The organism is Streptomyces sp. NPDC003034 (genome assembly GCF_053591375.1).
Window position 1 is genome coordinate 1 of sequence record NZ_JBSFTS010000001.1, and the last position, 56,310, is coordinate 56,310.

The window sequence follows — 56,310 nt, forward strand, 5'->3', positions numbered from 1 at the left end:
GCCGGCCCCGCGCCGGGCGGCGGGGGGGCCGCGGGCCCGCCCCCCCCCGGCCCCCCCCCCCACCCCCCCCCGCCCCGGCCCCGCTCACAACGGTGCCGGGGCCGGCGGCGTTTCCCCGCCCCCCACGCCGGGAGGCAAACGGCAAAAGGCAGGAGCCCTGCCGTTCTGCTCGCGCAGAGGGGACAGGGCTCCTTGGGTACTGCTATCCAACCGCGATGTGGTTGGCCCAGGCGACTAGGCCGGGGTGACGTTCTCCGCCTGCGGGCCCTTCGGACCCTGCGTGACGTCGAAGTTCACCATCTGGTTCTCCTCAAGGGAGCGGAAACCAGAGGCGTTGATCGCGGAGTAGTGGACGAAGACATCCGGGCCGCCGCCGTCCTGGGCGATGAAGCCGAAGCCCTTTTCAGCGTTGAACCACTTTACGGTTCCGGTAGCCATGAGCCCTCCTATGGGCCAAAGGGTCGCCCTGCTCCAGAACCTGCTAAGAAGTCTGAAAACTACAAAAGCCTGCGGGTTACATGCTCCGCAGGCCTCGTACTGCAAGGGAAACCAAACTGCAACTTGCGGACGAGCGTAGCACGCACCCTCGGGACGAGACCAGAGGCAAAGATCACGTCACTCGGACGTTTGAGACCCGGCCCGAGGCTGACGTGGATCCGGGGGCTAGTCTCGCGATGTGGACGTCAATCGCAGCCGGCCCCGCGTCGGCCACATCCAGTTCCTGAACTGCCTGCCCCTCTACTGGGGCCTGGCCAGAACCGGCACGCTGCTGGACCTGGAGTTGACCAAGGACACCCCCGAGAAGCTCAGCGAGAGCCTCGTGGCCGGGGAGCTGGACATCGCCCCGATCACCCTCGTGGAGTTCCTCCGCAACGCCGATCAGCTCGTCGCCTTCCCCGACCTCGCGGTCGGCTGCGACGGCCCCGTGATGTCCTGCGTGATCGTCTCCAAGGTGCCCCTGGACCGGCTCGACGGCGCCCGCGTCGCCCTCGGCTCCACCTCCCGTACCTCCGTACGCCTAGCCCAGCTGCTGCTGCGCGAGCAGTACGGGGTCCGGCCGGACTACTACACCTGCCCCCCTGACCTGGGGGTCATGATGCAGGAGGCAGACGCGGCCGTACTGATCGGCGACGCCGCGCTGCGCGCCTCCCTGCACGACGCCCCCCGCCTCGGCCTGACCGTGCACGACCTCGGGCTGATGTGGAAGGAGTGGACCGGGCTGCCGTTCGTCTTCGCCGTCTGGGCCGCCCGCAAGGACTACCTCGCCCGCGAGCCCGGCGTCGTACAGAAGGTCCACGAGGCCTTCCTCGCCTCCCGCGACGTGTCCCTGGAGGAGGTCGCCAAGGTGGCCGAGCAGGCGGCCCGCTGGGAGGCCTTCGACGCCGAGCTGCTGGAGCGTTACTTCACGACGCTCGATTTCCGCTTCGGGCCCGAGCAGTTGGCGGGCGTACGGGAATTCGCGCGCCGCACGGGACCGACGACGGGATACCCCGCAGACGTCACCGTGGAACTCCTGCGCGCGGCCGTCCCGGACCACTGACGGAATGGCCGTCCGGATCACCGAGGTGCGGGCGGCGGTGAGCCCAAAGCCCGGAACGGGTCGATATGCCGTTTCCGGGTATTCCCGCCGCTTTCGCCATCCCATAACCCCCGGCTAACCCTGGGCAGCCCCTCGGCTAACCCTCGCCGGGCCCCCGGGGGAATGCGCGGGGCAATAGCCGCGGCCGCGACCCGGGGGCGGCTGTACCGGTGTGCCTGCCCAGCCACTAGCCTCGGTTGATCAGCGAACACCGAGCGGGTGGGCGGCGCGCTGCGCGCCGACGATAAGGGGACGGGTCATGCGGGTCCTGGTGACGGTCGTACAAGGGGGGATACCCCCGCAGGACGTCGTGGTCGACGCCGACGAGTCGGCGACGGCTCAGGACGTGGCGCAGGCGGTGGCGTCGGCCTTCGGAGCCGCTCACCCCGGCCTGCCGCCGGGCCGCGCCCGCGAGGTCGTCGTACCGCTGCACGGCGGCCCCGCGGGGCAGCCGTCCGCCGGGCCGACCCTGTGGGCGGACGGCCAGCGGTGCGCGCCGGGCGCGCCGGCCGCGGGGATCCTGCGCGACGGAATGCGGGTCTCCGTGGACGACGCGATCGGCCCGCTGCTGCGCGCGGGCGAGCCCGTCGGCCGCTACGAGCTGCGGGTATCGGCCGGTCCGGCCTCCGGCAGGGTGGTCCGCCTCGGCGTCGGCACGGCGACCATCGGCTCCGCCCCCACCTGCACGCTGCCGGTCGCGGACCCCGCGCTGGCGCCCGTCGCCGCACGCGTGACCATCGACGTCAAGGGGAACGCCACCCTCCAGGCACCGGAGGAACCGGCCGTCCTGCTCGACGGGGAGGAAGTAAAGGGCGAGGCGCCCTGGCCGCTCGGCACCTTCCTGCGCGCCGGGGACTCGCTGTTCGTGCTCGACCACGTCGCCCAGCCGGACGCCCACCTGTCGGCCACCGGCGAAGGCGGCCTCGCCTACAACCGCCCGCCCCGGCTGTCGCCGCTGCGGCCCCGGCCCCGGGTCGTCGTCCCGGTCATGCCGTCCAAGTCCGAACGGGCCCGCTTCCAGATGATCGCGGCCTTCACGCCGATGATCTTCGGTCTGGTGATGTTCGCCGTCACCAAGCAGATCTACATGCTGCTCTTCTGCGCGATGACCCCGCTGATGATGTTCGGGCAGTGGATCAGTGACAACCGCGAGGGCAAGAAGAAGAACAAGACCTCCATCAAGCAGTACAAGAAGGACGTCGCCGCCTACGAGGCCGAGCTCGACCGGCTCGGCAAGCAGGACCAGGTCTACCGGCGCGCCGACAGCCCCGACCCCGCCGAAATCCTGCTGTTCGCCACCGGCCCGCGCCGCCGCCTGTGGGAGCGCAGGATCACCGACGTGGACGCGCTCCAGCTGCGGGTCGGTGTCGGATCCCTCCCGGCCGACATCGAACTCGCCATGGCCCGCGGCGGATACGCCGAGGACAAGCCGGAACTCCCGCTGCTGGCCGACGTACCGGTCAGCCTGTCCTTCGCCGAACTGCGCGTCGTCGGCGTCGCGGGAGACCGCGCCCGCGCCCTGGCCACCGCGCGCTGGCTCGCCGTACAGGCCGCCGTGCTGCACAGCCCCCGCGACCTCTCCCTCGTCGTGCTGTCCTCCCAGCGCGAGGCGGGCGCCGACTGGGCGTGGGCCCACTGGCTTCCGCACACCTCCCCCCAGCTCGGACAGGACTGCGTAGCCCTCGTCGGCTCCGACTCCGAGGCCATCACCCGGCGCGTGACCGAGCTCCTCAACGAGCTCGCCCGGCGCAAGGCCGCCCGCGAGGAGCACAGCTCCCTGAGCGGCGGCATGGCCCCGGACCCCTTCGTCCTGCTGGTGCTCGACGGGGCGCGGCTCCTGCGCCGGGTCCCCGGAGTGCCGCAGCTGCTCCAGGAGGGGCCCGAGTACGGGATCTTCGCGCTCTGCGTGGACGAGGACGAGCGGGTGCTCCCGGAGGAGTGCTCGGCGGTCGTCGCGTGGAGCTTCGAGTCGCCGACCCGGGTGCGGCTGCACGGCAGCGGGCTGGAGGCCGTCGGCGAGGTGCTGGCCGACCAGGTCGGGCCCGAGTGGTGCGAGCTGCTCGCCCGCTCCCTCGCGCCGGTGCGCGACGTGAGCCGCGACGACGCGGGCGGCGCCCTGCCCACCGCGGCCCGGCTGCTGAACCTGCTGGGCATGCCCGACCCGACCGGCTCCGACATCGAGAAGATCTGGCGCGCGGGAGGCTCGACCACCGCCGCGCCGATCGGTGTCGCCGCCGACGGACCCTTCGTCCTGGACATCCGGCGGGACGGGCCGCACGCCCTCGTCGCCGGTACGACGGGCGCGGGCAAGTCCGAGCTGCTCCAGACGATCATCGCTTCGCTGGCCGTCGCCAACCGGCCCGACGCCCTCAACTTCGTCCTCATCGACTACAAGGGCGGCAGCGCCTTCATGGACTGCGCCCGCCTGCCGCACACCGTCGGCATGGTCAGCGACCTCGACGCGCACCTGACCGAACGGGCCCTGGCCTCCCTGGCCGCCGAACTCCACCACCGCGAGACGATCCTGTTCAACGCGGGCACCAAGGACATCGAGGACTACAACGACACCCGCAAGCTCCGCCCCGAACTGGAGCCGATGCCCCGCCTGGTCCTCGTCATCGACGAGTTCGCCTCGCTGGTCGCCGAGCTGCCCGACTTCATCGCCGGCCTGGTCGACATCGCCCGCCGCGGCCGCTCGCTCGGCGTGCACCTGATCCTCGCGACGCAGCGCCCGGCCGGTGTCGTCAGCGCCGACATCCGGGCCAACACCAACCTGCGCATCGCCCTGCGCGTGACCGACGGCACCGAATCCCAGGACGTCATCGACGCCCCGGACGCCGGCGCCATCGCCAAGTCCACCCCGGGCCGCGCCTTCGTCCGCTCCGGCGCGCAGTCCCTCGTGGGCGTGCAGTCCGCCCGCATCGGTGGCCGGCGCCCGGCCACCGGGAACAGCGGCCCCAAGGCGGAGCTGATCCCGCTCACCTGGGCCTCGTACAGCCGCCCGCTGCCCCGCGCGGCCGGCGCGGACGACGACGGCACGATGGTCACCGACCTCGCCGTGCTCGTCGACGCCGTCCGGGCGGGCTCGGACGCCATGGGCTTTCCGCCGCCGCGCAGCCCGTGGCTGGAACCGCTGCCCCAGCACGTCACGCTGGAGGACCTGCCGCCCGCACCGGCCGAGAGCGCGGCGCACGGCGACGTGCCGCCGATCGGGTACGCGCTCACCGACCTGCCGGCGCGGCAGAGCCGCGCCGCCTTCGCACTCGACCTGGTGGGCGGCGAGCACACGATGCTGGCCGGCGGTGCCCGTTCGGGGCGGTCCACGGCCCTGCGCACCCTGGCCGGCGCGCTGGCGCGCGGCAGCGACCCCGGCGACGTCCACGTGTACGGCATCGACTGCGGCTCCAACGCCCTGCTGCCCCTCGTACGGCTGCCGCACGTCGGCGCGGTCGTCAACCGCGACGAACCGGACCGGGTGCGGCGGCTCATCGACCGGCTGCTGACGGAGATCAGCAGGCGCCAGCAGCTGCTCGCCATGGAGGGCGCGTCGAGCGCGGCCGAACAGCGGGCGGCCGCCGCTCCGGAGGACCGCCTTCCGTGGATGGTCCTGCTGCTGGACAGCTGGGAGGGCTTCGTCTCCTCCTTCGAGGCCTACAACTACGGCCAGCTGATCGAGATGGTCCAGCGGATCTTGCGCGAAGGTTCGGCGGTGGGCCTCAAGGTGGTCATGACGGCCGACCGCAGCGGCCTCAGCGGCATGGTCGCCTCCGCCTTCGTGGACCGGCTGATCCTGCGCTTCGCCGACCCCAACGACTACGCCGTCGCCGGCATCCACCCCCGCGAGGTCCCGAAGAACATGGGCCCGGGGCGCGCGCTGCGCATCACCGACACCGGCATCGACGAGACACAGATGGCCCTGCTCGACCCGGACCCCTCCGGCCAGGCCCAGGTGCGCAGGCTGCGGGAGATCACCGAGGAGGTGCAGGCCCGGTACGGCCGGATCCCGACGCGCCGCCGCCCGATGCGGGTCGACGCCCTGCCCGCGCGGATCACCGCGCAGGAGGCGCTCGCCCTCGACCCGGAGTTCACCGCGCCGTCGCCGCTGTGGGCGCTGCTCGCGGTCGGCGGGGACGAACTGGCTCCCGTTGGCATCGACCTGGAGGAGGCCGGCCCCGGCTTCGTGATCGCCGGGCCCCCGAAGTCCGGCCGCTCGACGGCCCTGGTGTGCGCGGCGGAATCCCTCCTGGCGGCGGGCACCCCGCTGGTGCTCATCACCCCGCGGCGCTCGCCGCTGCGGGACCTGGAGGGACACCCGGGGGTCCTGGGCGTCCTGAACGCGGAGAGCCGCGAGGACGACCTGAGCGACCTGACGGAGCAGGCGGAGGGGCGCCCGTACGTGGTGGTCGCCGACGACGCCGAACTGCTCTACGACACCCGGCTGGACGAGGCGCTGGAAGCCCTGCTGCGCAAGGGCGCGGACGGCGGCCTCGGCCTCCTGACGGCCGGCACGACGGACGCCCTCGGCTCGCAGTACCGCGGCTTCGTGGTCGCGGCGCGCAAGTCGCGCAACGGCATGCTGCTGACCCCGCAGAGCACCCAGGACGGCGAACTCTTCGGCATCCGCCTCCCGTCGAACACGGGCGGCGGCTCAGCCGGCAGCGCCCTCCTCGCCTCGGGCGGCTCCTTCATGCCGGTCCAGGGCGTGATGCGCGGCTGACCGCCGGGGTCCGGCGCTCCCGGGTTCCGCGCGGAACCGCACGCGGATGCGGTGGACGGGCGGGCGGAGGGGCGGACGTTGAGGACGAGCGGCCGCTCCACCGTTCCCACGACGAACGTGTGGACCTGCCTCCAGTCGACCGGCTCGACCGGCGGCTGGGCTTCGCGCTGGCGGTGCTGCGCGACGGGAGCCGGAAGGTGGCGGAGGGGGCGGATCAGTAGACGGATGGGTCGCCTCCGCCCGTCCGCCCGTCCGTCCGTCCGTACACCGATCAGCGGCGCGGCTCAGTAGGCGACGCCGGTGGCCCTGGCCAGGGCGGTCAGGAAGGCCGTCCGGTCGTGGGTGGCGATGGTGAGGCCCTTGCCCTCGCGGGTGGTGAGCACCACCGTGTCCATGCCCATCGGGACGGCCCAGCCGCCCCCGACGAGCCGCGGTGCGTTCCACTGCGTTTCCCGCAGGCCGGGAATGCCGTCGATGTTCGACGCCGACGCGGCATAGCGCGTGGCCATCCCCGGCACCGCCTGCTGGAGGGCCACCTGGACGGAACCGGGGTGGATGGCGGCGAGGGGGAACCGCTCCCGGCCGACGCGCAGGATGCCCTGCGCCGGGTCGATGCGGATGCGGTTGTAGATCCGCTTCGAGATCGGCACGCCGAGGCAGGGCAGCAGGAACAGCAGGAAGAGGGCCGAGACGGCCAGCCACGACCCGGTGTCCTCCGGGATCGAGTCGACGCCCATGGCGATGACGCCGGCCAGATAGAGGCCCAGGCAGATGGCGGACCAGGTCCTCGGAAGCTTTTCGACGTACACGCGCTCTCTCTCCGTTGGTCTGGGGCGGCCGGCGGGCGACTACCGGTTGACGGCCTGGATCTCCTGGACCGTCACGTCCTGGGAGGTGCCGAAGGTCCCGTTGGGGAGCTTGCCGCCCCCACCAGTGCTGCTGGTCCACGAGACCTCCCAGGTCACCGTGGCCTTGAGCTTGTGCGGGCCCGTACCGCTGGTGGAGCGGAGGTAGGTGACGCCGCACGGCGGGTCCTGGTTGGCCTTGTCCGGGCTGAACGGGGCTCCGATGCTGCCGTCCGGGGCGATGGCGCAGACCCCGCCGGCGGGGTGGAGTCGGGCGTCAGCCGTGCCGGGATCGAGTTTGAGGGACACCGGACGCGCGGTGGTGGTCGCCCACAGGCCGGAGTTCGGGATGCTCGCCGTCACGGAGACGGGCTTGAACGTCGACTTGTCGAGCCAGGTCCACGTGGGCAGGTTCACCGTGGACTTGTCGCCGGGCTTCATGGTGATCGTGGTGTCGGGCAGCCGCAGCTCGTCGTACGCGTACTCGGCGAGGACCTGCGGGCTGACGGCGAGCGGCTCACTCGGGGTGGCGCCGTTGTCCACCCAGAACGGCAGCTTGTCGCAGGAGGTGGCCTCGGGGTCGTCCTTGCGCTTGGGGTTCACCACGGACGCCCAGAACATGCCCTTGCCCTGCTTGTCCAGGTTGTAGTCCTTGTAGGGCGTGCCGTCCTTGTAGTACCCGTTGAGCATCGTGGCGAATACGTCACCGAAGATCGGCAGGCCGTCGATGGCCTTGACCGTGGACTCGATCTCCTTGGGGGAGAAGGCCGGCTCGTACCAGCACGCCGGGGGAGTCCAGTTGCTGTCCTCGGAGCTCAGCGTCCCGGTCTTGGTGGAACCGGAACTGCCCGGGGTGCTGACCTGGATCTTGGTGGTGGCCGTGATGTTCTGACCGCTCTTGCCGCCGCTTCCGGTGCCGCCCTTGGACCCTCCGGGTCCGGCCGCGTATGAGGGGGAGGGCATCGCTGTCAGAAGGAGTGTCGCGGTCAGACCGACGGTGGCGGCCGCGCTCCTGCGTCCGGTCATCGGGTGCACGAGGCGGCTCCTCGCTCCGAGAAGCCGACCACGCTCTGCCAGACGCCGTTCTCGTTCTTGACCAGTCGGTAGTTGTAGAGCACGAAGTGGTCCTTGCCCTGGGACTGGTCCTTGTGCGGCTTGCCCGTCTTGCGGTCCGTGTTCACGGCCTTGGTCTCGTCCGCGCAGTAGACGAGCGTGGCGGTCTTCTCGTCGACGAGGTTCACGCGACGGTTGAAGTAGCGCGTCGTACCGGTGAAGCTCATTCCGGCGTCTACGAAGCTCCGGACCCACTGGCCGGTGTCCACGAGGACCTGATCCTTCTCGTAGACCCGCAGCGCGGGCGCGTTCGGGTCTCCCTTCAGGATGGCGTCGCTGACGGCGTCGACCCGCCGGGCATCGTCGGCGAGGACCTCGTCCTTCTTCGGGTCGCCGGTCTGGCCGCCCTCGAAGACGTTCTTCACGTCCGCGGGCAGCGTGATCTTCGGGCGGTTGGCGTCGGCCGGATTCGAGGAGGTGGCCGGGGCCGAAGCGGAGGGCGATCCGCTGTCGACGCCGGGGATCGTCTTGTCCGCCGGCGGCTTCGAGCTGCCGCCGCAAGCGGTCACCGTCAAGGAGAGCGAGGCGGCGAGGGTGGCGAGGCCGACCCTGGTTCGCGCGTTCATGTTCAACTTCCGTAACGTTTGCTACAGCTAGGTCGTAGGCTCATCCGATGATGGCATGAGGGCCACAGCGGCAGCCGTGGGGGATGGCGGAGGCGACTGGACCACCCGGCCCCGTCGATATGCTGGGACGGTTGTTTCACGACAGCGGGGGAGGCTGCCATGGGTAACCCGGACATCAAAGAACTCAACCAGCGAGCTGGGGCCCTGAGGGCCCTCGCCGACCACATCGAAAAGATGATGGACGCGCCGCGCACCTTCAGTACGGGCGAGATGAAGACCTGGGAAGGCCCGAACGCCACCGACGTGCGCGGCAAGTTGAACACCTGGCGCACCACGTGCGGCACGGTCGCGAAGTCGCTCCGCGAAGAGGCCCAGACGAGCGCCGATGCGGCCAAGGACCTGCAGGACAAGAAGAAGTGACCTACGACCGCGGGGCGTGCACCTGAAGAAGGTGGACGCCCCGCCGCTGTAGGTGACCCCGGTCCGCAGAGCGGATCAGGTCGCGCGCTCGATGTTGTCCGCGCTGGTGGACGCCGACTTGCTGGCGTCGTTGAGGGTGTCGACCCACTTGGAGAACGTCCCGCGAGCGGTCTCCCACTCCTGGCGGAACTGGTCCGACTTCGGACCCTTCCAGTAGCCGGTGCTACCGGAGGTCGACGAGTTGAGGTCACTGATCAGCGTCTGCAGGTCGCCGGCCCGGCGGCTGAACAGCTTGGCCAGTTCCCTGAGCTGCTTGATATCTGCGCCACGATCCATGGCGGCCCTCCCCGTGTAACTGTGAACGACGGACGTTCCGTTCGCATCAACGGACGCTATCGCAACCTTAGGCGAAAAGGATCCCCCTTCCGAACACGCATCCGTGACTATGCTGACCTCGTAGGGACCACGCTGGCGGCCCCGCACCGCCTCCACCGGGTGTCGGTGACCGACGGAACCAAGGCGGTGACGAACAGTTGCGTACCGGAACCATTCGAAAGATCTCGTACGCCGTCCTCGTAGCGGCGGCGCTCTCCGGGTGCTCCATGCTGCCCGGTTCCGGGTCCGAGTCGGGGCCGGAAAAGGGTGACGCGACCGGGCCGACGTACCAGGAGGCGATGGACGCCATGCTCCCGGGCGTTCGGGCGGCGATGCAGCCTGCGATGCCGGGCATCGAGCCCCAGGAGGGCGGGAACGGAAACACCGAGTGCGGAGGCCCGGACTACCTGGACGGCAAGGACGCCAGCAAAATCGTGTCCTCGCACGTCATCTCACTGACCGGGCCGGCCTCGGATCAGCGCTCACCCGAGGAGCTGACGAACGCGGTGGTGAGTCAGCTCACAAGCCAGGGTGGATGGCAGGTGGAGCAGCGGGGAGACAACGGTCTGGCCGGGCACCCGGGCGGAGTGCTCAAGCACGTGAAGAAGCCCGGTGCGGGGACGGTGCTCGTCTCGGCGTACCACTTCAAGACGACGTCGGGTGAGGCCATTCCCAAGCTCTACGCCAATGTCGTGACCGACTGCCTGCGCAATCCCGACTGGCAGAAGGGCTGAAGGAGAGGGGGAGGGCCGGCGTGCCGCGGCTCACCGGAACCGCGTGGTCATTCAGTCGGGCTGACTTCCGGTGCCCTTGTCCTTCTGCTTGGCGGCTTCCTTGTCCAGCTCGCCGGCCATCGTTCCCAGGCGCGTCTTCCGAGTGGCGAGCTCCCCGCGGACGTGCGTCGCGTTGGGGCCCTGCCATTGCTCGCCCGCCTTGGCGTGCCGGTCCGCCGCGATCTCGATGGGCTCGTTGAGCAGTGCCCTGAGATCGTCGGCCAGCTTTCGCAAATCGGCTGCATCCGTAGCGCCCATGCCAAATCCCCCGTATCTGTGCTCCGTTGGCTGACTCGCTGGTCATCGAAGAGTTTGCAGTACTACGATACGCAACTATGGCCATGGTTTTCGCGGATCCAGAGATGCTCGAACGACTGGCGAAATCGCTGGAGAGCAAAGCCAACGCGATTCCCCAACTGAGGAGCAGGGCGTCGGCACTGGATGTCGCGGGCCACGTCGCTGGACTGCCTGCGATCGCGAGCTGGCTGGGTGACACGGCGAAGGACCTCCGGCGCCGCGCGAACATCCTCAAGTCCCCTTCGGAATCGCCCTTCGCCTCGCTCGCGGCCTTTGGTCTGCCTCCCGGTGTGGCCGGTGACCCGGGGGCGGGAAAGAAGCTCCAGACCGACTTGAAGGCCATCCTCGAAGCCCAGAAGAACGGCACCCCGCAGCAGCGCGCACAAGCGGTCAAGGACTATTTCGCCAAGCTGACCCCGGCCCAGCAGGCGGCGCTCGCCGCCACGGATCCGCTTCTGGTCGGCAATCTGGACGGCGTCCCCGTCAACGTCCGGTTCGCGGCGAATAGGATCACGATCCAGTCGCAGTACACGAAGGAAGCCGCCTACCTGGCGACGCTCAAGCCCACCGATGCCGCGTACAAGCGCACCAAGGAGCGCGTCGAGACACTGCGGAGCTTCCTGACTCCCCGCATCAAGTCCTACCAGGACCCGAAGACGGGTCAGGACATGAAAGTCGAGGTTGCCCGGCAGTTCCTGGTCTTCGACCCCCATTTCGGTTCCACCGCCGATGCCAAGTCCTCTCCCTTCCCGGACGGCCGGATCGCCGAGGTCGTCGGGGATCTGGAATCCGCGGACAACGTCGCCTTCAGGGTGCCGGGAATCACCAACCGGCTCGACAACTTCAACGGTTTCACGAAGGGCGGCTACGAGCTGGTCGCCGACGCCAATGGCAACGAGCGACCGGATTCGGCCGTGGTCAGTTGGCTTGGCTACGACACGCCGGAGCTGGGCGACTCCGTGGACCCGGCCAAGGCGTTCACGGGCGGGGCGGCCCTGAACGCGTTCCGGCAGGGCATATCCGTCAACCTGAAACCGAATGCCGGGCTGGACATATTCGCCCACAGCTACGGGACCCTGGTCACGAGCAAGGCGTTGCAGGCGGGCCTGACCAATGTCGACAAGGTCACCTTCATGGGCAGTCCGGGTCTCGGGCCCAACATCAACTCCGTCGCCGACTTCAAGATGCCGAACACCAAGTTCTTCGCGATGCGGGCGCCCGGCGACTGGGTCTCGTACACGCAGGGACACGGCAAGGACCCGGCGGACTTCAAGGACATCACCCGTCTCGGAACGGACGGCGCGAGCGGCCATTCCCAGTACTACGACGCCAAGACCGGATCGCTGGACAACATGCACCGGATCTTCTACGGCGGCGACGCGCAGCCCCTGACCCGGACCAGCACCACCCTGGACGACGAGCAGATCGGCGCGGCCGAGGCGCGGGAGATGGTCGGGTTCCTGCACGCGAAGGTTCCGCCCGACGTGGTGGTCAAGATGGGCGGGGAGCTCGACGCGGCCGTGCAGGCCCACTTCGCGGGGCGGACCGGGGTGAAGGACCTGCTGGTGGAGGTCCACACCGTGCTGGGCAAGCACAACATGCTGGACCGGGTCCCGCCGGACCAGCTGTTCGGGAAGATCAACGGCCTCGCGGGCAACCTGGCGTACAAGGAGACGTACAAGGCGGTCAAGGACAAGGGCGCCCCCGACTTCGTCGCCGCCGCGGCGGGCAGGTCGGCGCAGGTCGCCGCGCAGGGCACCCTGCACGCGCTCACCTGGCCGGTCGTGAAGGCGCTGGAGGTCGACCGGATCGCGAACAACGTGAACCAGCTCGGTGGCGTGCTGGACCAGGGGGCCAGGGAGGTCGGCGGGCACGTCAGGGAGCTGGGCACGGAGCTCGGCAAGGACGGCGCACGGATCTACAACGACACGGCGGAACTGACGGGCGGGCTGTTCAAGGACGGCGGGAGGGTCGGCCTGGAGCTCGGCGACACCCTCATCCGGCCGTGGAACGCCGGGGAGAACGTCGGCGACATCTGGAAGATCGCGGACGGTGCGAAGGACAAGATCTACGACAAGGTCCCCGACATCGCCGGCGGCCTGAACGACGCGAAGAACACGCTCGTGGACAAGGGCGGCGACATCGCGCGGTCCACGGTCGAGCACGGTGGCAAGGCCCTGGACAAGGGCAAGAACATCGTGGAGGGCGTGGGCAAGTTCATCGGTCTATAGGGTCGAGGCGGGGGGTACGCGCAGGGAATCCACACGGACCGGAGGGAACTGGGATGGCGCAGGACAACGGACGGGTCAAGGACCGCAAGCGGCTGGGGAAGGAGGCCGGGGCGGTCCTCAAGGGGGTCCTCGGCGGCGACGCCACGCTGGTGAGCCCGCCCTCGCCCCTGGGGCCCGGGTCCGTCGCGGTCACCGCCTTCGAGGAGTCGGAGACCCGGTCGGCGGAGGAGATCACGGCCGCCCTGTCCGAGGTACTGGGCACGGCGGGCTGGACCGTACAGGAGCCGGACGACTCGGTTCCTTCCGCCGGGCCCGCGGTGTACGCGGTCCTGCCCGGCCTCGGCAGCGGATCCTTCGCCGTGGAGCCGCCCGCGGTCTCGTTCGCCGGTGTGCTGGAGGGCGAGGCGTGAGCGGCGCGCCCGACGACGGTTTCACGGAGGAAGTCCCGGCGGCGGAGGCCCTGTCCGCCGAGATCCGTGCCGCGATCAAGGCGGCCGCGCCCCGCGCCGTGTACCCGGACGACGAGTTCGAGGGCGGCTCCGCCCGCATCGCGGGGTGGGACCCGGAGGAGACGGCGTCCAACGACGCGCTGCTGCGTGACAGTACGCAGTACTTGGCGCGGCGCGGCTGGCGCGTGGCCACGGAAGCGACGGACAGTGACGACAGGTCCGCCCGGATCTCCAAGGAAGGGGTCGGGCGCGGACGCCTGTACGCCTCCAGCCGCGGGCTGACCTTCACCGGGAGCGTTGCACCGCTTCGCTGATGCGACGAGATGCCGAGGTGCCTTGTCGGGCCCGCCAACGTGCCGTATATGCTGCGCAGTTTGTAGGACTGCACGGATGTTCGCACGGGGGAGTGAGCGATGAGAAAGGCCAATCCGAAGGATCTCGAACAGCTCGCGAAGCTGCTGGACGGCAAGGGCGGATCGCGGGACGAGATCGAGGAGGCGTTCACACGCGCCTCGACACTCGGCGTCACGGCGAAGCTCGGCCCCCTGAGGCCGGTCCAGAGCTGGATCAGCGAAACCGCACCGGACTTGCGCAGGCGCGCCGGCATCCTGAGAGCGGAGAACGGGGACCCGACGGGCGGGTTCCTGTGGGCCGGCTTCTCGGCCGAGGATGCGGCGCTGCTGGCGATGAACCCGCAGCTGGCGATCCTGGCGGGCGCGGCCTCCTTGGCCGACAACGGCAAGTTCGACTGGGTGAAGCGTCAAAAGGGCGAGACGTACACCGAGTGGCAGAACCGGATGAAGAGCGACGCCGTCGCCAAGATCACCGGTGACAAGAACATGGGCGAGGTCGTCGCCGACTACTACGACCTGGTCGACTTCATCTCGACGGCTCCGGCCGCCCTGTTCAAGGGCGGCAAAGCGATCTGGGATCTCAAGAAGTACTGGGGCAAGGACCACAAGGCCCTGAAGGCGCCAGGAACCTTCCTTGCGCAGATGCTGCGCGGGCAGGGTTCCACGGGCACCATGACACTGGCCCGATACGGCGGCAGGGTCGGCCGAATGATCCCGCCCCCCTTGCTCAACTTCCTGGCCGGGAACGACAAGTACGCCGCGCTCGTCGGCAAAAGGTGGGCCTGGGAAGCGAATCTCCTCAAGGTGGGGGGCCCGGCGGCGCGGCTGCAGGGAGCGATGGGCGGCGGGGCCCTGTCGCGATTCGCCGCGGGCGCCGGAGCCACGCTGAAGACGGCCGGGTTCTGGCGAGGAGCCGGCATCGTGGGCAGTGTCGCGGCCACCGGTGTGGGGGCCTTCGAGCTGTACCAGAAGGGCAACCCGGTCGAGGCCTTCAAGAGGGACAAGGTCGGCTATGCGAAGGACGTCTCGGGCGTGGCGTTCAACGCCTCGCTGACGGCCGCCATGGTGGCGCCCAACCCCATCACGATCGGTGCGGTCGCGGTCACCGGACTGGTCTACGGAGGACTGGCGGTATGGGACAACTGGGACACGGTCAAGCAGTGGCCGGGCAAGGTGGCGGACGCGGCCGGCAAGGCCGGCGGGGCCATCAAGAAGGGTGCGGGCAAGCTGGTCGACGGCGCCAAGAATCTCGTGAGCAAATACAACCCATTCGACTGATGCGTGCCGTACCGAATTAACACACCGCGCGCCGGGATCGACGGGCGGGACTACCGCGCCGATATCGCGGGCCGTAGCCTCCCGTACTCCCCTCGGAGTCGCCAGGAGACCGGGCGGTAAACTGAATCCATTCGACCAAGGGGAGCCGAATGCACCGCATTCCTTTCGAACTTACCTACCGAGGGCCGGCCGAGGGGTATATCGAACGCGTCACGACTCACGCATGGTCGGGAGACGTGCCCGGCTTTGGGCAGATCGAGTTGAAGTTTCCGGTCAAGATTGTCGACAGCGACCACAGCACCCTGCTCTCCGCGGCCTGGGGGGAGCGGTTCCCCTCTGTCACCTTTGCCGGAGTCGGCTTCCGCTGGTACTTGCGGATGGCCATGATGAAGTTGACCGTCAACGAGTGGGAAGCGGTGTTCAAGCGACGGCGCCTGGCCGTGACGCGGCGGGGACGTGCCCTCCGTATCAGCATTTGTGGGCGTGAATACCGCTACCAGGTGCTCGCAAGCAAGCGTGAGCACGCGCTCATGCGTGACGGCGCCAGCGTCACCACGACCCGTTCGGAGTGGAGACACCCCCGGACGATCTCCGGCGTGGCGGAGGGGAATATCGACAATGTCGACGTCGCTCTGGCGATCGCCTTGCAGAGTATGTACACCCGCAATCTCACCTTCTGCGGCGCCTTGTATTCCCTTCCCGGCCGCATGCTGAGCCGGGCGGATCTGCCCGACTTCTGAGCACCGAACCGACTTAGCCCAAAAGGAATCTGACATGCCTTCGCTTGACGCTGCCCGCCGCCGTCTGCGGCTTGCCGACCCCCACATCAGCGTGCTCGGACTGCTCGTGGAGGAGGACGCGGTGCCCGCCGAGCTCGGTGCCGCGCACGCCGAGCTCCAGGCCGCCGGGATCGTCGGTGAGGACGGGGCCATCAGCGGCGACCTGTACCCGCTCGTTTCAACGCTGTTGGCGCCGCGCGTCATCGTGCGTACGGAGATCACCGGCCCCCAGGGCGTCTTGGAGAGCGGTGCGGTGATCGGTAACGACTTCGTCTTCGTGCACGAGGGCTGGCCCGGCGAGAGCGAGTCCGAGTACGTCCCCGTAGAGGCTCCGCTGCTGGTGCCCGCGCTCGGCCGCAGTGTCGATCTGCACGCCGACATCCTGGACGGCGCGGACCTCACCGAGGTGATCACTTCGACCACCGGCGAACTGGATGCGCTGATGGTGCGCATGGAGGCCGGCCAGGGCGAGGTGGACACCGAGGCGGTCGTACGGGAGACGGGCGCCCCGGCGCGTCTGGTCGAGGTGCTCGCGCAGCTGAACTGCATGTGGCGGATGACGGTGGCGTGGAAGAACGCGCACGTCGAGAACCCGGAGCCGACCTTCACGGGGTTGGCGGTCTGGGACTGCGGGATGGAGGGGTACTGGGTCCGCGAGCTGCCGGTGGAGCCCGTACGCGAGGGTGAGGTCAGCCTGGAGAGCCCGCTGCGGATCCGGCGCACCGACGCCAAGGAGCTGTGGCAGATGATCGCCGACCTCCTGCCGGAGGGCTCGGAGCTCGGCTGACCCCCGTACCCGGGAGGACTGTGCCCCAGCTGCCCGTCGCATGGGCGGCTGGGGCGTTTTCGGAGCGCCCGCGGCCGCTCAGCGGTTGACGGCCTGGATCTCCTGGACGGTGATGTTCTGGGGCTCGCCGTCGAAGGTGCCCGGGGGCAGCTCCTTCGCCTGCGGGTTGTTGGTGCCGGTCCAGGAGACCGTCCAGGTGACGGTGGCCTGGAGCGGGTAGGTGCCGCCTCCGGAGGAGCGGAGGTAGGTGACGCCGCAGGGCGGGGTCTGATTCTCCGATCCCGCCGTGAACGGGGTGCCGATACCCCCGCCGGGGTTGAGGGCGCATTCCCCGGAGCCGGGGTGGAGCGTGGCGTCCTGGGTACCCGGCTTCAACCGCATCGACTGCGCGGTCGCGGTGACGGTCGCCGAGAGGGTGGTGCCGCCCGCGCTGAGCGTGGCGGTGACGCTGACGGGCTTGAAGACGCTCCGGTCGAGCCAGGCCCACGTGGGCAGGTTCACCTTGGTGTTGGCGGCGGGCGCGAGCGTGACCTCGGAGTCCGGTATGGAGATCCGGCTGTAGGCGGACTGGGCGAGGATCTCGGGTGTGACGGCCTGCCGGAACGGCGGCGGTGTGCCGTTCTCCACCCACTCGGGCAGATCGCTGCAGGCGGAGGCCCCTGGTTCGTTCTCGCGGTTCTTGTCGCGGACGGCGACCCAGAAGGCACCCTGGTCGGCCTTGTCGAGGTTGTAGTTCTTGTACTTGCCGTCTTTGTAGATGTCCCGGTACTGACCCACCGCGGACTTGGCGTAACTGTGCTGGCCCGGGTAGTTGACGGTGGAGGTGTACATGTCCTCGACGTGGGCCTTGAACTCGGCGGCCGTGCGGGGCTCGTACCAGCACGCCGGTGGCGTCCAGTTGCCGGCCGCAGTGAACCGTTTCGCCGATCCGCTGCCGCCGCTGTTGTCGTTGCCGGCGGCGGCAGGGCTGTAGGTGACGTTGGAGTACAGGGTCTGACCCTGCCTGCCCGCCGTGGTCTCGCCGCCCCGGGAGTCGGTCGGCGGAATGTCCGCCGTCGCGGCGGCGGGTATCAGCGCGAGCGCGGTGGCCGTCGTTCCCACGGTGAGCCAGCGCATGGGAAGTCTTACGGTGTGCACGTCTTGTCCCCCCGCTTCGAAGTGAGCTTCGTGGTCTGCCAGACGCCCTTCTCGTTCTTGTCCAGCCGGGCGTTGAAGGTGACGTACGAGTTGTCCGTGACGGGGGTGGTGAGCACCTTGCCCGTCTTGCGCTCCTTGGCGAAGGCCTTGCCCTCGTCGGAGCAGTAGACGACGCCGGCCGACTTGTCGTCGAACATCTCGATCCGCGGCTTGAAGTAGCGCGTGGTCCCGGTGGGCGTCAGGCCGTCGTTCTTGAGCTTCGCGATCCAGGTCGAGGCCCCGATCAGCGCATCACCCTTGTGGTAGAAGGGGACGGCGGGCGATTCGGCCTCGTCACTCGCGATGGCCGCGTCGACGGAGTTGACGGCGTTGCCGATGTCCGCGAGGACGGCGTCCTTGAGGGGGTCTCCCGTCGTCCAGCCCTCGAACTCGTTCTTGAAGTCCGCGGGCAGTGTGACCTTCGGCCGACCCGCCGTGTCCGACGGGCTCGCGCTCGGGGAGGCGGGCGCGGTGGCGCTCTGCTCCGAGCCCGCGATCTTTTCGTCGGTCTTGCCGTTCCCTCCGCCGCATGCGGTCAGGAGCAGGGCGGCGGTCGCCGCGGCGGCGACTGCTACGGGCGAGGTACGGCGGTTCACTGGGCGGCTCCTGGTGGGACGAGGGTCGTCTGAAGCTGTTCGAAGCTACCCGCGCGGGCGTTGGTTTCGCCAGGGCGAATGCGACCGCATCGCGGACCGGTCAGCGGACAGAAGCGGGCACATCAGCCGACAGCAGATCAGGTCGATGCGCCTCAGCCAGCGGATCAGCCGCACACCCCCGCCGGCCGCCCCGCAACGTCAGCCGCCTGAGAGCCCGGCCCGTCAGTCCGCAACGTCGGCCCGACTCTTCAGCCCGACACCCCACGCCCCCGGTCAGCGCCTCCGCCCCCCTCAGCGGCTCCGCCGCCGGGCCACGAGGACGGCCGTGAAGGTGATGGCGGCCACGCCCGCGCACACAGCCGCGGCCACGAAGGGCATGTGCGGCCAGGCGGGAGCCTGGTAGCCCGGCTCGTACGGGGTCTGCGCGCACTCGGTGGTGGCGTCGCACACGAAGTGCTTGCCCGCGGTGAGCAGGAGGCCGGCCGCCACCCCGAAGCCCGCGAGGGTGAGGGCGGCGAGCAGCAGCGCCGCCGGCGCCGCGTACCAGGCCCCGTGGGGGCGGACGCGTGGCCGCAGGGCGTGAGGTGACGGCGCGTCCATCGGGACTCCTACGGCTCGGGGGCGGGGCGGTCGTCGGCCCATTGTCCCCGGCGGGAGAGGGCGTCGTCTGAGTACGCGTACTCATTTCCGGCCGGTGGAGCCCCATGGCGGCGGACTCGCCTTGAGGTGCTTATGTGCTACTGCTACCGTGCGATCACCTTGCTTTTTCTACGGTTCGGTCAAGTCGACAGCAACTCGGGTTCTGCTCGCGAATGACCGGTTTTGTCTGTCGCAGTGCACGGGGGAGCGTTGGAGTGAAGGTCCAGGAACGTTCGGGCGCGGCCGGCCACAGGAGTTCGGGGTCCGCTCAGGGCGTTGGCGAGCGGCTGCCCTCGACCGGGCGGGAGCGCAAGCCCGCCCTCGCCGCACTGGCGGTCCTGCTCATCCTCGTCGGCGCCCTCGGAGCCACGGTGCTCGTCCTGCGGGCCGGTGAGCGGATCGAGGTCGTCCGGCTGTCGGCCGACCTACCGGCGGGCAAGTCCGTGAGCGATGCCACCATGACTCCCGTGATGGTGGCCGACGACGCGGCCGTGCACTACGTGCGGTGGGAGCGGCGGCACAGCCTGAAGAAGCTCCAGGCCAAGAACAACCTCGTGGCGGGCACCATCGCGATCGGCGAGATGTTCTCCGAGGGCAAGGGCCTGCCCGAGGGCAAGGCCTACGTCGGCCTCTCCCTCAAGGAGGGCCAGTACCCGGCCGGGCTCAAGGTCGGCGACCACGTCGCCGCCTACCGCGTCGGTACCGAGACCGCCAAGCCGGCGGGCAACGGCTCCGCCGCCACCGAGGCCCTGCTCGTACGGGATGCCAAGGTCAACGACGTCATCGTCGGCGAGGCCGACACCATCCGCAGCGGCAACCTCCCCGTCACCGTCATGGTCAACACCAGCGAGATCGGGCCACTGACCCAGGCAGCCGCGGCCGGCCTGGTCGCCCTCGTGCTGATCCCGTCGACGTCCGGCTGATTCACGGGCGCAAGGAAGCAGACAACATGGCGCTCATCGCACTGGCCGCTGACAAAGGGTCACCCGGCGTAACGACCGCGGCCGTCGCGCTCTCGGCCGTCTGGCCGCGCCGCACACTGCTCGCGGAGACCGACCCGGCGGGCGGGGATCTCGTATACCGCAGCTCGGCCAGCCACGGCGGTCCGCTCAACCCCAACACCGGCATGCTCTCGATCGCCGCCACCGCGCGGCGCGGCCTCGCCCCCGACCAGCTGTGGGACCACGCGCAGACGATGTCCGGAGGCCTCGACGTGCTCGTCGGCCTCGGTTCGTCCGAGCAGTCCGCCGGCCTGGTCGGCCAGTGGTCCCTGCTCGGCCGGGCCTTCGCCGCGCTCGGCGAGTCCCCGCACGCACCCGCCGACGTCATCGCCGACTGCGGGCGCATCGGTGGCGACGGCCCCGCGCTGGAGCTGTTCGCCCAGGCGAGCCTCGTCCTGCTCATCGCCCGTACGCAGCCCGAGAGCATCGCCCGCGTACGGGACAGGGCCCTGGCCCTCTCCGGCCGGCTGCACGGCGCCCAGCGCGGCGCGGCCCAGCTGGCCACCCCGCTGCTGGGCGTGCTGCTGATCACCGACCCCAAGGAGTCGGGTCGGGTCGCCAACCAGGTCAACGACATGCTCGTCGCCTCGCATTCGGGTGTGCGCGTCCTGGGCACCCTGGCCCACGACCCGCAGGGCGCCGAGCAGTTGGCCGGGCGCCGCCGGGGCCGGCTGGACAAGTCCCTCCTGATCCGCTCCGCCCGGCAGGTCTCCTTCGACCTGAACCAGCAGTACGGCGCCGCGTGGGCCGCGGCCGCCGGTCCTGCCGCCGGCCACGGCCCGGGTGCGGTGCGATGAGCGTCGTCGACCACCAGCTCGTCAAGCGGTTCCGGCAGGAGGCGGGCGACCGCATCGCCGAGCAGCGCCGCCTGGACCAGCTGTCGGGCCTGCCCCAGATGTCCGGTGAGGACGAGCGGCAGTACGCCCGCGCCGTCATCGCCCAGATCCTGGAGGACCACGCCCGCGGTGAGATCAACGCGGGCCGCACCCCCTTCGACGCGGAGACCGAGGAGCAGTTCGCGGCCGCCGTGCACGCCGCGCTGTTCGGCGTCGGCAGGCTGCAGCCGCTGCTTGACGACGCCGAGGTCGAGAACATCGACATCAACGGCTGCGACCAGGTCTTCGTCGGATACGCCGACGGCAGGGAGGTCCGCGGCGACCCGGTGGCCGAGACCGACGAGGAGCTCGTGGAGCTGATCCAGGTCCTCGGCGCGTACTCCGGCCTCTCCTCGCGCCCCTTCGACTCCGCCAACCCCCAGCTCGACCTGCGGCTGCCCGACGGCTCCCGCCTGTCGGCGGTCATGGACGTGACCCGGCGCCCCTCGCTCTCCATCCGGCGCGCCCGCATGGGCAAGGTCTTCATATCGGACCTCGTCGGCAACGGCACCCTCACGCCGGAGCTGGCCCACTTCCTGTCCTGCGCGGTCCGTGCCCGCAAGAACATCATGATCGCGGGCGCCACCAACGCCGGCAAGACGACGCTGCTGCGCTCCCTCGCCAACGAGATACCTCCGACGGAGCGGCTGATCACGGTGGAGCGGGCCCTGGAGCTGGGCCTCGACCAGTTCCCGGAACTGCACCCCAACGTCGTGGCCTTCGAGGAGCGGCTGCCCAACTCCGAGGGGCAGGGCGCCATCATGATGTCGGAGCTCGTGCGCCGCTCGCTGCGCATGAACCCCTCCCGGGTCATCGTCGGCGAGGTGCTCGGCGACGAGATCGTCACCATGCTCAACGCCATGTCGCAGGGCAACGACGGCTCCCTCTCCACCATCCACGCCAACAGCTCCAGCGAGGTCTTCAGCCGTATCTCCACCTACGCGCTGCAGGCCGCCGAACGGCTGCCCATCGAGGCCAGCCAGATGCTGGTGGCCGGTGCCATCAACTTCGTGGTCTTCGTGGAGCGCCGCAACGCCTACCACAGCGGCGGCAGGCTCCGCCGCGTGGTGACCTCCGTACGCGAGGTGAACGGCGTGGACGGCCGGGTGCTCTCCAGCGAGGTCTTCGCGGAGACCTCCGACGGCCGCGTCGTACCCCACGCCCCGATCTCCTGCATCGAGGACCTCATTCCCTTCGGCTACCGACCCAGCGGATCCTGGGGGTGAGGCGGACATGAACGGCATCACCTCCATGGGAGGCCTCTTCTCGCTGCCCGTCCTGTACGCGCTGGTGTGCGGCCTGGTGGTCGGCGGCGGGATCGCCCTGCTCACGGCCGCCCTGCGCGGACTGCCGGTCAAAGCGGAACACGAGAAGGCCAATTCGCGGGAGCGTCTCGCCGAGCTGGCCAGGTTCGCCGGCCGCCGCGGTTCCCTCGCGGTCGGCATGGCCCTCGTCATCCTGCTGCTGACCCGCTGGGCGGTGGCCGGCATCGCCACCGGCGTCCTCGTCTTCTTCTGGGACCGCCTCTTCGGCGGCGCCGCCGAGGAGCGGGCCGCCATGCGCCGCGTCGAGGCCCTGGCGGCCTGGACCGAGGCGCTGCGCGACACCATCGCCGGAGCGGTCGGCCTGGAACAGGCCATCCCGGCGTCGGCCCGCGCCGCGGCCCCCGCCCTGCGGCCCCACCTGGAGACGCTGGTCGACCGGCTGCGTGCCCGTATGCCGCTGCCGGACGCCCTCCAGCACCTCGCCGACGAGATCGACGACGCGTCCGCCGACATCATCGTGGCCGCGCTCATCCTGAACGCGCGGCTGCGCGGCCCGGGTCTGCGGCAGGTGCTCGGCGCGCTGGCCAAGTCCGCCCGCGAGGAGGTCGACATGCGCCAGCGCGTGATGGCGCAGCGCTCCAGCACCCGCCGCAGCGTGCAGATCGTCGTCGGCGTCAGCGTCGCCTTCGTCCTGGGCCTGTCCATCTTCAACCGCGAGTTCGTCTCCCCGTACAGCACGCCGGTGGGCCAGGCCGTCCTGGCCTGCGTGTGCGGCCTGTTCGCGCTGGGCTTCTGGTGGCTGCGCAAGCTGTCCACCATCGAGACGCCCGAACGCTTCCTGGTCCGCGACGAGCAGCCCGTCCGTTTCGCGAAGCCCCCGTCCGAACGTGAGGAGGTCGGTCCGAGGTGAACCTCACCCTTCCGGTCGTGATCGGGGCGATCCTCGGTCTCGGCGTCTACGCGCTCGTGCGGGCCCTGGTGCCCTCGAAGCCCGGCGCGGTCGCCACCGTGGCCCGGATCGACGCGATGCGGGCGCGCGGGGTGCTGTACGGGTCCCCCGGTCGCGCGGCCCCGAAGCACGAGGACTCCGGGCGGCTCGACACCCTCAGGGCCCGCGTCGGCGTCCGTATCGCGGACCTCTACCGGCAGCAGGGCTGGGAACTGCGCTCGCTGCGCGCCGACCTGGCCGTTCTGGAGCGCAGCTGGGAGCACTTCCTGGCGACGAAGATCCTCCTGGGTGCGGCGGGCCTCTTCTTCGGCCCCTTCCTCTTCGCGATCGTCTGGACGCTGAAGCTCGGCAGCGGACCGGTCATCCCGGTCTGGATGGCGCTGGGCTGCGCGGCCGTCTTCTTCTTCCTCCCGGACCTGGAGGTACGACGGGACGCGGCAAACAAGCGCCGGGACCTGAGGCGCGTCATCGGCGCCTATCTCGACCTCGTCTCGATGAACCTGGCCGGCGGCCGCGGCCTGCCCGAGGCACTCATGGCCGCCGCCGAGATCAGCGACGGCTGGGCGCTGCGCCGCATCCGCAACACCCTGGGGGACGCCCGGATCACCGGCACCAGCCAGTGGCAGGCGCTCGGCGCACTCGGCGAAGAGCTGGGCGTGGAGGAGCTCAAGGACCTGGCGAGCGCGCTCGGCCTCGTGGCGGACGACGGCGCGAAGGTACGGGACTCCCTGGCCTCCCGGGCCGAGACCATGCGGCACCGGGAGATGGCCGAGATCGAGGGCAGCGCCGGCGAGAAGTCGCAGTCGATGCTGGTCGCCCAACTCCTGCTCTGTGCCGGCTTCCTGGTCTTCCTGATCTTCCCGGCGGCGCTGCGCGTCTTCCAGGGCGCCTGAGCCTTCCGCTTCCATCCGTACCGACTCCCCGAGAGGACTCCCCCCACCATGAACGGAATCCGTGCCAGCCACCCGGCTGTGGACTTCCTGGTCACATTCCTGCAGGGCCGTGTGCAGCGCGCCCGTTCCGGCGAGCTCGACCGCGGCGCCTCCGCCGTCGAATGGGTGATCATCTCCGCCGTCGTCGTGGCGATCGTCGGAGTCGTCGCGGCGATCATCAGCAAGGCGCTCGACACCGGGGCGACGAAGGTCGGCGAGTGCATCGCGGGCGCCAACCAGTCCGGCACCTGCAAGAAGTAGCAGCCTCTTCCCCGTGACCGATGCCGTGATCCGCTGCGCCCACCGGCTGCGCGGTGCCGTACGCCGCAGGACGGAGGCCGCCTCCGCCCGCGGCGACTGCGGCATGACCGCGATCGAGTTCGTCTTCCTCACACCGCTGCTGTTCTTCATGATCTTCGCGGCGGTGCAGTTCGCCCTGTACTCCTTCGCGGACCAGGTGGCGCAGGCCGCCGCCCAGGCCGGCGCGCGCGAGGCGCGGGCCACGGCGGACGCCAGCCCGAGCGCCTGGCGGGGCAAGGCCGACGCCACCGCTCGCGGCTACATCCAACAGCTGGGGCCCCAGTTGGTGCTGCGGCCGGACGTGGTGATCGACCAGCCGGCGCCGAACACCGTACGCGTGGTGATCACCGCCGACGTGCCCAGCATCGTGCCGGGCCTGAACCTGACCGTGCACACGCAGTCCAGCGGGCCGGTCGAGCGTTTCGTGCCGGAAGGGGGCTGACGAGCGCGATGATTCTCCGGATACCGCGTCGGGTGCGCGGCCGCGTGGCCGACGACAGGGGCATCTCCACCCTGGAAGTGGTGATCATCGCCCCCGTCTTCTTCCTCTTCATCCTGGTCCTCGCCGCCTTCGGCCAGCTCGTGCAGGGCCGTGGCGCCGTCGACGGCGCCGCGCGCGACGCGGCCCGGGCCGGCTCCATCCAGAAGAACCAGGACCGTGCGATGGCCGAGGCGAACAAGGCGGCGCAAGCCGGTCTGAGCGATGTGTGCGCGGGCCCGGTGACGGTCCAGAAGACCAGCGCGGGCTTCGAACCCGGCGGGTTCTTCACCGTGGAGGTCAGCTGCGAGATCCGCGGCCTGGCCATGCTCGGCATCGACGTCCCCACCAGGATCAGCGGCACCTCCACCTCCTCGCTCGACCCTTTCCGGAGGGCCGCGTGAGGGGGCTGGACGGGCTGCGCGCCCGGCTGCGCGCGCGGGGGGCCGAACTGGACGACCGGGGTTCCGGCGCCGGCGCCCTCATCATCTTCAGCATGCTCTTCCTGGCCCTGGCCGCCTTCGTGATCGACGGCGGCATGGCGATCTCCCAGCGGGAGCGGGCGGCGGACATCGCCGAGCAGGCCGCACGGTACGCGGCGCAGGACATCGACCGGGCCGCGCTGTACGCCGGCACGGGCGGCGCGCCGATCAACTTCCAGAACTGCGACGCGCGGGTCAACGAGTTCGCCCGGGTGGCGAGAATGACACCCCCGGACATCGCGGCGTCCGGCTGCGTCTCCGCCAGCGCCCAGCGGGTCCAGGTCGAGATCCAGCTCACCTACCGGCCCGTGCTGGGCCTGTACCACCGGGGACCGGTCACCGTACGGGGCAGAGCGGTCGCCGAGTCCCTGACCGGATAGCCCGGTCCGGATACTTGGCCCTCGACCCCGTCCCGCCCACCGCTCTCTCCTTACAGGAAGCCGCCATGGCACGCAGAACCTCCCGTACGAGCGCCGCACCCCGACCGCGGCGGACCTTCGGCGACATCGTCAAGGCGTTCCTCGCGTTCCTCGCGCTGACCGCGCTCGTGCTCGGCGTCCCGGCGGCGCTCGCGTCGCAGGTCGGCTGGCCGCTGCCGGACGAGGTGCCGTCGCTGGACGTGCTCAGCCAGCAGATCACCGTCGACACCTTCATCAGTGTGCTCACCGTGGTGGTGTGGCTGGCCTGGGCGCAGTTCACCGCCTGCGTCCTGGTCGAGGTCAAGGCCGCCGTCTCCGGATTCGGGATGCCGGCGCGCGTGCCCGCCGCCGGCGCGAGCCAGGCCCTCGCCCGGCAACTGGTCGCGGCCCTGCTGCTGGTGAGCGCCGGAGCGGCGAGCTTCGCCCCCGGCCTCGCCCAGATCGGCCACTCACCGGCGGACGAGAACCGCCCGGGCGTGGCCGCGTCCGCCCAGCAGACCCCCGGACAGCAGGCCCGGCAGGCGGCCCAGGACCGGGTCGCGGAGCAGGCGGAGACCGACCGGAAGGCGGCCGAGCAGGCGAGGGAGGAGGGCACGAAGTTCTACCGGATCCAGCCGCCCCAGGGCCGCCACCACGATTCGCTGTGGGAGATCGCCGAACGGCACCTGAACGACGGGCGCCGCTACTCGGAGATCTACGAGCTGAACAAGGACCGGGTGCAGCCGGACGGCGAGAAGCTCTCCAAGGCCAGCCTGATCCGGCCGGGCTGGATCATGGAAATGCCGGCGGACGCCTTCGGGGGCGATCTCGTGGAGATGCCGGACGAGGCGCCCAAGGTCTCCGAGAAGGTGCTCGGCCAGATCCAGCAGTACGCCAAGAGCGGCGATCAGGCACAGGACGCCGGCGCTACGGGCAAGGGGAAGGGCGCGGCCGCCGCCACGGGCGCCGTGGACACCGACACCACGCAGATCGTGCTGCCCCGGGACTGGGCCGCGCAGGACAAGTCCCGGGCCGCCGCCCCGGCGCCGGAGCAGGCACAGCAGCAGGCACCGGCTCAGGACCAGGCGCAGGACCAGGCGCACGAGCAGGCGCAGGCCACGGCCGCCGACGACTCCTCCTTCGGCCTCCCCGAGGCCCTCCTCGCCTCCCCCCTCCTGGCCGCGGGACTGCTGGCCGCGCTCGGCCGCCGTCGCCGCACCGCCCTGTGGCAGTCCGCGATGAGCGCCGTCTCCGGCCGCGGCGCCGTCGTCCCGCCCGTCCCCACCGGCGAGGCGGCCAGCGTCCAGGACGCGCTGCTGGTGGGCGCCGACCCCGACGCCGTACGCCGTCTCGACCGCTCCCTGCGCGGCCTGTCCGAGGCGCTCACCGCGGCCTCCCGCCCGCTGCCGACCGTGTACGCGGCCTGGCTCACCGACGGGGAGATCCACCTCCAGCTCGGTGACGGGGAGGAGCCCCCGCCCGCGCCCTGGGAACCGGGCCAGGACCAGACGGTCTGGCGCCTCGGCCAGGCGGCCGCCGACGCCTCCCCGGCCGGCGACACCGCGGCCCCGTACCCCGGACTGGTCAGCCTCGGCACGCATCAGGGCAACCGCCTGCTGCTGAACCTGGAGTCCGTACCGGGCGTCGTCTCGCTGCTCGGCACACCCGACGACCGGGCCGCGGTGATGTCCTCCATCGCCGCCGAACTGGCCACCAACGGCTGGTCGGACCGCCTGACCATCACCCTGGTGGGCTTCGGTGAGGACCTCATCGCCCTCGCCCCCAGCCGCCTGCGCCACCTGCCGGGGATCGAGGACCTGCTGCCGGTCATGCAGGCGGAGACCGGGCAGCGGGCGGGCGCGCTCGGCGCGGCCGGCCACGACTCCGTCCTCATCGGCCGCGCCGGCCACGCCCAGAACAACAGGTGGGCGCCCCACCTCGTGCTGCTCGCCGCCGAACCGACGCCGGCGCAGGCCGCCGAGCTCGCCGCCCTCGGCACCGGCGCCGCCCGCCTCGGCATCGGCTATCTCATCGGAGCGCCGACGAAGGAACTGCTCAGCGCCACCTGGGAGCTGGAGGTCACCTCCGACGGCCGGCTGCTCGCCCCGGTACTGGGCCTCGAACTCCAGGCGCAGACCCTGCCCCGGGCCCAGCACGAGGCGGTCGTCAGCCTCTTCCGGGACGCCGAAGGTGCTTCCGACCGCGACCCGGACCCGGGCTCGCCGCAGTTCCTCGTCGACATCACCGAGGCCGGCCGGCCCGCCGTGTACGCCCGGCTCATCGGCCCCTTCGAGATCATCGGCCTGGACGCCCCCGAGCCCGACCGGGCGGCTCTCCTGCGCGAGGCGCTCGCCCTGTGCCTGCTGCACCGCGAGGGGGTCAACCCCCGGGTGCTGGCCGCCGCGCTGTGGCCGCGCGGGGTGCCGGACGACGTCCGCGACGCGCTCATCGACCGGCTGCGGGAGTGGCTCGGCAACGAACCGGACGGCAGCCCCCGCCTGCGCGCGGGCGCCGCCGGCCGCCTCACCCTGGCGCCGTCCGTCGTCTCCGACCTGGACGTGCTGCGCTCACTGCACCACGAGGCGACCCAAGGCCGCGGGGCGCGCAACGCGAACGTGCGCGAGCGGCTGCTCACCGACGCACTGGGCCTCGTACGGGGCGGTCTGCTCCCGGACCGGCCCCAGGGGCGGTACGGATGGCTCGCCCACGAGATCGTCGACGCGCAACTCCCCCTGCTCGTCAGCGAGGTCGCCATCGCCCTGGGCCGGCACCACCTGGCCAAGGAGCAGCCCGAACCGGCCATCACCGCGCTCTCCACGGCCATGTCCCTCTCGCCCGCCGACGACCGGCTGTGGAACGAGCTCCTGCGGGCCACCCACGCCACCGGTGACACCGGCCGTCTGACGACCCTCGCCGCCGCGCTGACCGCGCGCGCCGTCGAGCTCGGCGGCGGCCGCGGTCTGCCGCCGCGCACCACGGCCCTCCTGGACGAGCTGCTGCCGAACTGGCGCGGCGACAGCGCCCAGGCGGGCTGACGGATGGACCTCACGGCGGCCCTGGTGGTGGCCGGCGCCGCCGTATGGGGCGCCGCCTGCGGCCTTCTGGTGCCGCGCGCCGCATACCGGCTCGCGGTCGCCCCGGAGGACCCCTGGCGCACCCACTGCCCGGCCGACCACCGGCTGACGGGAGCGGCCCGCGGATGGCTGGGCCGGGCGGCCTGCCCGCCCTGCGGCCCCGAGGGCGGGCGGTACGCGCCCGTCCCGGTCCCGGTGGTCCTCACGACGTCGGTGTGCGCGGTCCTCGCCGCGGCGGCCGGGCCCCGCCCGGAACTGTTCGTGTGGCTGGCCGTCGCGCCGTTCGGGGTGCTGCTCGCGCTGGTGGACCGGGCGGTGTTCCGGCTGCCCGACGCGCTGACGCTGCCGCTCGCGGCGGTCACGGCGGGCGGACTCGGCCTGGCGGCGCTGGCCCCGCAGAGCGCCGGATCCTGGCCGAGGGCCTTGCTCGGCGGTCTCGCGCTGGGCGGCTGCTACCTCGTACTGTTCCTCGTCAACCCCCGCGGCATGGGCCTCGGGGACGTCAAGCTCGCCCTCACCCTGGGCCAGATCCTGGGCTGGTACGGCTGGCCGGTGCTGTTCGCCGGGACCTTCGCGGCCTTCCTCGCGGGCGCCGTCCACGGCCTCGGCCTGATCCTGCTGCGCCGCGCCGGCCGCAAGACGGCGATGCCCTTCGGCCCGTACATGCTCGCCGGGGCGCTGGCGGGCGTCCTCTGCGGCGCGGCCGGCGGATTCGGCTGAAGCCAGGGCCTAGGGGGTGTGCGGGATACCGCCATGACCCCTGGCGTAGGCTGGATCGGTCCGGACCTCTTGACACACCGCCGAAAGGTGACGCACCGGTGACCGACCAGGCCGTTCTCCAGTCTGTCCTCGACCGCGCCGCCGCTGGGGGCCGGATCACCCGGGAAGAGGCGCTCGACCTCTACCGCCACGCGCCGCTCCACGCGCTCGGCCAGGCCGCCGACGCGGCGCGCCGCCGCCGGTACGCGGGCAGCGAGCACATCGCGACGTACATCATCGAGCGCAACATCAACTACACCAACGTGTGCGTCACGGCGTGCAAGTTCTGCGCCTTCTACGCGGCCCCCAAGGACACCAAGAAGGGCTGGTCCCGCGACCTCGACGACATCCTGCGCCGCTGCGCGGAGACCGTCGAGCTCGGCGGCACGCAGATCATGTTCCAGGGCGGGCACCACCCGGACTACGGCGTCGAGTACTACGAGCACCACTTCTCCGCCATCAAGAAGGCCTTCCCGCAGCTGGTCATCCACTCCCTCGGCGCGTCCGAGGTCGAGCACATGGCCAAGATCTCGGGCGTCTCGGCCGAGGAGGCCATCCGCCGCATCCACGCGGCCGGTCTCGACTCCTTCGCGGGCGCCGGCGCCGAACTGCTGCCGGAGCGGCCCCGCAAGGCCATCGCCCCGCTCAAGGAGTCCGGCGAGCGCTGGCTGGAGATCATGGAGATCGCCCACGCCCTGGGGGTGGAGTCCACCTCCACCATGCTGATGGGCACCGGCGAGACCAACGCCGAGCGCATCGAGCACATCGCGATGATCCGGGACACCCAGGACCGTACGGGCGGCTTCCGCGCCTTCATCCCGTACACCTACCAGCCCGAGAACAACCACCTCAAGGGCCGCACCCAGGCGACCGTCTTCGAGTACCTGCGGATGATCGCCATCGCCCGCCTCTTCCTCGACAACATCGCCCACATCCAGGGCTCCTGGCTCACCGTCGGCAAGGAGGCGGGCCAGCTCTCCCTGCACTACGGCGCGGACGACCTCGGCTCGATCATGCTGGAGGAGAACGTCGTCTCCTCGGCCGGTGCCAAGCACCGCTCCAACCGCCAGGAGATCATCGACCTGATCCGCAAGGCGGGCCGTACTCCGGCGCAGCGCGCGACGACGTACGAGCACCTCCTCGTGCACGACGACCCGGCGAACGACCCGGTCGACGACCGCGTGGTCTCGCACATCTCCTCCACCGCCATCGAGGGCGGCACGGCGCACCCCGAGCTGAAGCTCATCGCCACGAACTGACACCGCGTACCCGACTGCCCGAACGGAACCGGACCGACGCCACCGTGCTGACGCTTCACACCGCCGAACTCCTCGTCCCCGGGCCGCGCAGCACACCGCTGAGCGGCGGAGCGGTGCTGGTCGAGGGGGACCGGATCGCCCGCGTGGGGGCGTACGAGGACCTGGCCGCGGCCTATCCGCACGCCCGCGCCCGCCGCTGGCCCGGCGTGCTCACGCCGGGACTGCTGGCGCGCGGGGCGGACGAGCTGCTGGAGCGCACGTACTACCCGGACGACCCGTACGAGGTCACCGAGCTCGGAGCCGGCCCGATCAGCGGCGCCGCCGCCCTGGACGCCCTCAAGATGACCGAGGCGCGCTGGGGCAGCAGTGCCCGGCGCGGCACGCAGAAGCTGCTCGCCCGCGGGGTGGTGGCGGTCACCGGCCGCTTCGCGATCCCGGCGGTCCGCACGGCGGTGGCCCGCTCCGGGCTCACGATCCTGCCGCCGGCGCCCGGCGAGGGCGCGCCGCCTTCACCGGACCTTGCCCCGGACTTGGTCCGCGGGGACCCCCTGGCCGGACTGGACACGGCCGAGCAGGCCTTCTACGGGACCCTGGAGCCGGGCGCCCCGGCCCGCTTCGCCGTCTTCGCGGTGGCGGACCTCCGGACGCTGCTGGAGGCCGGCGCGACCACCTGCGTGGCCACGGTCATCGGGGGCCGGCTGCTGCACCGCCGCCGCTGAGCCGGGGGAGGTCCGCCGGGGGTGCGCGGAAGCCTCCCGGGCGAGGGCGGCCAGCAGGCAGGCCTGGAGGCGGCTGACCCCGCCCAGCTTCACCCGTATGTTGACGACGTGGAACTTGACCGTGCTGACGGACAGCCGCAGCTTCGAGGCCAGTTCCGCGTTGGAGGCGCCGGTGGCCAGGCACAGGAACACGGCCGACTCCTGCTCGGTCAGCTGGACCGCGGGCGGCGCCTGCGGCCCGGCCTGGATTCCGGGCGGCGCCTGTGGGCCGGCCTGGACCGCGGGCGGCGCCTGTGGGCCGGCCTGGGCTCCAGGCAGCCCCGGCGGCTCCTCGTAGGCGGGGAACCACGCCGGGACGGTGAAGCTGACGACGCGCACGGTTCCACTCCTCGCCCCCCGGCCGGTCACCCGTGATGACCGGCTCCCCTCCCTAGGGAACGCGCGGGCCCGCCAGATAGGTTCCGTTCCGGTCGAACGGCCAGGCATTCGACTCGCAGCCGAGCAGGCCCTTGATCTGCTGCATCATCGCAGGCGCGGGCTTCCCCGGGCCCGGGCAGGTCTCGTGCTCGCGGCCGAGTTCGTGCCCCACCTCGTGGTTGACGATCAGCGCCCGGTACTCCTCCACCGTGCCGTTGAACTGCGGCGATCCCTCCCGCCAGCGCTTGAGGTTGACCACGACCGTGTGGCCGGCCCGGCAGTTGGTCTCGCCGATGAGCGCGGGCGTGATCACGTCGCACAGCCGGTCGGTGGTGGCGGGCGTCGCGATCTTCACCGTGAAGTCCACCGGCGTGCCCGCTCCGGCCAGCTGGAATCCGTAGGCCGGGTCCGCGGTCCAGCCGCGCGGATCCCCGAGGATCGCCTCCACGGCATGGGCGGCCGTGTCCGGGTCGATCCCGCTGCCCTCCTCGGCCTCCAGCCGCCAGCGCAGCGCGGGCCCCCTGCCCTGGGGCGGACCGGACACGGCGGAGGGCTTGAAGACACCCGGCCCGGAGGCCGGTACCGCGGCCGGGGACGAGGAGGCGCCGACGGCCGGGGAGGGCGAGGCGGGAGCGGCCTGCGGCGGCGAAGGCGCGGCGGAGGACCAGCCGGGGGCCGGGGACCGCTGGCCGCCGTGCGGGGCCGCCTCCGCCCCTTCGCCCGGGGCGTCCTGCCCCTCCTGCGGGTCCGGCCGGGCGGCCGTCCGGCCGTCCGCGACCGCGGCGGTCTCCTCCAGCGGCACCAGCGCGTACGCGGCCGCCGCCCCCGAGACGGCGACCAGCGCCGCCGAGCCGAGGAGCGTCCGCCGCAGCCGCCTGCGCCGCTCCGCCCGGCGCTGGGCGCGCGGACCGAGGCGGGAGCGACCGGTGGTATGGCCTGCCGGCATCGTGAAGCCCTCTGTTCCATGGCGGCCGCTGCCGGACCGGGCCGCTGCTCGGCACCAAGATCCGGCGGGTGACCCTCACCGGGCCGCGCACCCGCCAGTCAACGCGCCCGCACGGCACCGGCGTAACTGTCCTTCGGGCCAGTTGTGCGCCGCCGCGCCCGGAGCCCCCGCCCGGAGCCCCCGCCCGCGCCCGGTGCCCCCGCCGCCCGGGGGCCGGACGGCCTGGCCGGCCTGAGAGGATGGGGCGGTACCCGCCGATCCGCATCGCACACCGAGGGGCGAACGCCAGTGACAAGGGCTTCCCTGGACAAGCAGCCGCACGAAGTCGCCTCCATGTTCGACGGGGTGGCGGCCAACTACGACCTCACCAACGACGTCCTCTCCCTCGGCCAGGCCCGGCTGTGGCGCAAGGAGGTCGCCAAGGCGGTCGGCGCGCGCCCCGGGCAGCAGATCCTCGACCTGGCCGCCGGAACCGCCACCTCCTCGCTGCCCTTCGCCGCGGCCGGTGCGTACGTCGTCCCCTGCGACTTCTCCCTCGGCATGCTCCGCGAGGGCAAGAAGCGCAACCCGTGGCTGCCGCTGACCGCGGGCGACGCGACGAGGCTGCCGTTCAAGGACGAGGTCTTCGACACCGTGACGATCTCCTTCGGCCTGCGCAACGTCCAGGACACCGACGCCGCCCTGCGCGAGCTGTACCGAGTGACCAAGCCCGGCGGCCGGGTCCTCATCTGCGAGTTCTCGCAGCCCACCTGGGCGCCCTTGCGCACCGTCTACACCGAGTACCTGATGCGCGCGCTGCCGCCCGTGGCGCGCGCCGTCTCGTCCAACCCGGATGCCTACGTGTACCTCGCCGAGTCCATCCGCGCCTGGCCGGACCAGCCCGCGCTCGCCGCGCTCCTGCGGAAGGCCGGCTGGGGCCAGGTCGCCTGGCGCAACCTGAGCGGCGGCATCGTGGCGCTGCACCGGGGCACCAAGGTCTGACGGCCGTGTCCCTGGACTACCCGGCCCTGCTGGAGCGGATCGCGTCCGACATCGCCCCGATGGTCGGCGGCGGCACGCCCGCCGAATACATCCCGGCGCTCGCCTCCGTGGATCCGCGGCGGTTCGGGATGGCCATCGCCGACCTCGACGGAAACGTCTTCGGGGTCGGCGACTGGCAGGTGCCCTTCTCCGCCCAGTCCATCACCAAGGTCTTCGCGCTGGCCCTGGCGCTGGCCGAGGGCGGCGACAGCCTGTGGGACCGGGTCGGCCGGGAGCCCTCCGGCAACCCCTTCAACTCCCTCGTACAGCTGGAGTACGAGAACGGCATCCCGCGCAATCCCTTCATCAACGCGGGCGCCCTCGTGGTCACCGACCGGCTCCAGAGCCTGACCGGCGACGCGAGCAGCGAACTGCTGGAGTTCCTACGGGCGGAGAGCGGCAATCCGGACATCGGCTTCGACGCGGAGGTCGCGGCCTCCGAGCAGGAGCACGGTGACCGCAACGCCGCCCTCGCCCACTTCATGGCCGCGTACGGGAACATCGACAACCCGGTACCGGCCCTGCTGGACCACTACTTCTGGCAGTGCTCCATCGAGATGAGCTGCGCCGACCTGGCCCGCGCCGGGCGCTTCCTGGCCCGGCACGGACTGCGCGCGGACGGCTCGCGGCTGCTGACCCGCAGCGAGGCCAAGCAGATCAACGCGGTGATGCTGACCTGCGGGACGTACGACGCGGCGGGCGAGTTCGCCTACCGCGTCGGGCTGCCGGGCAAGAGCGGGGTGGGCGGTGGGATCGTCGCCGTCGTGCCCGGCGCGTGCACCCTGGCGGTGTGGAGCCCCGGCCTGGACGCCCGGGGGAACTCCGTCGCAGGCGTGGCCGCCCTGGACCGGTTCACGACCCTGACGGGCCTGTCCGTTTTTTGACGCGCCGCTCGCACCGCTCGGCGCCGGGGCGCCTTCCGGGGCTTCCCGCCGCTGCGCCGGACTCCGTCCGTCGGGGGCCGGGCGGGAGCCCGGGGGCCGGTGCCCCGTCGCCCCACCCATCCGCGTACCGACCATCCCCGCCAGGGCGTCGCACCGGACGCAGTCCAGGAGTTGGGGGCGCGGGTGCGGGCAGAGCCCGGGAAACGGCGGAAGGGCGGGGCGGGGAGCTGCCCCGGGCGGCGGCCCGGCTACTCGCCCCGCAGGGAGAGCGTGTAGCGGCGGCCCGGGTTGCCTCCCGGAGTGGTGAACTCCTCGGCCAGCTCCATCCCCAGCCGCTCCGCCACCGCGACGGACCGCGCGTTGCGGGCGTCGATCATCGCGACCACGTGCGGGACACCGGCCTCGCGGACCCGCTCCAGCGTGGCCAGCGCCGCCGCGTACGCGTACCCGCGCCCCCACGCGGAGCGCCCCAGCCGCCAGCCGATCTCGATCTCCCCGACCGGCCCCCAGTCCTGGCGCGGCCACGGCTGGGCACCGGTGAAGCCGAGCACCGAGCCCTCCTCGTCCAGCAGCGTCCACAGGCAGTACCCGAGCTGTGCGTCGTGCATCCGCTGGCGGGCCGTGAACTCCACGTACGAGGACAGCTCGGCGGGACCGCCCAGGAACTCCATGACGTCGGGATCGGCGAAGACGCCGTGCCAGGCGTGCGCGTCCTCGTGCGTCGGTACGCGCAGCCGTACGGCGGGGAGCGGCCGGGCCGGCGCCGAGGGGGTGGAAGGCGCCAGGGACACGGGCGACGTGGGCGAGCTGGTCAACGGGATGGCCCTTCTGATCGCGGTCTCTCTCGCTGCATAGACTGCACGTGTCCGGTGCCGCCTGGCACCCTATATCGAGCCTTCGGGAGACCCCGCAGTGACCGAGCCCCTCTCCGAACACTCCGCGGATGTGATCGTCGTCGGGGCCGGCCCCGCCGGCGCGACCACCGCCTACTACCTCGCCAAGGCCGGACTGGACGTCCTGCTGCTGGAGAAGACGGCGTTCCCGCGCGAGAAGGTCTGCGGCGACGGACTGACGCCGCGCGCCACCAAGCAGCTGGTGGCGATGGGCATCGACATCTCCGAAGAGGCGGGCTGGCTCCGCAACAAGGGCCTGCGGATCATCGGCGGCGGGCAGCGGCTCCAGCTGGACTGGCCGGAACTCGCCTCTTACCCGGACTACGGACTCGTCCGCAAGCGCGACGACTTCGACGAGACCCTGGCCCGCCAGGCCCAGAAGGCGGGCGCGCGCCTGTACGAGCGCTGCAACGTCGGGGAACCGGTCCGCGACCCGCGCACCGGCCACATCACCGGCGTGCAGGCGAAGCTCGGCGAGGAGAAGACCCCGGTCACCTTCAGCGCCCCGCTGGTCGTCGCGGCCGACGGCAACTCCTCCCGGCTGTCCCTCGCCATGGGCCTGCACCGGCGCGAGGACCGCCCGATGGGCGTCGCGGTGCGGACGTACTTCACCTCGCCCCGGCACGACGACGACTACCTGGAGTCCTGGCTGGAGCTGTGGGACCGGCGCGGCGCCCAGGACCGGCTGCTCCCCGGCTACGGCTGGATCTTCGGCATGGGCGACGGCACGTCCAACGTGGGCCTCGGCATCCTCAACTCCTCCTCCGCCTTCAAGGAGCTGGACTGGCGCGAGGTCCTCAAGGCCTGGTGCGCGTCCATGCCCGCGGACTGGGGCTACACCCCCGAGAACATGACGCAGCCGATCCGGGGCGCGGCCCTGCCGATGGCCTTCAACCGGCAGCCGCACTACACCAAGGGCCTGCTGCTGGTCGGCGACGCGGGCGGCCTCGTCAACCCGTTCAACGGCGAGGGCATCGCGTACGCCATGGAGTCCGGCCAGATCGCGGCCGACGTCATCGTGCAGGCGCACGCCCGCTCCACCCCGGCCCAGCGCGAACTGGCCCTGCACAGCTACCCGAAGGTGCTCAAGGAGACCTACGGCGGCTACTACACCCTGGGCCGCGCCTTCGTGAAGCTGATCGGCAACCCGAAGGTCATGAAGGTCGCGGCCCAGCGCGGCCTGAGCCACCCGGTGCTGATGCGGTTCACGCTGAAGATGCTGGCCAACCTGACCGACCCGACGGGCGGCGACGCGATGGACCGCATCATCAACGGCCTCTCGAAGGTGGCCCCCAAGGCCTGAGGGCCTTAGGGCTTGAGGCCTGAGGGCCGAAGAAGCCCGGGGCCGAAAACCCAAGGGCCGGTACTCCACCCCCGAGCGGGGGAGTACCGGCCCTCAACCGTCTGGGACGCCGCAGACGGCCCAAACGGTTTCAGACGAGCTCAAACGGTTCAGAGAACGCGGACGGCGCCCGTCGGCTTGTCGTAGCTCATGGAGCGCTCGACGATGCCCGTGCTGGGGTTCTGCGCGCCGACGAACTTGCCGCCGCCGACGTAGACGGCGACGTGGTAGGCGCTGCCCTTGGCTCCCCAGTACAGGATGTCGCCCGGCTGCAGGGCGCTCAGCGAGACCGAGGTGCCCGCCGAGGACTGTGCCTGGGACATGCGCGGCAGGGTGATGCCGGCCTGGCGGTAGGCAGCCTGGACGAGGCCGGAGCAGTCGAAGGAGGACGGGCCGGTGCCGCCGCTGACGTACGCCTTGCCGACCTGGGCGCGGGCGAAGTTCACGATGGCCGCGGCGGAGCCGGTGGCCGGGGCCCTGACACCGGTGGTGGTGTCGGCGGAGGCGGTGCCCTTGGAGTCGGAGCCGGAGGCGGAGGCGGAGGCCGAGGCGGTGGCCAGCGAGGTGCGGGCGGCGCTGCGGCCGGCGCGCTCGGCCGCGGCCTTGCGGTCCGCTTCCTCCTTCGCCTTCTTCTCGGCATCGGCCTTCTGCTGGGCGTCTTCCTTGGCCTTCTTCGCCTCGGCGGCGGCGCCGGTACGGGCGGTCTCCTCCAGGGCGTTCAGTTCGCCCTCGACGGCGGCGGAGCGGGTGTTCTCGGCGGCGGCGGTGACGGCGGAGGCCACCTCGGCGCTCAGGTCGAGGCTGAGGACCGGCATCTCCAGCGTCGTCTCGGCCACGGGCTCGGCCGAGGGGGACGCGCTCGCCGTTCCGGCCATGGCGAGGGTGCTGAGGACGCCACCGGCAACTCCGGCGCGGACCGCGAGCTTCGAGGCGCTGCGGCGGGGCTTCCGGTGGCTGGGTATGTGAGCGGTGTGGGACATGAGGACAACCGCTATCAGGGGGCAGAGGTTCCCTTCAAGAAACGTGGGGTGCGCCACAGTTGTGCGCGAAAGGGTCGAACCGGGCGCGTCATGGCTTTGTTTGACGCCGTAACGGGCCAAACGGACACCCCGTCACGAGCCTGTGATCATGGGGTTTCTGCAATAAGTCCGGATTGATCCACGGTCTACCATCTCGCTGCACAGATGGCCAAGCCCTCCTTCGGTAGGAGGCATTCCGTGTGGTGCAGGTCACAGCTGCGTCACGCTGCGGCGGACATCGAGGGGCGGCCGGGGCCGCCCCGTGGCCCGGCCGTCATCGGGACGCGAACCGGTGGCGGCCCGGTCGGCGGCCGGGCGTCCGGCGCGCGGCCGCGCCGGCCCCGTGGCCGACGGACCGGGCGAGCGGGCGGGGCGGACAGGGGGCAGGCGCGTTAGTGAACGGACGCACGTGCGCGACGGCGCCGTCGCCGCCCTTCCGCCCCCGCGTCCACCTCGGTACGCACGGGCTCCCTCGACCGGGCGACCCGGATCCCTTTACCACTGCCACGGTCGTCGTGCCAATTTGTGTGCAGTTACCATGTTTGATAATGGCTCCACCTCTCCTACCTGCGGTAACGAGCCTCGATGTCACGTTTGGTGATCATGTGGATGCTTCGCGTATGAAGATCACCACTCATCGGAGTTCATGATCGTTCGCCGGGTGGTGGAGATCACAAACTCCTTACCGCCACCCGTGTCGCAGATCACAGAGGAGCGGGCATAAGATGCGCAGCAGTCCGGCTTGTGAACTGCCTCACATGCGATCACCTTCACCCGGGCGATCTTCGCGAGGCGGGGCATGCGGTGCCGGTGCGGCGGTCCAACGGTCAAGGACGACTGGAAGGAGCGAGGAGCGTGAATGCGTACGCGCCCATCCTCGTGCTCGGCGCCCTCGGCGCAGGGTTTGCGATCTTCTCCGTGGTCATGGCCACGCTGATCGGTCCAAAACGGTACAACCGGGCAAAGCTCGAAGCGTACGAGTGCGGCATCGAGCCCACTCCCATGCCGGCCGGCGGTGGCCGCTTCCCCATCAAGTACTACCTGACGGCGATGCTCTTCATCGTCTTCGACATCGAGGTTGTCTTCCTCTACCCCTGGGCCGTCACCTTCGACTCCCTGGGGATCTTCGGGCTCGTCGAGATGCTGCTCTTCGTGCTCACCGTCTTCGTCGCCTACGCCTACGTCTGGCGCCGCGGCGGCCTGGAATGGGACTGAGGGGCTGAATTCCCATGGGACTGGAAGAGAAGCTGCCGAGCGGCTTTCTGCTGACCACCGTCGAACAGGCCGCGGGCTGGGTGCGCAAGTCATCCGTCTTCCCCGCGACCTTCGGCCTCGCCTGCTGCGCCATCGAGATGATGACCACCGGCGCCGGCCGCTACGACCTGGCCCGCTTCGGCATGGAGGTGTTCCGCGGCTCCCCGCGCCAGGCCGATCTGATGATCGTGGCCGGCCGGGTCAGCCAGAAGATGGCGCCCGTACTGCGGCAGGTCTATGACCAGATGCCCGCTCCCAAGTGGGTCATCTCCATGGGGGTCTGCGCGTCTTCGGGCGGCATGTTCAACAACTACGCGATCGTCCAGGGCGTCGATCACATCGTCCCCGTGGACATCTACCTGCCCGGCTGCCCGCCGCGCCCCGAGATGCTGATGGACTCGATCCTCAAGCTCCACCAGAAGATCCAGGGCTCGAAGCTCGGCGTGAACCGGGAAGAGGCCGCCCGTGAGGCGGAGGAGGCGGCCCTCAAGGCCCTCCCCATCATCGAGATGAAGGGGCTGCTCCGGTGAGCGAGACCCGTGAACCCAACCCCGACCGGGAACTCAGCGCGCAGAACCTGCCCGGTCAGCGCGGAGACCTCGGCGAGGAGATCCGCCGCCAGCGCGGCATGTTCGGCGCGCAGAGCGGCGGCGACACCTCCGGATACGGCGGCCTCGTACGCTCCGTACGCCTGCCCGGTGCCAGCTTCCGTCCGTACGGCTCCTACTTCGACGAGGTGGCCGACGAGCTCGAAGGCGCGCTGGAGGAGCAGGACCTCATCCCGGGCAACGCCATCGAGCGGACGGTGGTCGACCGGGGGGAGCTGACCTTCCACATCGCCCGCGAGCACCTCGTCCGCGTGGCCTCCACGCTGCGCGACGACCCGGCCCTGCGCTTTGAGCTGTGCACCGGCGTCTCCGGAGTGCACTACCCGCAGGACACCGGCCGCGAGCTGCACGCCGTCTACCACCTGCGCTCGCTCACCCACGGGCGGATCGTGCGGCTGGAGGTCTCCGTCCCGGACAGCGACCGGCACCTCCCCTCGCTCGTCGGGGTCTACCCGGCCAACGACTGGCACGAGCGGGAGGCGTACGACTTCTTCGGGCTGATCTTCGACGGGCACCCGGCCCTCACCCGGATCATGATGCCGGACGACTGGCAGGGCTTCCCGCAGCGCAAGGACTACCCGCTCGGCGGCATCCCCATCGAATACAAGGGCGCCCAGATCCCGGCTCCCGACCAGCGGAGGTCGTACAGCTGATGTCCACGTCACACCACGCCGCCGCGCGCGAGACCACCGAAGGCACCGTCTACACCGTCACCGGCGGCGACTGGGACGAGATCGTCCAGTCCGCGGCCCGCGCCGACGACGAGCGGATCGTCGTCAACATGGGCCCGCAGCACCCGTCCACGCACGGAGTGCTCCGCCTGATCCTGGAGATCGACGGCGAGACGGTCACCGAGGCCCGCTGCGGCATCGGCTACCTGCACACCGGCATCGAGAAGAACCTCGAATACCGCAACTGGACCCAGGGCACCACCTTCGTCACGCGCATGGACTACCTGACGCCGTTCTTCAACGAGACGGCGTACTGCCTGGGCGTCGAGAGGCTGCTCGGCATCACCGACCAGATCCCCGACCGCGCCACCGTCATCCGCGTACTGCTGATGGAGCTCAACCGGCTCTCCTCCCACCTGGTGTGCATCGCCACCGGTGGCATGGAGCTGGGCGCGACGACGATCATGATCTACGGCTTCCGCGACCGCGAGCTGATCCTCGACATCTTCGAGCTGATCACCGGACTGCGGATGAACCACGCGTTCATCCGCCCCGGCGGCCTCGCCCAGGACCTCCCGCCGGGCGCCGTCGACCAGCTGCACGCCTTCGTGCGGACCATGAAGAAGAACCTGCCGGAATACGACAAGCTCGCCACCGGCAACCCCATCTTCAAGGCCCGCATGCAGGACGTCGGCTACCTCGACCTCACCGGCTGCGTGGCGCTCGGCGCCACCGGCCCGGTCCTGCGCTCCGCCGGCCTGCCGCACGACCTGCGCAAGACGGACCCGTACTGCGGGTACGAGAACTACGAGTTCGACGTGCCGACCACCGACACCTGCGACTCGTACGGGCGCTTCCTCATCCGCCTGGAGGAGATGCGCCAGTCGCTGCGGATCGTCGAACAGTGCCTGGAACGGCTGGAGCCCGGCCCGGTCATGGTCGCCGACAAGAAGATCGCCTGGCCGGCGCAGCTCGCGATGGGCCCCGACGGGCTCGGCAACTCGCTCGACCACATCAGGAAGATCATGGGCACCTCCATGGAGGCCCTCATCCACCACTTCAAGCTGGTGACCGAGGGCTTCCGGGTCCCGCCCGGGCAGGCGTACGCGGCGGTCGAATCGCCCCGGGGCGAGCTCGGCGCCCACGTCGTCTCCGACGGCGGCACCCGCCCCTTCCGGGTCCACTTCCGCGACCCGTCCTTCACCAACCTGCAGGCCATGGCAGCGATGTGCGAGGGCGGCCAGGTCGCCGACGTCATCGTCGCCGTCGCCTCCATCGACCCCGTGATGGGAGGCGTCGACCGATGACGACCGTGTCTTCCCGGGGGGAGACCCCCGAACCGCCCGTGTCCGTGTCCCTGGGCATGCCCCAGCTGCCCGCCCCGGACTTCCCCGCGGAGGTCCGGGCGCGGCTGGAAGCCGACGCCGCGGAGGTCATCGCCCGCTATCCCGACAGCCGCAGCGCCCTGCTCCCGCTGCTGCACCTGTGCCAGGCCGAGGAGGGTTACGTCTCGCGCACCGGCATCCGCTTCTGCGCCGAGGTACTGGGCCTGACCACCGCCGAGGTCACCGCCGTGTCGACCTTCTACTCGATGTACCGGCGGGGGCCCTCCGGCGACTACCAGGTCGGCGTCTGCACGAACACCCTGTGCGCGGTGATGGGCGGCGACGCCATCTTCGAGGAGCTCAAGCAGCACCTCGGGGTCGCCAACCACGGGACCACCCCCGACGGCAAGGTCACGCTGGAGCACATCGAGTGCAACGCGGCCTGCGACTTCGCCCCCGTGGTGATGGTCAACTGGGAGTTCTTCGACAACCAGACCCCCGACTCCGCCAAGGCCCTGGTGGACGACCTGCTGGCCGGCCGCCCCGTGGAGCCCACCCGGGGCGCGCCGCTGTGCACGTACAAGGAGACCGCCCGCATCCTGGCGGGCTTCCCCGACGAGCGCGAGGGCGCGGTCGAGGCCACCGGCGGCGCCGGCCCCGCCTCCCTGATCGGGCTGCGCATCGCCCGCGGCGAATCCCCGCACACCAGCATCGTCCACCCGCGCGGCGAGACCAGCACCGAGGGAGGGAAGTGATGACCGTGTCGACTCCGAAGGAAAGCCGCGGGGACACCTCCCAGCCCGAGGCCGGGGGAGGGACCAGCCCGGAGAAGCTCCTCGCCCCCGTCCTGACGGCGTTCTGGGACGAACCGCGGTCGTGGACGCTGGAGACCTACCGGCGCCACGACGGGTACGAGGGCCTGCGCAAGGCGCTCGCGATGACCCCCGACGACCTGATCGCCTACGTGAAGGACTCGGGTCTGCGCGGCCGCGGCGGCGCGGGCTTCCCCACCGGAATGAAGTGGCAGTTCATCCCGCAGGGCGACGGAAAGCCGCACTACCTCGTCGTGAACGCGGACGAGTCGGAGCCGGGGACCTGCAAGGACATCCCCCTCCTCTTCGCCAACCCGCACTCCCTCATCGAGGGAATGATCATCGCCTGCTACGCGATCCGCTCGCAGCACGCCTTCATCTACCTGCGCGGCGAGGTCGTGCCGGTCCTGCGGCGCCTGCACGAGGCGGTGCGCGAGGCGTACGAGGCCGGCTACCTCGGCAAGGACATCCTGGGCAGCGGGCTCGACCTCGACATCACGGTGCACGCGGGAGCGGGCGCGTACATCTGCGGCGAGGAGACGGCGCTGCTCGACTCCCTCGAAGGCCGGCGCGGTCAGCCCCGGCTGCGTCCCCCCTTCCCTGCCGTCGAGGGGCTCTACGCGTGCCCCACCGTCGTGAACAACGTGGAGTCCATCGCCTCGGTTCCCGCGATCCTGCACCGGGGCAAGGACTGGTTCAAGTCGATGGGGACGGAGAAGTCCCCCGGCTTCACGCTGTACTCGCTCTCCGGGCACGTCGCCGGCCCCGGCCAGTACGAGGCCCCCCTGGGCATCACCCTGCGCCAGCTGCTCGACATGAGCGGCGGCATGCGGCCCGGCCACCGGCTGAAGTTCTGGACCCCCGGCGGCTCCTCCACCCCGATGTTCACGGACGAGCACCTGGACGTCCCGCTCGACTACGAGGGCGTGGGCGCGGCGGGCTCGATGCTCGGCACGAAGGCGCTCCAGTGCTTCGACGAGACGACCTGCGTGGTGCGGGCCGTCACCCGGTGGACCGAGTTCTACGCCCACGAGTCCTGCGGCAAGTGCACACCCTGCCGCGAAGGGACGTACTGGCTCGTCCAGTTGCTCCAGCGGATCGAGGCCGGCGGCGGCGTCATGTCCGACCTCGACAAGCTGAACGACATCGCCGACAACATCAACGGCAAGTCCTTCTGCGCACTCGGCGACGGCGCGGCCAGCCCGATCTTCTCCTCGCTCAAGTACTTCCGCGAGGAGTACGAGCAGCACATCACGGGCAAGGGCTGCCCCTTCGACCCCAGCAAGTCGACCCTCTGGGCTGACACGGAGGTGAACGCATGACCGTCACCAGTAACGCCCCTGCGGGCGGCGGCGAGGCCGCGGTGCCCCCGGAGGACCTCATCACCCTGACGATCGACGGAGCCGAGCTCTCGGTGCCCAAGGGCACCCTCGTCATCCGCGCCGCCGAGCAGCTCGGCATCGAGATCCCCCGGTTCTGCGACCACCCCCTCCTCGACCCCGTCGGCGCCTGCCGCCAGTGCATCGTCGAGGTAGAGGGCCAGCGCAAGCCGATGGCCTCCTGCACCATCACCTGCACCGACGGCATGGTCGTCAAGACGCAGCTCACCTCCGAGGTCGCCGACAAGGCCCAGCGGGGCGTGATGGAGCTCCTGCTCATCAACCACCCCCTGGACTGCCCGGTCTGCGACAAGGGCGGCGAGTGCCCGCTGCAGAACCAGGCGATGTCGCACGGCAACGCCGAGTCCCGTTTCGAGGGACTCAAGCGGACGTACGAGAAGCCGGTGCCCATCTCCACGCAGGTGCTCCTGGACCGCGAGCGGTGCGTGCTCTGCGCGCGCTGCACCCGCTTCTCCAACCAGGTGGCCGGCGACCCGATGATCGAGCTGCTGGAGCGCGGCGCGCTCCAGCAGGTCGGCATCGGCTCGGGCGATCCCTTCGAGTCGTACTTCTCCGGCAACACCATCCAGATCTGCCCGGTCGGCGCCCTCACCTCGGCCGCCTACCGGTTCCGCTCCCGCCCCTTCGACCTCGTCTCCTCCCCGAGCGTGTGCGAGCACTGCGCGGGTGGCTGCGCCACCCGGACCGACCACCGCCGCGGCAAGGTGCTGCGCCGGCTGGCCGCGGAGGACCCCGAGGTCAACGAGGAGTGGATCTGCGACAAGGGCCGCTTCGGATTCCGCTACGCGCAGCGCCCGGACCGGCTGACCACCCCGCTCGTACGCAACGCGGCCGGGGTCCTGGAGCCCGCCAGCTGGCCCGAGGCCCTGGCGGCCGCCGCGGCCGGACTCGCCGCCGCGCGCGGCCGGGCCGGGGTGCTGACCGGAGGCCGGCTCACCGTCGAGGACGCCTACGCCTACGCCAAGTTCGCCCGGGTGGTCCTCGACACCAACGACATCGACTTCCGCGCCCGCCCGCACAGCGCCGAGGAGGCCGATTTCCTGGCCGCCTCCGTCGCCGGCACCGGCAAGGACCTCGACGGCCAGGGGGTCACGTACACCTCGCTGGAGGCGGCGCCCACCGTGCTGCTGGCCGGCATCGAGGCGGAGGAGGAGGCCCCCGGGGTCTTCCTGCGGCTGCGCAAGGCCCACCGCAAGCACAAGCAGCGGACCTTCGCCATCGCCCCCTTCGCCACCCGCGGCCTGGAGAAGGCGGGCGGCACCCTGCTGGCCGCCGCTCCCGGCACCGAGCCGCAGTGGCTGGACGCCCTCGCCACCCGGACCGGGCTGGAGGAGGGCGGCCAGGCCGCCGCCGACGCGCTGCGCGCCGCCGGCGCGGTCATCGTCGTCGGGGAGCGCCTCGCCGCGGTGCCCGGTGCGCTGACCGCGGCCGTACGGGCCGCCGCCGCGACCGGGGCGAAGCTGGTGTGGATCCCGCGCCGGGCCGGTGAGCGGGCCGCCGTCGAGGCGGGCGCGCTGCCGTCCCTGCTGCCCGGCGGACGCCCCGCCACCGACCCGCGGGCCCGCGAGGAGGTCGCCACCGCCTGGGGGCTGGACGAGCTGCCGCACCGCTACGGTCGCGACACCGGCCAGATCCTCGAAGCCGCCGCCGGGCGGGAGCTGTCGGCCCTGCTGGTCGCGGGCGTCGAGGTCACCGACCTGCCGGATCCGGCCCGCGCGCGGATCGCCCTGGAGGAGGCCTTCGTGGTCTCCCTGGAACTGCGGCCCAGCGAGGTCACCGACCACGCGGACGTGGTCCTGCCGGTCGCCGCCGTGGCGGAGAAGCCGGGCGCCTTCATCAACTGGGAGGGCAGGGTCCGCCCGTTCGAGGCGGCGCTCAAGCCCGAGCACATGACCCGCCGGCTCGCCCCCGCGGACGCCCGCGTACTGCACATGCTGGCCGACGCGGCGGACCGGCCGATCGGACTGCCCGACATCCACGCCGTACGCCGGGAGTTCGACCGGCTCGGCCCGTGGGCCGGGGCCCGCGCCGGCGAGCAGGCGGCGGACACCGCTCCGCTGCCGCGCCCCGGAGCGGGCGAGGCGGTCCTCGCGGGCCACCGGCTCCTGCTCGACCAGGGCCGCCTCCAGGACGGTGACGACGCCCTGGCCGGCACCCGGCACGAGGCGAGCGCCCGGCTCTCGGCCGCCACGGCCGCCGAGACCGGGGTCAAGAACGGCGACGTGCTCGCGGTCACCGGACCGGCCGGCTCCGTCGAACTCCCGCTCCGGATCACCGAGATGCCGGACCGGGTGGTGTGGCTCCCGATGAACTCCACCGGCTCCGGCGTCCTCGCCGACACCGGCGCCCTCCCCGGCACCCTCGTCCGGATCGGTCCCTCCGCCCGGCGCGGGACCCACAGCGACGCAGCGGAGGCCCAGTCGTGACCCCACGGACCCACGCCCTTCGGCCGGGCGCAGCCCCGGCCCCCGCACGGGAGGTGCGAGCGTGACCCACCTCGCCCAGTTCGCGGCGCAGCCGCACGTCCTCGCGGCCGAGGACCTGTCCCTCTTCGGACGGGACGTCTGGTGGCTGGTCGTCATCAAGGCGGTGTTCTGCTTCGCCTTCCTGATGGTGACCGTGCTCTTCTCCATCGTGTGGGAGCGCAAGGTCGTCGCCTGGATGCAGCTGCGCGTCGGCCCCAACCGGCACGGCCCCTGGGGCCTGCTCCAGTCCCTCGCCGACGGCGTCAAGCTGATGCTGAAGGAGGACATCGTCGTCAAGCGGGCCGACAAGGTCGTCTACGTCCTCGCCCCGATCGTCGCGGCGATCCCCGCCTTCATGGCCATCGCGGTGATCCCCTTCGGCCCCGCCGGCAACGAGGTCTCCATCTTCGGCCAGCGCACCACGATGCAGCTCACCGACCTGCCCATCGCGATGCTCTACATCCTCGCGGTGGCCTCGGTCGGCATCTACGGCATCGTCCTGGCGGGCTGGTCGTCCGGCTCGACCTACCCGCTCCTCGGCGGTCTGCGCTCCTGCGCGCAGATGATCTCGTACGAGATCGCGATGGGCGCCGCCTTCGCCTCGGTCTTCCTGTACTCCGGGTCGATGTCGACCTCGGCGATCGTCGAAGCGCAGGCGGACCGCTGGTACGTCATCCTGCTGCCGGTCTCCTTCATCATCTACATCGTCACGATGGTCGGCGAGACGAACCGCGCCCCCTTCGACATGCCGGAGTCCGAGGGCGACCTCGTCGGCGGCTTCAACACCGAGTACTCCTCCATCAAGTTCGCGCTGTTCATGCTGGCCGAGTACGTCAACATGGTCACCGTCTCGGCCGTCTCGGTCACCCTCTTCCTGGGCGGCTGGCGGGCCCCGGCGCCGATCTCGACGTACTGGGAGGCGGCGAACCACGGCTGGTGGCCGATGCTCTGGTTCGTCCTGAAGGTCCAGCTGCTGCTGTTCTTCTTCATCTGGCTGCGCGGCACGCTGCCCCGCGTGCGCTACGACCAGCTGATGAAGATCGGCTGGAAGGTCCTGATCCCCGTCTCGCTGGTCTGGCTGATGATGGTCGCCACCGTCCGGGCGCTGCGCAACGAGCAGTACGACTTCAGCCAGATCGTCCTGTACGTCGGGGGCGCGGTCGTCGCGGTCCTGCTGCTCTCCCTGGTCGCGGACGTCATCCGGGACAAGCGGGAGAAGGCGGCGGCCGAGGAGACCGGCAAGACCGATGCCGAGGAGCCCTTCGACCCGATGGCGGGCGGGTACCCCGTACCGCCCAAGCCCGGCCAGCACCTGGCACCCGTACCGCGCCGGCGTCCCCGCCAGGAGCGGGAGCTGATCCCCAGCGGCGGGACGAACACCGAGAGTGACCGAGAGGAGGGTTGAGCGGTGTCTGACGAGAAATGGCAGAACCCCGTCGCCGGCTTCGGCGTGACCTTCAAGGCCATGTTCAAGAAGCGGCTCACCGAGCAGTACCCGGAGCAGCACAAGACCACCGCTCCGCGCTTCCACGGACGGCACCAGCTCAACCGCCACCCGGACGGTCTGGAGAAGTGCATCGGGTGCGAACTGTGCGCCTGGGCCTGCCCCGCCGACGCCATCTACGTGGAGGGCGCGGACAACACCGACGAGGAGCGCTACTCCCCGGGTGAGCGCTACGGCGCGGTCTACCAGATCAACTACGCCCGCTGCATCCTGTGCGGGCTGTGCGTCGAGGCCTGCCCGACGCGGGCGCTGACCATGACGAACGAGTTCGAACTGGCCGACGCCAGCCGCGAGTCGCTCATCTACACCAAGGAGCAGCTGCTCGCCGGACTCACCGAGGGCATGGTCGAGGCACCGCACTCGATCTTCCCCGGCACGGACGAGCAGGACTACTACCGGGGACTGGTCACGGGAGCCGCGCCGGGCACGGTGCGGCAGGTGGCCGTGTCCAAGGGCGAAACCGCCGGGGCCACGGAGACCACGGAGAGCGCCCGGACCACCGAGAGCGCCCGGACCGCTGAAACGGCCCGGACCGCCGAAGCCGCCGACCACTCCGAGGAGGTGGGGGCATGAGCGCCATCGCCGCCTCCCTGACCTCCACCGGTGAGGCCGTGCAGTTCTGGATCCTCGGTACGGTCGCCGTCGTCGGCGCGCTGGCCACGATCCTCATGAAGAAGGCCGTGCACAGCGCGCTCAGCCTCGCCGGGACGATGATCATCCTGGCGGTCTTCTACCTCGCCAACGGGGCGTACTTCCTGGGCGTCGTCCAGGTCGTCGTCTACACCGGCGCGATCATGATGCTCTTCCTCTTCGTGGTCATGCTGGTCGGCGTCACCGCCGCCGACTCGCTGAAGGAGACCCTCAAGGGGCAGCGCTGGCTGGCCGTCCTGTGCGGGCTCGGCTTCGGCATCCTGCTGATCGCCGGCATCGGCCACGCCCGGCTCACCCACTTCAACGGGCTCGGACGGATCAATTCCGCCGGGCACGTCGAGGGCCTGGCCCAGCTGATCTTCACCAAGTACGTCTTCGCCTTCGAGATGACCGGCGCCCTGCTGATCACCGCGGCCGTCGGCGCGATGGTGCTCACCCACCGCGAGCGCACCGAGCGGGCCGCCACCCAGCGGGAGATGGCCGAGCGGCGCGTCCGCGAGGGCGTGCAGCTCCCGCCGCTGCCCGCACCCGGCGTCTACGCCCGGCACAACGCGGTGGACGTACCGGGCCTGCTCCCCGACGGCAGCCCGTCCGAACTGACGGTCAACAAGACGCTGCGCGGCCGCGGCCAGATCCGGGACGTCTCCAGCGAGGCCCTGGAGGACCTCAAGGCGCTGGAGCAGAAGTCCTCGGAGCGCCTCGGCCGTGAGGAGGCCTCGAAGTGAATCCGGTCAACTACCTGTACCTGGCCGCCCTGCTGTTCACCATCGGCGCGGCCGGCGTGCTGATCCGGAAGAACGCGATCGTGCTGTTCATGTGCGTCGAGCTCATGCTCAACGCCTGCAACCTCGCCTTCGTCGCCTTCTCGCGCATGCACGGCAATCTCGACGGCCAGATCATCGCGTTCTTCACGATGGTCGTCGCCGCCGCGGAGGTCGTGGTGGGCCTCGCGATCATCGTGTCGCTGTTCCGTACCCGCCACTCGGCCTCGGTCGACGACGCCAGCCTGATGAAGCTCTAAGGGGTCGCTGTGGAGAACCTGATCGCGCTGCTGGTGGCAGCGCCGCTGCTCGGAGCGGCGGTGCTGCTGTGCGGCGGCCGCCGCCTCGACAAGACCGGGCACTGGCTCGGCACCCTCTTGGCCGCCGCCTCCTTCGGCGTCGGCGTCGCCCTCTTCACCGACATGCTGGGACGCGGAGCCGACGACCGGGCCCTGCACCAGCGGCTGTTCAGCTGGATCCCCGTGGAGGGCTTCCAGGCGGACATCGCCTTCCAGCTGGACCAGCTGTCGATGACGTTCGTCCTGCTGATCACCGGCGTGGGCACGCTCATCCACGTGTACTCGATCGGGTACATGGAGCACGACGAGCGCCGCCGCCGCTTCTTCGGCTACCTCAACCTCTTCCTGGCCGCGATGCTGCTCCTCGTCGTCGCGGACAACTACCTGCTGCTGTACCTCGGCTGGGAGGGCGTCGGCCTGGCCTCGTACCTGCTCATCGGCTTCTGGCAGCACAAGCCCAGCGCGGCGACCGCCGCGAAGAAGGCCTTCCTGGTCAACCGGGTCGGCGACATGGGCCTGTCGATCGCCATCATGCTGATGTTCACCACCTTCGGGACCTTCGCCTTCGGGCCGGTCCTCGCCTCGGTGGGCGAGACCTCGGAAGGCACGCTGACCGCGATCGGGCTGATGCTGCTGCTGGCCGCCTGCGGCAAGTCGGCGCAGGTCCCGCTGCAGTCCTGGCTCGGCGACGCGATGGAGGGCCCGACCCCCGTCTCGGCCCTGATCCACGCGGCGACCATGGTGACCGCCGGCGTGTACCTGATCGTCCGCTCCGGCGCCGTCTTCAACGGGGCGCCCACCGCGCAGACCGCCGTCGTCGTCGTCGGAGCGGTCACGCTCCTCTTCGGTGCGATCGTCGGTTGCGCGAAGGACGACATCAAGAAGGCCCTGGCGGGCTCCACCATGTCGCAGATCGGCTACATGATCCTGGCCGCGGGCCTCGGCCCGATCGGCTACGTGTTCGCGATCATGCACCTGGTGACGCACGGCTTCTTCAAGGCCGGCCTCTTCCTCGGCGCCGGTTCCGTGATGCACGGGATGAACGACGAGGTGGACATGCGCAAGTACGGGGCCCTGCGCACCTACATGCCGGTCACCTTCGTGACCTTCGGCCTCGGCTACCTGGCCATCATCGGCTTCCCCGGCCTGTCGGGCTTCTTCTCCAAGGACCTGATCATCGAGGCCGCCTTCGCCAAGGGCGGCACCCAGGGCTGGATCCTCGGCGGGGTCGCCCTGCTGGGCGCCGGAATCACCGCCTTCTACATGACCCGCGTGATGATCCTGACCTTCTTCGGCGAGAAGCGCTGGCAGCCCGCCCCCGACGCGGACACCACGCCCGGCGCCGAGCCCGCGGCCGACACCCGGGCCGCCTCCGCCGCCGGTGCGGCCGGCACCGCGGCCGACCGCATGCCGCACCCGCACGAGTCGCCCAAGTCGATGACCATCCCGATGATCGTCCTCGCCTTCGGCTCCGTCTTCGCGGGCGGCTTCTTCGGCATCGGCGACCGGTTCCTGAACTGGCTGCGGCCCGTCACCGGCTACGAACACGGCCACCCGCCGGTCAGCGCCATGACGGTGACGCTGGCGACGATGGCCGTCCTGGCCGTCGGCGTCGGCATCGCCTGGGCCATGTACGGGCGCAGGCCCGTCCCGGTCCTCGCGCCGCGCGGCAGCTGGGTCACCCGGGCCGCCCGGCGGGACCTGCTCCAGGACGACTTCAACCACGTCGTGCTGGTGCGCGGCGGGGAGCACCTGACCCGCTCGCTCGTGTACGTCGACCACAGCCTGGTGGACGGAGTGGTCAACGGGACGGCCGCCTCGGTCGGCGGGCTCTCGGGCCGGCTGCGCAAGCTGCAGAACGGCTACGCCCGCAGCTACGCGGTCTCGATGTTCGGGGGCACGGCGATCCTGATCGCCGCGACCCTGCTGATGAGGGCGGTGTGAGATGAATTTCCCGCTTCTGACGGTGACGGCCGCGCTGCCCGCGGTCGGCGCGATCCTGACGGCGGCCGTCCCGGCCGCCCGCCGGACCGCCGCCAAATGGCTCGCCCTGCTCTTCTCGCTGGCGACCCTGGCCCTGGCCGTGCTCGTCGCGGTCCGCTTCGAGCCCGGTGGCGACCGCTACCAGCTCACCGAATCCCACGCCTGGATCGCCGACTTCGGTGTCCGCTACGAACTGGGCGTCGACGGCATCGGGGTGGCGCTGATCGCGCTCACCGCGCTGCTCATCCCGTTCGTGATCGCGGCCGGCTGGCACGACGCCGACCCCCTGGCCACGCCCGCCGACGGCTCCGCGACGTGGAAGTCGAGCCGGTGGCGGCCGACCCAGGGCTTCTTCGCCCTGATCCTGCTGGTCGAGGCGATGGTGATCATCTCCTTCGAGGCCACCGACGTCTTCCTCTTCTACATCTTCTTCGAAGCCATGCTCATCCCGATGTACTTCCTCATCGGCGGCTTCGGAGACCGGGCCCATGCCGGGTCCGACGAGAACGCGGCCACGCAGCGCTCGTACGCGGCGGTCAAGTTCCTCCTCTACAACCTGGCCGGCGGCCTGATCATGCTGGCCGCCGTCATCGGCCTCTACGTCGTCGCCGGGAACTTCTCGCTCCAGGAGATCGCCGCCGCGCGGGCCGCCGGCACGCTCGACATGGCGACCAACACCGAGCGGCTGCTGTTCCTCGGCTTCTTCTTCGCCTTCGCGGTGAAGGCCCCGCTGTGGCCGCTGCACACCTGGCTGCCGAACGCGATGGGGGAGTCCACCGCCCCGGTCGCCGTGCTGATCACCGCGGTCGTGGACAAGGTCGGCACCTTCGCGATGCTCCGCTTCTGCCTCGGGCTCTTCCCGGAGGCCAGCAAGTGGGCCACCCCGGTGATCATCACCCTGGCCCTGGTCAGCATCGTCTACGGGGCGCTGCTCGCCGTCGGACAGCGGGACATCAAGCGGCTGATCGCCTACGCATCGATCTCGCACTTCGGCTTCATCATCCTGGGCATCTTCGCGATGACCTCCCAGGGCCAGTCCGGCGCCACCCTCTACATGGTCAACCACGGCCTGTCGACGGCGGCGCTCATGCTGGTGGCCGGCTTCCTGATCTCCCGGCGCGGCTCGCGGCTCATCGCCGACTACGGCGGGGTGCAGAAGGTGGCCCCGGTCCTGGCGGGCACCTTCCTCATCGGCGGCCTCGCCACCCTCTCGCTGCCGGGGCTCGCCCCCTTCGTCAGCGAGTTCCTGGTCCTGGTCGGCACCTTCGCCCGGTACCCGGTCGCCGGCATCGTCGCCACCCTCGGCATCGTGCTGGCCGCGCTCTACACGCTGGTGCTCTACCAGCGCACCATGACCGGCCCCGTGAAGGAGGAGGTCCGCACGATGCCGGACCTGCGCCTGCGGGAGGTACTGGTGGTCGCCCCGCTGGTCGCCCTGCTGATCGGGATGGGCGTGTACCCGAAGGTGCTCACCGACATCGTCAACCCGGCGGTGAAGCACACCATGTCGGACGTGAAGCAGACGGACCCCAGGCCAGAGGTGGCTGTTGAGGCCGTACCCGCGAAGAATGGGGAGGCGGCGAAGTGAGCGCAGTGACTGCTGCCCAGAGCCTGCTGACACTGGCGGCCGAGGGACCGGTCGACCGGATCCCGGCCCCGCAGATCGAATACGCGCAACTCGCGCCCACGCTGATCGTGGTGGGCGCGGCGATCCTCGGGGTCCTCGTCGAGGCCTTCGTACCGCGCAAGGCACGTTATTACGTCCAGGTGTTCCTCGCCGTCGCCGCGCTGGCCTCGGCCTTCGCGGCGGTCGTCGCCCTCGCGGCCGGCGGATACGGCAGTACGAAGGCGCAGATCGCGGCGATGGGCGCCATCGCCGTGGACGGCCCGGCGCTCTTCCTGCAGGGCACCATCCTGCTGGCCTCGATCGTCGCGGTCTTCACCTTCGCCGAGCGGCGCCTGGACCCCGCCGCGCACGGCAACCGCGTCGACTCCTTCGCCGCGCAGGCGGCGTCCGTACCGGGGAGCGACAGCGAGAAGGCCGCCGTCAAGGCGGGCTTCACCACCACCGAGGTCTTCCCGCTGGCGATGTTCGCGATCGCCGGGATGCTGATCTTCCCGGCCGCCAACGACCTGCTGATGCTGTTCATCGCCCTTGAGGTCTTCTCCCTCCCGCTGTACCTCCTGTGCGCCGTCGCCCGCCGCCAGCGGCTGATGTCGCAGGAGGCCGCGGTCAAGTACTTCCTCCTGGGCTCCTTCTCCTCCGCCTTCCTCCTCTTCGGCATCGCGCTGCTCTACGGGTACGCGGGCTCGGTGTCGTACGCCGTGATCGCGGACGTGGCCGACGGCACCGTCGCGCGGGTCGACCCGGCGCTGGCCGCCACCATGGCCAATGACGCGCTGCTGCTGATCGGCGGCGCGCTGATCCTCATGGGCCTGCTCTTCAAGGTCGGCGCGGTGCCCTTCCACATGTGGACCCCGGACGTCTACCAGGGCGCCCCGACCCCGGTCACCGGCTTCATGGCGGCGGCGACGAAGGTCGCGGCCTTCGGCGCGCTGCTGCGGCTGCTGTACGTGGTCCTGCCGGGGCTGCGGTGGGACTGGCGGCCGGTGATGTGGGGCGTCGCGATCGTCACGATGCTGGCGGGCGCGGTGATCGCCGTGACCCAGACGGACGTCAAGCGACTGCTGGCCTACTCCTCGATCGCGCACGCCGGCTTCATCCTGGCCGGTGTGATCGCCACGTCGGCGGAGGGGGTCAAGTCCGTCCTCTTCTACCTCGGTGCCTACTCCTTCGTGACGATCGGCGCCTTCGCGGTGGTCACGCTGGTGCGGGACGCGGGCGGCGAGGCGACGCACCTGTCCAAGTGGGCGGGGCTGGGGCGGCGTTCGCCGCTCACCGCCGCCGTCTTCGCGGTGTTCCTGCTGGCCTTCGCCGGCATCCCGCTGACCTCGGGCTTCGCCGGCAAGTTCGCCGTGTTCAAGGCGGCGGCGGAGGGCGGCGCGGGGGCGCTGGTCGTGGTCGGTGTCATCTCGTCCGCGATCGCCGCGTTCTTCTACATCCGGGTGATCGTCCTGATGTTCTTCAGCGAACCGAAGGCGGACGGCCCGACGGTGGCGGTCCCGTCGCCGCTGACGATGACCACCATCGCGGTGGGAGTCGCCGTCACCCTGGTGCTGGGCGTGGCCCCGCAGTACTTCCTGGACCTGGCGGGCCAGGCGAGCACCTTCGTCCGCTGACCCGGCCCGCCGCACGGCGCAGGGCCCGGCTCCCTTCTGGGGGACCGGGCCCTGCGCCGTGTCCGGGGGTTATTCGGCGCCGCGCCGCCTGGCCATGATCTGGGTGAGGTCCAGGTCGATGGGGAAGGGGACGGAGACCTTGAGCCGGTCGTGGAAGATGCCGGTGCTGGTGTAGGCGCCGGTGGCCGGCTCCCGCTCGAAGACGTAGACGATCGCACGGCCGTCCTTGTTCTCGACGCGCCAGTAGTGGGGGATCCCGGCCCGGGCGTACTTCAGCGGCTTGGTCTCGCGATCGCGGTCGACGGACTCCGGGGACACGACTTCGATCGCGAGCAGGACGGACTCGGCGGGCAGGCGGGTCTGGTTCGGATCCTCGTCGGGTTCGACGGGGACCACGATCACGTCCGGCTCCGGACGGTTACGGCGGTCGATGTCGATGGTGAACTCCCTGAGGACTTCCAGCCCTTCAGGGGCCCAAGCGCGCAGTTCCCAGGTGAAGAAGTCGACCGTCAGCGTGTGGAATCGGGTCTGCGGACTCACGAAAACGAGGCTCGCGTCGATCAGCTCCGTGTGCGGAGGCAGATTCGGAAGCGTGTCCAGGTCATCGGCAGTCCAGCCGCCCGCAGGCGGGATCGGCCAGCTGTATTCCGGGTTCATCGGTGCTCCCATGAGCCGGAGTATCGCGAGTCCGTCCAGCCTATCGGCGGGCATCGGCCGAAGACCGCACTTACGGGTGATGGCGGTGGGCGGGTGTGGTGGTGGAGGGCTTCTTGGGGCAGGTCAGCGCCGTGTTCCAGTTGTGGAAGCGGCCGGCCGGGTTCTTCTTGTAGGCCCACATGTGCAGGTCGTAGTGCTTGGGCATGCCCGCCCAGTGGCCTGGCATGGGCCCGTCGAAGGGCAGGCCGAACATCGTCGGCCGGTCGTCCGCGGTCTTCAGGTCCTGGTCGCGGTCGGAGACCATCCACTCCACGGCCTGCAGCTGCCGGCGGCCGCGGCGGTCCGTCTCGGCGCTGTAGACCAGGGCGGTGGGCTTGCTGGGGTCCGTCGAGCCCCAGTGGGCCTCCTTGACGTAGTGGTAGCCCATGGCGCCCTTCCCGAAGGGGTTGTTCATGCACTCGCCGTGGCGGACGTACCCGTCGGCGATCGCCAGCCTCTCGTCCACGTACTTGGCCGTCACCGCGAGCGCCGTCGCCATGTCCCGCATGGCCTTCCGGTTGCGCGGGTCGGGCGCCGGCCCCTCGACGGAGTGGGCCGGGGGCATCACGGCGAGGGCGAGGGACGCGGCGGCGGCGCACGTCAGGGCGGTCTTCAGGCGGCGTGCTGGCATGGCGGCTCCTCGCGGTGGGGTACGG

Annotated in this window: 54 protein-coding genes and 1 pseudogene; 40 read left to right on the top strand and 15 right to left on the bottom strand. The window is 71.0% G+C overall.

Going from position 1 to position 56,310, the window contains the following annotated elements; translation table 11 throughout:
• Nucleotides 1-234: 234 nt before the first annotated feature.
• Complete coding sequence (locus tag ACWDX7_RS00005) at nt 235-438, bottom strand: cold-shock protein (RefSeq protein ID WP_030162033.1); 204 nt, start codon at nt 436-438, stop codon at nt 235-237.
• A 238-nt stretch (nt 439-676) separates the two neighbouring features.
• Here ACWDX7_RS00005 and ACWDX7_RS00010 point away from each other — a divergent pair, with 238 nt between their 5' ends.
• Together ACWDX7_RS00010 and ACWDX7_RS00015 are read left to right on the top strand one after the other, a co-directional pair.
• A complete protein-coding gene (locus tag ACWDX7_RS00010) occupies nt 677-1,540 on the top strand; it encodes a menaquinone biosynthetic enzyme MqnA/MqnD family protein (protein ID WP_451489061.1) in 864 nt (287 codons plus the stop codon).
• Between the two features lie 298 nt (nt 1,541-1,838).
• Entirely contained in the window at nt 1,839-6,296 is a 4,458-nt protein-coding gene (locus ACWDX7_RS00015; protein WP_451489060.1) for an FtsK/SpoIIIE domain-containing protein, read from the top strand.
• A gap of 284 nt (nt 6,297-6,580) precedes the next feature.
• Here the strand turns inward: ACWDX7_RS00015 and ACWDX7_RS00020 are convergent, their stop codons facing one another.
• From ACWDX7_RS00020 to ACWDX7_RS00030, 3 genes are read right to left on the bottom strand one after another with little or no spacing between them, the layout of a single operon-like run.
• The gene (locus tag ACWDX7_RS00020) at nt 6,581-7,105 is read right to left on the bottom strand and encodes a hypothetical protein (RefSeq protein WP_451489059.1); all 525 of its coding nucleotides are present in this window, start codon (nt 7,103-7,105) and stop codon (nt 6,581-6,583) included.
• Between the two features lie 39 nt (nt 7,106-7,144).
• Nucleotides 7,145-8,104, bottom strand: coding sequence for a hypothetical protein (locus tag ACWDX7_RS00025; RefSeq protein ID WP_451489058.1), 960 nt, complete (start codon nt 8,102-8,104; stop codon nt 7,145-7,147).
• Between the two features lie 59 nt (nt 8,105-8,163).
• Nucleotides 8,164-8,820 (bottom strand): hypothetical protein, encoded by a 657-nt coding sequence (locus ACWDX7_RS00030; protein WP_451489057.1) that lies wholly within the window; start codon nt 8,818-8,820, stop codon nt 8,164-8,166.
• 159 nt (nt 8,821-8,979) lie between these two features.
• Here ACWDX7_RS00030 and ACWDX7_RS00035 point away from each other — a divergent pair, with 159 nt between their 5' ends.
• On the top strand, nt 8,980-9,240 hold the full coding sequence (locus ACWDX7_RS00035) for a hypothetical protein (RefSeq protein ID WP_451489056.1): 261 nt from the start codon (nt 8,980-8,982) through the stop codon (nt 9,238-9,240).
• 75 nt (nt 9,241-9,315) lie between these two features.
• On the opposite strand, the gene ACWDX7_RS00040 is transcribed toward ACWDX7_RS00035, so the two are convergent.
• On the bottom strand, nt 9,316-9,576 hold the full coding sequence (locus ACWDX7_RS00040; RefSeq protein ID WP_451489055.1) for a WXG100 family type VII secretion target: 261 nt from the start codon (nt 9,574-9,576) through the stop codon (nt 9,316-9,318).
• Nucleotides 9,577-9,773: 197 nt separating this feature from the next.
• Between ACWDX7_RS00040 and ACWDX7_RS00045 the strand changes: the two genes are divergently transcribed.
• Entirely contained in the window at nt 9,774-10,349 is a 576-nt protein-coding gene (locus ACWDX7_RS00045) for a hypothetical protein (protein ID WP_451489054.1), read from the top strand.
• Nucleotides 10,350-10,400: 51 nt separating this feature from the next.
• Here ACWDX7_RS00045 and ACWDX7_RS00050 read toward each other — a convergent pair whose 3' ends face one another.
• Nucleotides 10,401-10,646 (bottom strand): hypothetical protein, encoded by a 246-nt coding sequence (locus ACWDX7_RS00050; RefSeq protein ID WP_451489053.1) that lies wholly within the window; start codon nt 10,644-10,646, stop codon nt 10,401-10,403.
• 77 nt (nt 10,647-10,723) lie between these two features.
• Here ACWDX7_RS00050 and ACWDX7_RS00055 point away from each other — a divergent pair, with 77 nt between their 5' ends.
• From ACWDX7_RS00055 to ACWDX7_RS00080, 6 genes are all read left to right on the top strand, one after another.
• Nucleotides 10,724-12,916, top strand: a complete 2,193-nt coding sequence (locus ACWDX7_RS00055; RefSeq protein WP_451489052.1) for an alpha/beta hydrolase — start codon at nt 10,724-10,726, stop codon at nt 12,914-12,916.
• A 53-nt stretch (nt 12,917-12,969) separates the two neighbouring features.
• Entirely contained in the window at nt 12,970-13,326 is a 357-nt protein-coding gene (locus ACWDX7_RS00060) for a hypothetical protein (RefSeq protein WP_451489051.1), read from the top strand.
• Nucleotides 13,323-13,679: a hypothetical protein gene (locus ACWDX7_RS00065; RefSeq protein WP_451489050.1), complete on the top strand. Its 357-nt coding sequence runs from the start codon at nt 13,323-13,325 to the stop codon at nt 13,677-13,679. The genes ACWDX7_RS00060 and ACWDX7_RS00065 overlap by 4 nt, the downstream gene beginning before the upstream one ends.
• Nucleotides 13,680-13,778: 99 nt before the next feature.
• Nucleotides 13,779-14,996 carry a mucin-2 gene (locus tag ACWDX7_RS00070; RefSeq protein WP_451489049.1) on the top strand — a complete coding sequence of 406 codons (1,218 nt, stop codon included), beginning with the start codon at nt 13,779-13,781 and terminating at the stop codon, nt 14,994-14,996.
• A 149-nt stretch (nt 14,997-15,145) separates the two neighbouring features.
• On the top strand, nt 15,146-15,736 hold the full coding sequence (locus ACWDX7_RS00075) for a hypothetical protein (RefSeq protein ID WP_451489048.1): 591 nt from the start codon (nt 15,146-15,148) through the stop codon (nt 15,734-15,736).
• Between the two features lie 34 nt (nt 15,737-15,770).
• Nucleotides 15,771-16,562: a hypothetical protein gene (locus ACWDX7_RS00080; RefSeq protein WP_451489047.1), complete on the top strand. Its 792-nt coding sequence runs from the start codon at nt 15,771-15,773 to the stop codon at nt 16,560-16,562.
• Nucleotides 16,563-16,640: 78 nt separating this feature from the next.
• Here ACWDX7_RS00080 and ACWDX7_RS00085 read toward each other — a convergent pair whose 3' ends face one another.
• The 3 genes from ACWDX7_RS00085 to ACWDX7_RS00095 form a co-directional block, all read right to left on the bottom strand.
• Complete coding sequence (locus ACWDX7_RS00085) at nt 16,641-17,678, bottom strand: hypothetical protein (RefSeq protein WP_451489046.1); 1,038 nt, start codon at nt 17,676-17,678, stop codon at nt 16,641-16,643.
• Nucleotides 17,679-17,686: 8 nt separating this feature from the next.
• Entirely contained in the window at nt 17,687-18,334 is a 648-nt protein-coding gene (locus ACWDX7_RS00090) for a hypothetical protein (protein WP_451489045.1), read from the bottom strand.
• A gap of 291 nt (nt 18,335-18,625) precedes the next feature.
• Entirely contained in the window at nt 18,626-18,934 is a 309-nt protein-coding gene (locus ACWDX7_RS00095) for a hypothetical protein (RefSeq protein ID WP_451489044.1), read from the bottom strand.
• Nucleotides 18,935-19,188: 254 nt separating this feature from the next.
• Between ACWDX7_RS00095 and ACWDX7_RS00100 the strand changes: the two genes are divergently transcribed.
• The 13 genes from ACWDX7_RS00100 to ACWDX7_RS00160 all read left to right on the top strand — a co-directional run bounded on the left by ACWDX7_RS00100 (nt 19,189) and on the right by ACWDX7_RS00160 (nt 31,464).
• Nucleotides 19,189-19,896 (top strand): hypothetical protein, encoded by a 708-nt coding sequence (locus ACWDX7_RS00100; RefSeq protein ID WP_451489043.1) that lies wholly within the window; start codon nt 19,189-19,191, stop codon nt 19,894-19,896.
• A 26-nt stretch (nt 19,897-19,922) separates the two neighbouring features.
• A complete protein-coding gene (locus ACWDX7_RS00105) occupies nt 19,923-20,771 on the top strand; it encodes a hypothetical protein (protein ID WP_451489042.1) in 849 nt (282 codons plus the stop codon).
• Nucleotides 20,768-22,075, top strand: coding sequence for a CpaF family protein (locus tag ACWDX7_RS00110; RefSeq protein ID WP_451489041.1), 1,308 nt, complete (start codon nt 20,768-20,770; stop codon nt 22,073-22,075). Before ACWDX7_RS00105 ends, ACWDX7_RS00110 begins: the two co-directional genes overlap by 4 nt.
• A gap of 7 nt (nt 22,076-22,082) precedes the next feature.
• On the top strand, nt 22,083-23,024 hold the full coding sequence (locus ACWDX7_RS00115; protein ID WP_451489040.1) for a type II secretion system F family protein: 942 nt from the start codon (nt 22,083-22,085) through the stop codon (nt 23,022-23,024).
• Nucleotides 23,021-23,956 (top strand): type II secretion system F family protein, encoded by a 936-nt coding sequence (locus ACWDX7_RS00120; protein WP_451489039.1) that lies wholly within the window; start codon nt 23,021-23,023, stop codon nt 23,954-23,956. Before ACWDX7_RS00115 ends, ACWDX7_RS00120 begins: the two co-directional genes overlap by 4 nt.
• 48 nt (nt 23,957-24,004) lie before the next feature.
• Nucleotides 24,005-24,256, top strand: coding sequence for a hypothetical protein (locus tag ACWDX7_RS00125; protein WP_451489038.1), 252 nt, complete (start codon nt 24,005-24,007; stop codon nt 24,254-24,256).
• Between the two features lie 13 nt (nt 24,257-24,269).
• Nucleotides 24,270-24,737 (top strand): TadE family protein, encoded by a 468-nt coding sequence (locus tag ACWDX7_RS00130; protein WP_451489037.1) that lies wholly within the window; start codon nt 24,270-24,272, stop codon nt 24,735-24,737.
• Nucleotides 24,738-24,745: 8 nt separating this feature from the next.
• Entirely contained in the window at nt 24,746-25,177 is a 432-nt protein-coding gene (locus tag ACWDX7_RS00135) for a TadE/TadG family type IV pilus assembly protein (protein WP_451489036.1), read from the top strand.
• Nucleotides 25,174-25,635 (top strand): pilus assembly protein TadG-related protein, encoded by a 462-nt coding sequence (locus ACWDX7_RS00140; protein WP_451489035.1) that lies wholly within the window; start codon nt 25,174-25,176, stop codon nt 25,633-25,635. The genes ACWDX7_RS00135 and ACWDX7_RS00140 overlap by 4 nt, the downstream gene beginning before the upstream one ends.
• Before the next feature lie 65 nt (nt 25,636-25,700).
• The gene (locus ACWDX7_RS00145) at nt 25,701-28,688 is read left to right on the top strand and encodes a BTAD domain-containing putative transcriptional regulator (protein ID WP_451489034.1); all 2,988 of its coding nucleotides are present in this window, start codon (nt 25,701-25,703) and stop codon (nt 28,686-28,688) included.
• A gap of 3 nt (nt 28,689-28,691) precedes the next feature.
• Nucleotides 28,692-29,447, top strand: a complete 756-nt coding sequence (locus ACWDX7_RS00150) for a prepilin peptidase (RefSeq protein WP_451489033.1) — start codon at nt 28,692-28,694, stop codon at nt 29,445-29,447.
• A gap of 98 nt (nt 29,448-29,545) precedes the next feature.
• Complete coding sequence (gene mqnC / locus ACWDX7_RS00155) at nt 29,546-30,745, top strand: cyclic dehypoxanthinyl futalosine synthase (protein ID WP_451489032.1); 1,200 nt, start codon at nt 29,546-29,548, stop codon at nt 30,743-30,745.
• Between the two features lie 44 nt (nt 30,746-30,789).
• Nucleotides 30,790-31,464: an imidazolonepropionase-like domain-containing protein gene (locus tag ACWDX7_RS00160; protein WP_451489031.1), complete on the top strand. Its 675-nt coding sequence runs from the start codon at nt 30,790-30,792 to the stop codon at nt 31,462-31,464.
• Between the two features lie 108 nt (nt 31,465-31,572).
• On the opposite strand, the pseudogene ACWDX7_RS00165 reads toward ACWDX7_RS00160, so the two are convergent.
• Both ACWDX7_RS00165 and ACWDX7_RS00170 read right to left on the bottom strand, forming a co-directional pair.
• A pseudogene (locus tag ACWDX7_RS00165) lies at nt 31,573-31,950 on the bottom strand (LuxR C-terminal-related transcriptional regulator); the annotation flags it as partial.
• Nucleotides 31,895-32,827: a DUF3152 domain-containing protein gene (locus tag ACWDX7_RS00170; RefSeq protein WP_451489030.1), complete on the bottom strand. Its 933-nt coding sequence runs from the start codon at nt 32,825-32,827 to the stop codon at nt 31,895-31,897. The pseudogene ACWDX7_RS00165 and the gene ACWDX7_RS00170, both read right to left, overlap by 56 nt.
• Nucleotides 32,828-33,115: 288 nt before the next feature.
• Here ACWDX7_RS00170 and ACWDX7_RS00175 point away from each other — a divergent pair, with 288 nt between their 5' ends.
• Nucleotides 33,116-33,808 (top strand): demethylmenaquinone methyltransferase, encoded by a 693-nt coding sequence (locus ACWDX7_RS00175; RefSeq protein ID WP_451489029.1) that lies wholly within the window; start codon nt 33,116-33,118, stop codon nt 33,806-33,808.
• An 11-nt stretch (nt 33,809-33,819) separates the two neighbouring features.
• A complete protein-coding gene (locus ACWDX7_RS00180) occupies nt 33,820-34,731 on the top strand; it encodes a glutaminase (protein WP_451489157.1) in 912 nt (303 codons plus the stop codon).
• 248 nt (nt 34,732-34,979) lie between these two features.
• Here ACWDX7_RS00180 and ACWDX7_RS00185 read toward each other — a convergent pair whose 3' ends face one another.
• Nucleotides 34,980-35,522 (bottom strand): GNAT family N-acetyltransferase, encoded by a 543-nt coding sequence (locus ACWDX7_RS00185; RefSeq protein WP_451489028.1) that lies wholly within the window; start codon nt 35,520-35,522, stop codon nt 34,980-34,982.
• 121 nt (nt 35,523-35,643) lie between these two features.
• Here ACWDX7_RS00185 and ACWDX7_RS00190 point away from each other — a divergent pair, with 121 nt between their 5' ends.
• Nucleotides 35,644-36,927 (top strand): geranylgeranyl reductase family protein, encoded by a 1,284-nt coding sequence (locus ACWDX7_RS00190; RefSeq protein ID WP_451489027.1) that lies wholly within the window; start codon nt 35,644-35,646, stop codon nt 36,925-36,927.
• 149 nt (nt 36,928-37,076) lie between these two features.
• Here ACWDX7_RS00190 and ACWDX7_RS00195 read toward each other — a convergent pair whose 3' ends face one another.
• Nucleotides 37,077-37,946: a C40 family peptidase gene (locus tag ACWDX7_RS00195; RefSeq protein ID WP_451489026.1), complete on the bottom strand. Its 870-nt coding sequence runs from the start codon at nt 37,944-37,946 to the stop codon at nt 37,077-37,079.
• 894 nt (nt 37,947-38,840) lie between these two features.
• On the opposite strand from ACWDX7_RS00195, the gene ACWDX7_RS00200 reads away from it, so the two are divergent.
• The 14 genes from ACWDX7_RS00200 (at nt 38,841) to nuoN (ending at nt 54,958) form a co-directional block, all read left to right on the top strand.
• Nucleotides 38,841-39,200 (top strand): NADH-quinone oxidoreductase subunit A, encoded by a 360-nt coding sequence (locus ACWDX7_RS00200; RefSeq protein WP_030010013.1) that lies wholly within the window; start codon nt 38,841-38,843, stop codon nt 39,198-39,200.
• A 14-nt stretch (nt 39,201-39,214) separates the two neighbouring features.
• Nucleotides 39,215-39,769 (top strand): NuoB/complex I 20 kDa subunit family protein, encoded by a 555-nt coding sequence (locus tag ACWDX7_RS00205; RefSeq protein WP_451489025.1) that lies wholly within the window; start codon nt 39,215-39,217, stop codon nt 39,767-39,769.
• Nucleotides 39,766-40,500, top strand: a complete 735-nt coding sequence (locus tag ACWDX7_RS00210; protein WP_451489024.1) for an NADH-quinone oxidoreductase subunit C — start codon at nt 39,766-39,768, stop codon at nt 40,498-40,500. The genes ACWDX7_RS00205 and ACWDX7_RS00210 overlap by 4 nt, the downstream gene beginning before the upstream one ends.
• Nucleotides 40,500-41,825, top strand: a complete 1,326-nt coding sequence (locus tag ACWDX7_RS00215) for an NADH-quinone oxidoreductase subunit D (protein ID WP_451489023.1) — start codon at nt 40,500-40,502, stop codon at nt 41,823-41,825. Before ACWDX7_RS00210 ends, ACWDX7_RS00215 begins: the two co-directional genes overlap by 1 nt.
• Nucleotides 41,822-42,598 carry an NADH-quinone oxidoreductase subunit NuoE gene (gene nuoE / locus ACWDX7_RS00220; protein WP_451489022.1) on the top strand — a complete coding sequence of 259 codons (777 nt, stop codon included), beginning with the start codon at nt 41,822-41,824 and terminating at the stop codon, nt 42,596-42,598. Before ACWDX7_RS00215 ends, nuoE begins: the two co-directional genes overlap by 4 nt.
• On the top strand, nt 42,598-43,977 hold the full coding sequence (gene nuoF / locus ACWDX7_RS00225) for an NADH-quinone oxidoreductase subunit NuoF (protein WP_451489021.1): 1,380 nt from the start codon (nt 42,598-42,600) through the stop codon (nt 43,975-43,977). Before nuoE ends, nuoF begins: the two co-directional genes overlap by 1 nt.
• Nucleotides 43,974-46,481 carry an NADH-quinone oxidoreductase subunit G gene (locus ACWDX7_RS00230; RefSeq protein ID WP_451489020.1) on the top strand — a complete coding sequence of 836 codons (2,508 nt, stop codon included), beginning with the start codon at nt 43,974-43,976 and terminating at the stop codon, nt 46,479-46,481. The genes nuoF and ACWDX7_RS00230 overlap by 4 nt, the downstream gene beginning before the upstream one ends.
• Before the next feature lie 61 nt (nt 46,482-46,542).
• Complete coding sequence (gene nuoH, locus ACWDX7_RS00235) at nt 46,543-47,925, top strand: NADH-quinone oxidoreductase subunit NuoH (protein WP_451489019.1); 1,383 nt, start codon at nt 46,543-46,545, stop codon at nt 47,923-47,925.
• Between the two features lie 60 nt (nt 47,926-47,985).
• A complete protein-coding gene (gene nuoI, locus ACWDX7_RS00240) occupies nt 47,986-48,597 on the top strand; it encodes an NADH-quinone oxidoreductase subunit NuoI (protein WP_451489156.1) in 612 nt (203 codons plus the stop codon).
• Nucleotides 48,594-49,400 (top strand): NADH-quinone oxidoreductase subunit J, encoded by an 807-nt coding sequence (locus tag ACWDX7_RS00245; RefSeq protein WP_451489018.1) that lies wholly within the window; start codon nt 48,594-48,596, stop codon nt 49,398-49,400. The genes nuoI and ACWDX7_RS00245 overlap by 4 nt, the downstream gene beginning before the upstream one ends.
• On the top strand, nt 49,397-49,696 hold the full coding sequence (gene nuoK, locus ACWDX7_RS00250; RefSeq protein ID WP_030864698.1) for an NADH-quinone oxidoreductase subunit NuoK: 300 nt from the start codon (nt 49,397-49,399) through the stop codon (nt 49,694-49,696). Before ACWDX7_RS00245 ends, nuoK begins: the two co-directional genes overlap by 4 nt.
• A 9-nt stretch (nt 49,697-49,705) precedes the next feature.
• Complete coding sequence (gene nuoL, locus ACWDX7_RS00255) at nt 49,706-51,679, top strand: NADH-quinone oxidoreductase subunit L (RefSeq protein ID WP_451489017.1); 1,974 nt, start codon at nt 49,706-49,708, stop codon at nt 51,677-51,679.
• Between the two features lies 1 nt (nt 51,680).
• Nucleotides 51,681-53,306, top strand: a complete 1,626-nt coding sequence (locus ACWDX7_RS00260) for an NADH-quinone oxidoreductase subunit M (RefSeq protein WP_451489016.1) — start codon at nt 51,681-51,683, stop codon at nt 53,304-53,306.
• A 5-nt stretch (nt 53,307-53,311) separates the two neighbouring features.
• Nucleotides 53,312-54,958 (top strand): NADH-quinone oxidoreductase subunit NuoN, encoded by a 1,647-nt coding sequence (nuoN, locus tag ACWDX7_RS00265; protein ID WP_451489155.1) that lies wholly within the window; start codon nt 53,312-53,314, stop codon nt 54,956-54,958.
• A 69-nt stretch (nt 54,959-55,027) separates the two neighbouring features.
• On the opposite strand, the gene ACWDX7_RS00270 is transcribed toward nuoN, so the two are convergent.
• Together ACWDX7_RS00270 and ACWDX7_RS00275 are read right to left on the bottom strand one after the other, a co-directional pair.
• The gene (locus ACWDX7_RS00270; RefSeq protein ID WP_451489015.1) at nt 55,028-55,627 is read right to left on the bottom strand and encodes a Uma2 family endonuclease; all 600 of its coding nucleotides are present in this window, start codon (nt 55,625-55,627) and stop codon (nt 55,028-55,030) included.
• A 58-nt stretch (nt 55,628-55,685) separates the two neighbouring features.
• Entirely contained in the window at nt 55,686-56,285 is a 600-nt protein-coding gene (locus ACWDX7_RS00275) for a hypothetical protein (protein ID WP_451489014.1), read from the bottom strand.
• Nucleotides 56,286-56,310: the final 25 nt, after the last annotated feature.

Excerpts from the sequence above, each read along its gene's own strand:
- ACWDX7_RS00005 (WP_030162033.1), bottom strand. The coding sequence starts at position 438 with ATGGCTACCGGAACCGTAAAGTGGTTCAACGCTGAAAAGGGCTTCGGC.
- ACWDX7_RS00015 (WP_451489060.1), top strand. The coding sequence starts at position 1,839 with ATGCGGGTCCTGGTGACGGTCGTACAAGGGGGGATACCCCCGCAGGAC.
- ACWDX7_RS00025 (WP_451489058.1), bottom strand. The coding sequence starts at position 8,104 with ATGCCCTCCCCCTCATACGCGGCCGGACCCGGAGGGTCCAAGGGCGGC.
- ACWDX7_RS00030 (WP_451489057.1), bottom strand. The coding sequence starts at position 8,820 with ATGAACGCGCGAACCAGGGTCGGCCTCGCCACCCTCGCCGCCTCGCTC.
- ACWDX7_RS00035 (WP_451489056.1), top strand. The coding sequence starts at position 8,980 with ATGGGTAACCCGGACATCAAAGAACTCAACCAGCGAGCTGGGGCCCTG.
- ACWDX7_RS00040 (WP_451489055.1), bottom strand. The coding sequence starts at position 9,576 with ATGGATCGTGGCGCAGATATCAAGCAGCTCAGGGAACTGGCCAAGCTG.
- ACWDX7_RS00050 (WP_451489053.1), bottom strand. The coding sequence starts at position 10,646 with ATGGGCGCTACGGATGCAGCCGATTTGCGAAAGCTGGCCGACGATCTC.
- ACWDX7_RS00055 (WP_451489052.1), top strand. The coding sequence starts at position 10,724 with ATGGCCATGGTTTTCGCGGATCCAGAGATGCTCGAACGACTGGCGAAA.
- ACWDX7_RS00060 (WP_451489051.1), top strand. The coding sequence starts at position 12,970 with ATGGCGCAGGACAACGGACGGGTCAAGGACCGCAAGCGGCTGGGGAAG.
- ACWDX7_RS00070 (WP_451489049.1), top strand. The coding sequence starts at position 13,779 with ATGAGAAAGGCCAATCCGAAGGATCTCGAACAGCTCGCGAAGCTGCTG.
- ACWDX7_RS00075 (WP_451489048.1), top strand. The coding sequence starts at position 15,146 with ATGCACCGCATTCCTTTCGAACTTACCTACCGAGGGCCGGCCGAGGGG.
- ACWDX7_RS00080 (WP_451489047.1), top strand. The coding sequence starts at position 15,771 with ATGCCTTCGCTTGACGCTGCCCGCCGCCGTCTGCGGCTTGCCGACCCC.
- ACWDX7_RS00085 (WP_451489046.1), bottom strand. The coding sequence starts at position 17,678 with ATGCGCTGGCTCACCGTGGGAACGACGGCCACCGCGCTCGCGCTGATA.
- ACWDX7_RS00095 (WP_451489044.1), bottom strand. The coding sequence starts at position 18,934 with ATGGACGCGCCGTCACCTCACGCCCTGCGGCCACGCGTCCGCCCCCAC.
- ACWDX7_RS00105 (WP_451489042.1), top strand. The coding sequence starts at position 19,923 with ATGGCGCTCATCGCACTGGCCGCTGACAAAGGGTCACCCGGCGTAACG.
- ACWDX7_RS00110 (WP_451489041.1), top strand. The coding sequence starts at position 20,768 with ATGAGCGTCGTCGACCACCAGCTCGTCAAGCGGTTCCGGCAGGAGGCG.
- ACWDX7_RS00115 (WP_451489040.1), top strand. The coding sequence starts at position 22,083 with ATGAACGGCATCACCTCCATGGGAGGCCTCTTCTCGCTGCCCGTCCTG.
- ACWDX7_RS00125 (WP_451489038.1), top strand. The coding sequence starts at position 24,005 with ATGAACGGAATCCGTGCCAGCCACCCGGCTGTGGACTTCCTGGTCACA.
- ACWDX7_RS00135 (WP_451489036.1), top strand. The coding sequence starts at position 24,746 with ATGATTCTCCGGATACCGCGTCGGGTGCGCGGCCGCGTGGCCGACGAC.
- ACWDX7_RS00145 (WP_451489034.1), top strand. The coding sequence starts at position 25,701 with ATGGCACGCAGAACCTCCCGTACGAGCGCCGCACCCCGACCGCGGCGG.
- ACWDX7_RS00150 (WP_451489033.1), top strand. The coding sequence starts at position 28,692 with ATGGACCTCACGGCGGCCCTGGTGGTGGCCGGCGCCGCCGTATGGGGC.
- ACWDX7_RS00170 (WP_451489030.1), bottom strand. The coding sequence starts at position 32,827 with ATGCCGGCAGGCCATACCACCGGTCGCTCCCGCCTCGGTCCGCGCGCC.
- ACWDX7_RS00195 (WP_451489026.1), bottom strand. The coding sequence starts at position 37,946 with ATGTCCCACACCGCTCACATACCCAGCCACCGGAAGCCCCGCCGCAGC.
- ACWDX7_RS00205 (WP_451489025.1), top strand. The coding sequence starts at position 39,215 with ATGGGACTGGAAGAGAAGCTGCCGAGCGGCTTTCTGCTGACCACCGTC.
- ACWDX7_RS00215 (WP_451489023.1), top strand. The coding sequence starts at position 40,500 with ATGTCCACGTCACACCACGCCGCCGCGCGCGAGACCACCGAAGGCACC.
- nuoE (WP_451489022.1), top strand. The coding sequence starts at position 41,822 with ATGACGACCGTGTCTTCCCGGGGGGAGACCCCCGAACCGCCCGTGTCC.
- nuoF (WP_451489021.1), top strand. The coding sequence starts at position 42,598 with ATGACCGTGTCGACTCCGAAGGAAAGCCGCGGGGACACCTCCCAGCCC.
- ACWDX7_RS00230 (WP_451489020.1), top strand. The coding sequence starts at position 43,974 with ATGACCGTCACCAGTAACGCCCCTGCGGGCGGCGGCGAGGCCGCGGTG.
- nuoI (WP_451489156.1), top strand. The coding sequence starts at position 47,986 with ATGTTCAAGAAGCGGCTCACCGAGCAGTACCCGGAGCAGCACAAGACC.
- ACWDX7_RS00245 (WP_451489018.1), top strand. The coding sequence starts at position 48,594 with ATGAGCGCCATCGCCGCCTCCCTGACCTCCACCGGTGAGGCCGTGCAG.
- ACWDX7_RS00260 (WP_451489016.1), top strand. The coding sequence starts at position 51,681 with ATGAATTTCCCGCTTCTGACGGTGACGGCCGCGCTGCCCGCGGTCGGC.
- ACWDX7_RS00270 (WP_451489015.1), bottom strand. The coding sequence starts at position 55,627 with ATGGGAGCACCGATGAACCCGGAATACAGCTGGCCGATCCCGCCTGCG.
- ACWDX7_RS00275 (WP_451489014.1), bottom strand. The coding sequence starts at position 56,285 with ATGCCAGCACGCCGCCTGAAGACCGCCCTGACGTGCGCCGCCGCCGCG.